The 57,671-nt window shown below is 47.2% G+C and carries 44 protein-coding genes, 1 tRNA gene and 1 pseudogene (1 of these 46 running past the window's edge); 34 read left to right on the plus strand and 12 right to left on the minus strand.

What is annotated here, in order from left to right; genetic code table 11:
- Positions 1–322: 322 nt before the first annotated feature.
- Both Q0Z70_RS03210 and Q0Z70_RS03215 read left to right on the plus strand, forming a co-directional pair.
- A pseudogene (locus Q0Z70_RS03210) lies at positions 323–536 on the plus strand (hypothetical protein); the annotation flags it as partial.
- Between the two features lie 118 nt (positions 537–654).
- Entirely contained in the window at positions 655–2,460 is a 1,806-nt protein-coding gene (locus tag Q0Z70_RS03215; RefSeq protein WP_298072596.1) for a sugar-binding domain-containing protein, read from the plus strand.
- Between the two features lie 141 nt (positions 2,461–2,601).
- Here the strand turns inward: Q0Z70_RS03215 and Q0Z70_RS03220 are convergent, their stop codons facing one another.
- Positions 2,602–3,123 carry a GNAT family N-acetyltransferase gene (locus Q0Z70_RS03220; protein WP_298072598.1) on the minus strand — a complete coding sequence of 174 codons (522 nt, stop codon included), beginning with the start codon at positions 3,121–3,123 and terminating at the stop codon, positions 2,602–2,604.
- A 489-nt stretch (positions 3,124–3,612) separates the two neighbouring features.
- On the opposite strand from Q0Z70_RS03220, the gene Q0Z70_RS03225 reads away from it, so the two are divergent.
- From Q0Z70_RS03225 to Q0Z70_RS03275, 11 genes are all read left to right on the plus strand, one after another.
- On the plus strand, positions 3,613–4,158 hold the full coding sequence (locus Q0Z70_RS03225) for a flavodoxin family protein (protein ID WP_298072601.1): 546 nt from the start codon (positions 3,613–3,615) through the stop codon (positions 4,156–4,158).
- A 90-nt stretch (positions 4,159–4,248) separates the two neighbouring features.
- Positions 4,249–4,836: a flavodoxin gene (locus Q0Z70_RS03230; protein WP_298072603.1), complete on the plus strand. Its 588-nt coding sequence runs from the start codon at positions 4,249–4,251 to the stop codon at positions 4,834–4,836.
- A gap of 4 nt (positions 4,837–4,840) precedes the next feature.
- Positions 4,841–5,674 carry a helix-turn-helix domain-containing protein gene (locus Q0Z70_RS03235; RefSeq protein WP_298072605.1) on the plus strand — a complete coding sequence of 278 codons (834 nt, stop codon included), beginning with the start codon at positions 4,841–4,843 and terminating at the stop codon, positions 5,672–5,674.
- Positions 5,675–5,966: 292 nt separating this feature from the next.
- Positions 5,967–7,250 (plus strand): site-specific integrase, encoded by a 1,284-nt coding sequence (locus tag Q0Z70_RS03240; RefSeq protein WP_004308773.1) that lies wholly within the window; start codon positions 5,967–5,969, stop codon positions 7,248–7,250.
- A gap of 63 nt (positions 7,251–7,313) precedes the next feature.
- Positions 7,314–8,609, plus strand: coding sequence for a PDDEXK nuclease domain-containing protein (locus Q0Z70_RS03245; RefSeq protein WP_032582750.1), 1,296 nt, complete (start codon positions 7,314–7,316; stop codon positions 8,607–8,609).
- Between the two features lie 8 nt (positions 8,610–8,617).
- Positions 8,618–9,661: a hypothetical protein gene (locus Q0Z70_RS03250; RefSeq protein ID WP_298072609.1), complete on the plus strand. Its 1,044-nt coding sequence runs from the start codon at positions 8,618–8,620 to the stop codon at positions 9,659–9,661.
- Between the two features lie 224 nt (positions 9,662–9,885).
- Positions 9,886–10,194: a DUF3853 family protein gene (locus Q0Z70_RS03255; RefSeq protein ID WP_004308776.1), complete on the plus strand. Its 309-nt coding sequence runs from the start codon at positions 9,886–9,888 to the stop codon at positions 10,192–10,194.
- Positions 10,195–10,208: 14 nt separating this feature from the next.
- Positions 10,209–11,285, plus strand: coding sequence for an AAA family ATPase (locus tag Q0Z70_RS03260; RefSeq protein ID WP_008766855.1), 1,077 nt, complete (start codon positions 10,209–10,211; stop codon positions 11,283–11,285).
- Between the two features lie 212 nt (positions 11,286–11,497).
- Positions 11,498–12,454, plus strand: coding sequence for a toprim domain-containing protein (locus Q0Z70_RS03265; RefSeq protein WP_025077123.1), 957 nt, complete (start codon positions 11,498–11,500; stop codon positions 12,452–12,454).
- Positions 12,455–12,665: 211 nt separating this feature from the next.
- On the plus strand, positions 12,666–14,069 hold the full coding sequence (locus Q0Z70_RS03270) for a hypothetical protein (protein WP_004308779.1): 1,404 nt from the start codon (positions 12,666–12,668) through the stop codon (positions 14,067–14,069).
- A gap of 88 nt (positions 14,070–14,157) precedes the next feature.
- Entirely contained in the window at positions 14,158–14,511 is a 354-nt protein-coding gene (locus Q0Z70_RS03275; RefSeq protein ID WP_004308780.1) for an ester cyclase, read from the plus strand.
- 447 nt (positions 14,512–14,958) lie between these two features.
- Here Q0Z70_RS03275 and lnu(AN2) read toward each other — a convergent pair whose 3' ends face one another.
- The 3 genes from lnu(AN2) to Q0Z70_RS03290 all read right to left on the minus strand — a co-directional run bounded on the left by lnu(AN2) (position 14,959) and on the right by Q0Z70_RS03290 (position 17,115).
- The gene (gene lnu(AN2), locus Q0Z70_RS03280) at positions 14,959–15,471 is read right to left on the minus strand and encodes a lincosamide nucleotidyltransferase Lnu(AN2) (protein WP_009038171.1); all 513 of its coding nucleotides are present in this window, start codon (positions 15,469–15,471) and stop codon (positions 14,959–14,961) included.
- A 24-nt stretch (positions 15,472–15,495) separates the two neighbouring features.
- The gene (gene mef(En2), locus Q0Z70_RS03285) at positions 15,496–16,701 is read right to left on the minus strand and encodes a macrolide efflux MFS transporter Mef(En2) (protein ID WP_005786079.1); all 1,206 of its coding nucleotides are present in this window, start codon (positions 16,699–16,701) and stop codon (positions 15,496–15,498) included.
- A 327-nt stretch (positions 16,702–17,028) separates the two neighbouring features.
- A tRNA-Ser gene (locus Q0Z70_RS03290) sits at positions 17,029–17,115 on the minus strand.
- A gap of 96 nt (positions 17,116–17,211) precedes the next feature.
- Between Q0Z70_RS03290 and Q0Z70_RS03295 the strand changes: the two genes are divergently transcribed.
- From Q0Z70_RS03295 to Q0Z70_RS03340, 10 genes are all read left to right on the plus strand, one after another.
- The gene (locus tag Q0Z70_RS03295) at positions 17,212–17,775 is read left to right on the plus strand and encodes a porin family protein (protein WP_298072615.1); all 564 of its coding nucleotides are present in this window, start codon (positions 17,212–17,214) and stop codon (positions 17,773–17,775) included.
- Between the two features lie 84 nt (positions 17,776–17,859).
- On the plus strand, positions 17,860–20,325 hold the full coding sequence (gene priA, locus Q0Z70_RS03300) for a primosomal protein N' (protein WP_298072617.1): 2,466 nt from the start codon (positions 17,860–17,862) through the stop codon (positions 20,323–20,325).
- Positions 20,326–20,345: 20 nt separating this feature from the next.
- Complete coding sequence (locus Q0Z70_RS03305) at positions 20,346–21,059, plus strand: phosphatase (RefSeq protein ID WP_298072619.1); 714 nt, start codon at positions 20,346–20,348, stop codon at positions 21,057–21,059.
- Between the two features lie 741 nt (positions 21,060–21,800).
- Positions 21,801–22,133, plus strand: a complete 333-nt coding sequence (gene hxsD, locus Q0Z70_RS03310) for a His-Xaa-Ser system protein HxsD (protein ID WP_298072621.1) — start codon at positions 21,801–21,803, stop codon at positions 22,131–22,133.
- A 4-nt stretch (positions 22,134–22,137) separates the two neighbouring features.
- Positions 22,138–23,562, plus strand: a complete 1,425-nt coding sequence (hxsB, locus tag Q0Z70_RS03315) for a His-Xaa-Ser system radical SAM maturase HxsB (RefSeq protein ID WP_298072623.1) — start codon at positions 22,138–22,140, stop codon at positions 23,560–23,562.
- Between the two features lie 6 nt (positions 23,563–23,568).
- Entirely contained in the window at positions 23,569–25,209 is a 1,641-nt protein-coding gene (gene hxsC / locus Q0Z70_RS03320) for a His-Xaa-Ser system radical SAM maturase HxsC (protein ID WP_298072625.1), read from the plus strand.
- Positions 25,209–25,520 carry a hypothetical protein gene (locus Q0Z70_RS03325; protein ID WP_298072628.1) on the plus strand — a complete coding sequence of 104 codons (312 nt, stop codon included), beginning with the start codon at positions 25,209–25,211 and terminating at the stop codon, positions 25,518–25,520. Before hxsC ends, Q0Z70_RS03325 begins: the two co-directional genes overlap by 1 nt.
- Positions 25,521–25,674: 154 nt before the next feature.
- A complete protein-coding gene (hxsA2, locus tag Q0Z70_RS03330) occupies positions 25,675–25,923 on the plus strand; it encodes a His-Xaa-Ser repeat protein HxsA2 (protein WP_298072630.1) in 249 nt (82 codons plus the stop codon).
- Positions 25,924–26,340: 417 nt separating this feature from the next.
- A complete protein-coding gene (locus Q0Z70_RS03335; RefSeq protein ID WP_298072631.1) occupies positions 26,341–27,516 on the plus strand; it encodes a PDDEXK nuclease domain-containing protein in 1,176 nt (391 codons plus the stop codon).
- Positions 27,517–28,008: 492 nt separating this feature from the next.
- A complete protein-coding gene (locus Q0Z70_RS03340) occupies positions 28,009–29,139 on the plus strand; it encodes a DUF5009 domain-containing protein (protein WP_298072633.1) in 1,131 nt (376 codons plus the stop codon).
- A 148-nt stretch (positions 29,140–29,287) separates the two neighbouring features.
- Here the strand turns inward: Q0Z70_RS03340 and Q0Z70_RS03345 are convergent, their stop codons facing one another.
- The 7 genes from Q0Z70_RS03345 to Q0Z70_RS03375 all read right to left on the minus strand — a co-directional run bounded on the left by Q0Z70_RS03345 (position 29,288) and on the right by Q0Z70_RS03375 (position 41,484).
- A complete protein-coding gene (locus tag Q0Z70_RS03345; RefSeq protein ID WP_298072635.1) occupies positions 29,288–29,953 on the minus strand; it encodes a Crp/Fnr family transcriptional regulator in 666 nt (221 codons plus the stop codon).
- Positions 29,954–30,153: 200 nt separating this feature from the next.
- Positions 30,154–31,659: a TrkH family potassium uptake protein gene (locus Q0Z70_RS03350; protein WP_298072637.1), complete on the minus strand. Its 1,506-nt coding sequence runs from the start codon at positions 31,657–31,659 to the stop codon at positions 30,154–30,156.
- Between the two features lie 1,183 nt (positions 31,660–32,842).
- Positions 32,843–33,388, minus strand: coding sequence for an NUDIX domain-containing protein (locus Q0Z70_RS03355; protein ID WP_298072639.1), 546 nt, complete (start codon positions 33,386–33,388; stop codon positions 32,843–32,845).
- Between the two features lie 18 nt (positions 33,389–33,406).
- Positions 33,407–34,630 (minus strand): S-adenosylmethionine:tRNA ribosyltransferase-isomerase, encoded by a 1,224-nt coding sequence (locus Q0Z70_RS03360; RefSeq protein ID WP_298072641.1) that lies wholly within the window; start codon positions 34,628–34,630, stop codon positions 33,407–33,409.
- 383 nt (positions 34,631–35,013) lie between these two features.
- The gene (locus Q0Z70_RS03365; RefSeq protein WP_298072642.1) at positions 35,014–36,387 is read right to left on the minus strand and encodes a DUF1735 domain-containing protein; all 1,374 of its coding nucleotides are present in this window, start codon (positions 36,385–36,387) and stop codon (positions 35,014–35,016) included.
- A 22-nt stretch (positions 36,388–36,409) separates the two neighbouring features.
- Positions 36,410–38,389, minus strand: a complete 1,980-nt coding sequence (locus tag Q0Z70_RS03370; RefSeq protein ID WP_298072644.1) for a RagB/SusD family nutrient uptake outer membrane protein — start codon at positions 38,387–38,389, stop codon at positions 36,410–36,412.
- Positions 38,390–38,418: 29 nt separating this feature from the next.
- The gene (locus Q0Z70_RS03375) at positions 38,419–41,484 is read right to left on the minus strand and encodes a TonB-dependent receptor (protein ID WP_298072690.1); all 3,066 of its coding nucleotides are present in this window, start codon (positions 41,482–41,484) and stop codon (positions 38,419–38,421) included.
- Between the two features lie 489 nt (positions 41,485–41,973).
- Here Q0Z70_RS03375 and Q0Z70_RS03380 point away from each other — a divergent pair, with 489 nt between their 5' ends.
- From Q0Z70_RS03380 to Q0Z70_RS03430, 11 genes are all read left to right on the plus strand, one after another.
- On the plus strand, positions 41,974–43,086 hold the full coding sequence (locus tag Q0Z70_RS03380; RefSeq protein WP_298072692.1) for a DUF2027 domain-containing protein: 1,113 nt from the start codon (positions 41,974–41,976) through the stop codon (positions 43,084–43,086).
- A 631-nt stretch (positions 43,087–43,717) separates the two neighbouring features.
- Positions 43,718–45,433, plus strand: a complete 1,716-nt coding sequence (gene recJ / locus Q0Z70_RS03385) for a single-stranded-DNA-specific exonuclease RecJ (RefSeq protein WP_298072646.1) — start codon at positions 43,718–43,720, stop codon at positions 45,431–45,433.
- Positions 45,434–45,509: 76 nt separating this feature from the next.
- Positions 45,510–47,408: an ATP-dependent DNA helicase RecQ gene (locus tag Q0Z70_RS03390; RefSeq protein ID WP_298072648.1), complete on the plus strand. Its 1,899-nt coding sequence runs from the start codon at positions 45,510–45,512 to the stop codon at positions 47,406–47,408.
- A gap of 37 nt (positions 47,409–47,445) precedes the next feature.
- Complete coding sequence (locus tag Q0Z70_RS03395; RefSeq protein ID WP_298072650.1) at positions 47,446–48,384, plus strand: tetratricopeptide repeat protein; 939 nt, start codon at positions 47,446–47,448, stop codon at positions 48,382–48,384.
- 709 nt (positions 48,385–49,093) lie between these two features.
- Positions 49,094–49,942: a prephenate dehydratase gene (locus tag Q0Z70_RS03400; RefSeq protein WP_298072652.1), complete on the plus strand. Its 849-nt coding sequence runs from the start codon at positions 49,094–49,096 to the stop codon at positions 49,940–49,942.
- Positions 49,923–51,119, plus strand: a complete 1,197-nt coding sequence (locus Q0Z70_RS03405) for an aminotransferase class I/II-fold pyridoxal phosphate-dependent enzyme (protein WP_298072654.1) — start codon at positions 49,923–49,925, stop codon at positions 51,117–51,119. The genes Q0Z70_RS03400 and Q0Z70_RS03405 overlap by 20 nt, the downstream gene beginning before the upstream one ends.
- 131 nt (positions 51,120–51,250) lie before the next feature.
- On the plus strand, positions 51,251–52,318 hold the full coding sequence (locus Q0Z70_RS03410) for a bifunctional 3-deoxy-7-phosphoheptulonate synthase/chorismate mutase type II (RefSeq protein WP_298072656.1): 1,068 nt from the start codon (positions 51,251–51,253) through the stop codon (positions 52,316–52,318).
- Positions 52,319–52,321: 3 nt separating this feature from the next.
- Complete coding sequence (locus tag Q0Z70_RS03415; protein ID WP_298072659.1) at positions 52,322–53,095, plus strand: prephenate dehydrogenase/arogenate dehydrogenase family protein; 774 nt, start codon at positions 52,322–52,324, stop codon at positions 53,093–53,095.
- Positions 53,096–53,130: 35 nt separating this feature from the next.
- Positions 53,131–53,271, plus strand: coding sequence for a hypothetical protein (locus Q0Z70_RS03420; RefSeq protein WP_298072661.1), 141 nt, complete (start codon positions 53,131–53,133; stop codon positions 53,269–53,271).
- Between the two features lie 260 nt (positions 53,272–53,531).
- On the plus strand, positions 53,532–55,640 hold the full coding sequence (gene dnaG, locus Q0Z70_RS03425) for a DNA primase (RefSeq protein WP_298072663.1): 2,109 nt from the start codon (positions 53,532–53,534) through the stop codon (positions 55,638–55,640).
- Between the two features lie 92 nt (positions 55,641–55,732).
- Positions 55,733–57,046, plus strand: coding sequence for an MATE family efflux transporter (locus Q0Z70_RS03430; RefSeq protein ID WP_298072665.1), 1,314 nt, complete (start codon positions 55,733–55,735; stop codon positions 57,044–57,046).
- A gap of 2 nt (positions 57,047–57,048) precedes the next feature.
- Here Q0Z70_RS03430 and Q0Z70_RS03435 read toward each other — a convergent pair whose 3' ends face one another.
- Positions 57,049–57,671, minus strand: the final stretch of a protein-coding gene (locus Q0Z70_RS03435) for an AAA family ATPase (protein ID WP_298072667.1). Its footprint extends 796 nt past the window's final position; 623 of the gene's 1,419 nt are visible here — the last part of the coding sequence; its start codon lies off the right edge, out of view; it ends in the stop codon at positions 57,049–57,051.

Below are 57,671 nucleotides of genomic sequence, written 5' to 3' on the forward strand. Positions count from 1 at the left end.
CATGAAACGTCATCAACGCATCGCACCTCTGTTCTCTGACGATTTTTGGGTGACACGTTGACGAAGTCAGGAAAAAGTGATAATAAACAGGCTTTGGGGAAGATTGACCGCTTTTTATCGTGTTTCATGGTGAAATAGTTGTCCCCAAAAGTTTGATAGTAATAACTAACTAATTGAAAGAGAATTGTTAATCTTTTCTTCAACGAGGATGAATATTAATGGCCGTTAATTAGCAAGCATGAAACTAAAATTTGTATCGGTCCTATTATTATCGGGCTGTTTCTTTATGGTTGGTTGTGGCGACAGACAATTCATGTTGGTTTATATGCGCCCCAACCATAATATCGCCTTATAAATCACTAACAGCAGCTGCAGAAATGAGAGCTGACATTACTATCCCAATGCACTACGGAATGTTTGATTTATCGGATAAACCTCTGCACGATCCTTCTACCGTGTTTGCTGCAGAAGCAAGAAAAAAGGGGAATATACGGGTAAAAATTCCGGCTTTGGGAGAAGTGGTAAGAATCGAATGACACAAAGAATAAAAAGAGTTATAAAATAGAATAGACAGCAACAAAATATGTAAAGCAAACAAACTTGTTCACTGAGATGTGAACAGCAATATAGCTTAATCTTTAATAAACAAAAACCATGAAAAAAATCATTGTAGCGGCTTTAGCAGCCTTAATGAATGTATGGAATGCGTCTTCGGAAGATATTCCACGCCCGGAATACCCCAGACCACAGTTCGAACGTTCCGAATGGATAAATCTGAATGGAACATGGACGTATGAGTTCGACTTTGGGAACTCTGGTAAAGACAGAAACCTGCAAAAAGCAGAGAAGTTTGCAAATAACATTGTAGTGCCTTTCTGCCCGGAAAGCAAACTGTCTGGAGTAGCCCACACAGACTTTATCAATCAGATGTGGTATCAGCGTTCTTTATCTATTCCTTCGGAATGGGAAGGCAAAAAGATTTTACTGAACTTCGGGGCAGTGGATTATTGTGCCGAAATCTTTATTGACGGTAACTTTATAGCACGCCATTTCGGAGGCAGATCTTCTTTCTCTATTGATCTGACCCGCTATGCAAAACCGGGGAATATACACAATCTGGTAGTTTTCGTCAAAGACGATCTCCGTTCAGGGAAACAGACAGGTGGAAAACAATGTCCCAACTTCTACTCGGGTGGATGTTCATATACACGTGTGACAGGTATCTGGCGAACTGTATGGATGGAGGCAGTATCTCCCAATGGGCTGAAAAGCATATTTGCACGCCCTGACATTGACCAAAACCAACTGGTAGTGATGCCGGAATTCTATAAAGAATCAAATGAAGGAACACTGGAAGTCACCGTATTGGACGGTAAGAAAACAGTGGCAAAGAAAGAGGTCAGCAGTTGCAACGGATCTGTCATCGTACTGCCAATGAAAAATATGAAATTGTGGACGCCGGAAACTCCGAATCTGTACGATGTAATCTATCGTGTAAAGGACTCAGAAGGGAATGTGATAGATGAAGTGAAATCCTATGTAGGAATGCGTAAAGTACATATCGCCAACGGAATCTTCTACCTTAACAACGAACCATATTACCAGCGTCTGGTACTGGATCAGGGATATTATCCAGACGGAATCTGGACTGCACCAAGCGATGAAGCGTTGAAAAACGATATTGTGTTAGGAAAAGAAGCCGGTTTCAATGGTGCACGTCTGCATCAGAAAGTATTCGATGAGAGATATTACTATTGGGCAGACAAATTGGGATATATCACTTGGGGAGAATCGGCAAGCTGGGGATTGGATGTAAATGATGAACTGGCTGCACGCAACTTCATTGGAGAATGGTCTGAAATAGTGCTACGCGACCGCAATCATCCCTCATTAGTGACGTGGACTCCTTTCAACGAGACATGGAGCGGCGGAGCCTATGCTTATATCCGTCTGGTGGCCGATGTATATCACATGACAAAAGGATTCGATCCTACCCGACCGATAAACGATGCCAGTGGAGATAGTCACGTAATCACCGACATCTGGAGTGTACACAACTACGAACAAGACGGTAAGAAACTGGCCGAGCAACTGAAGTTTGAGGAAGGGAAAGAGCCCTACCGTAACAGCCGTAACAAAACACACCTTGCCGTATATGAAGGACAGCCTTACATATTGGACGAATTTGGAGGGATAGGCTGGATGGCAGAGAAAGACCGCAAAGACTCCTGGGGATACGGTAGAATGCTCGCAAATGAAGAAGATTTCTACAAACGGTTGGAAGGACAGATTGATGCATTGTTGGCCTCTCCTCATGTATGGGGATTCTGCTATACACAGCTGACTGATGTGGAGCAAGAAAAGAATGGTGTATATTACTACAATCGTACTCCTAAACTCGACATGAAACGTATTAAAGCTATCTTTGAAAAGATCCCCAGTCGCTGGGACGGCAAATAGCGATACTGTCCAAAATTTTGTGTAAATGGAAACAGGATTCAGTTGTAAGTTTCTTCTTATATCTGGATTCTGTTTTCAAAAATATGCATGAATCGGTTCATAATTAAGCTCCGGTTATGAATAGGCGGAGTCCATTTCTTCTCAATTTCCATAAGTGAGAGATACACAGTCTTTCATCTTCTGGTATGCCAACCGTTCTTCGCCGTTCATCAGGTAGATGATGCCGCAGTAACGGAAACCGTGTTTTTGCAGGATGTGTTGCAGGATGAGGTTGTCGCGATGAGTGTCTGCCCGCAGGTTCTGTATCCGGGTGTAGCACCACTCTATACAGGCGGCGGCTACACCGTGACTGTCTTCCGTACTGGCCAGTCTGTGGATGGTAGCATAGGGACGTTCGTCGTCCAACCATTGTCCTTCGTAGATGCGGGCATAGGTAGGATCTTTGCCAGGGATGAAGGTAAAGGTGCCGATGATATTTCCCTTTTCGTCCAGACAGACACAACTGTGACCGGCTTCAATATCTTTCTTGATCAAATCTCGGTCGGGATAGTTCCCGGTCCATTGTTTTAGGTTACCGTTTTTCCGCATGATGCGTTTACCCTGTTCAAAGATGTCCATCAGGAGGTCTATATCTTCTATTTGAGTCTTTCGGATCTGTATCATAAATAAACAATCAACGTTTTGTTTGTCCATGATAGCCGTCAGAACGGCGATTTCATGGCGTATGATTTTATGAAGAGAAAAGGATGCAAATCTTGTAATCAGACTTACATTCTTTCAGCGGGAAGGCAGGTTTTTGAACCTATAGTACTAGTCGCCTATGCTACAATATCTTATATTTCAAGAAATCAAATAGGCAACGAAACAATAGCGGTTTCCAGTCTGTTGGCATGTCCACTTTGACCGCTGTTTGTCTGCCTAACTCTTGGGTTCAAAGATATGCCTTTCTTTTGAAATACGCAAATCATTGAAAATAAATCTTCTGTGGTTAGTGCAAGGGGGGGGGCAAGTATATCTATATATAATCTACATTATTGCTTCACAACTCAACATTCATTTGGCAAAATTGGTTACAAACATTGAGCCGTAAAACGACACTATAAATTGTTATCAGTTATAACTTTGCAAGCAGAAAATTGCATAACTGATAATATGAAAGTATTGGTATTGACAGGAAGTCCTCGTAAGCGCGGGAACTCCAATTATTTGGCGGAACAATTTGTGAAAGGTGCGATGGAAGCTGGACATGATGTATTTGTATTCGATTGTGCTCATCACAAGGTAGGTGGCTGCATGGCTTGCAACCATTGCTTCAAACACGGCGATTGTGTGCAAAAAGATGATTTCGAACAGGTCGTTCCACACTTGCTGGAAGCGGATGTAGTGGTATTCATCACCCCGATTTACTACTTTGCAGCCTCTGCCCAACTGAAAGCCGTTATCGACCGTTTCTATGGCCCGTTCAATGGCAAAAATGCCGACCCGGCAAAGATTTACGGCAAGAAAGCGGTGTTGATTACCACGATGGGACAAAGCACGACAGAAGTGGCAGAACCGACTATCGGTATGTACTGTCAAATCCTATCATTTCACCGATGGGAGGATGCAGGAGAACTGCACGCCGCCGGCTTTGTTGTGACTGACACAGCTTCGCCCTATCCGCAGCTGGCATACGAATTGGGTAAAAACTTAAAATAGAAGAAACCGGAAGATGAAGACAAGAAAATTGCGAGAACTGGAGTTATCAGGAATTGGGCACTGCACCGAGAAATGCAGAAAATATAAATTATGAACAAACTTATTATTCTGATTATGGTACTATTCGGTATGATTTCTTGCAGCAATAAGCAAGAAGGCAAGATAGAAATAAAAAAGAAGAATATATTGGTTGCCTACTATTCTTGGGGTGGAAATACAAAAGCTGTAGGCGACTATATAGCACAAAAGCTGGGTGCGGATGTACATCAAATTCAAGCCGTCAAACCTTATCCTACCGACTATGACTCTTGTGTAGCGGTAGTAGGCAAACAGGGAAAGGCATACGAACCTGAACTGAATCCTACATTGTTAGACATTACCGACTATGATATTATCTTCGTGGGAACACCGTGCTGGTGGGGCAATATATCCAATCCGTTGCGCAGCTTCCTGCACCAGCATTCTTTCAAGGGAAAGACGGTTATCCCATTCATGACCAACGGTACGAGTGGCAAGAAATTGCAAGACGTAAAGAAACTCTGCCCTGATGCCAATGTACTTGATGGATTTTCCATTTACAACCGCTATCAGGTGGACACAAAAACCAACACCCCAGACAATATGGGCAATTGGAAGGAAGAAGTAGATAATTGGTTGAATAAAATAGCAACACGCTGAAACTATGGCAAATCCTATCCTCTATCGTTATTCCGATGTCGTATTTGGCTTCCTTGCACCCTACGACACGCTCTATGAACACAAGATACCCGTACACGTCGTGACCTATGTCGTGTCGGGCGAAATCATTGTGGAGGATGGTGAAACAACTACTCGTGTGCAGGCTGGCGAGAGTGTCTTTGTCAAACGAAATCAACGTGTAAAACTTACGAAGCGGACTATAGGCAATGAGCCATACGCTGCCATTTCCGTGCGCCTCGAACGTTCGTTCCTGAAACATTATTTCAGCAATATGGACAAATCCGTTTTGCCCGAACGCCCGAAACGACTGCATTGTGCAGCTATTCGGTTGGAACAGTCGCCGGAGTTCGATGCTATGTTCCAAACGCTGATGCCTTTTATCAAAGATACTTCAATAAAACCCGATGAAGTCTTCCTTATCGGCAAGATGCGTGAGACTATCGAGATTTTACTCCATATGAATGAACGGTTTTATCCTACGCTTTTCGACTTCAACGAGCCGTGGAAAATTGACCTGATGGAGTTCATGGAGGAGAATTATATGCTGCATCTTACGCTCGGTGAGTTCGCAAGTTATTCTGGGAGAAGCCTTGCTACGTTCAAGCGCGACTTTTCCAAGGTAAACGATATAACACCACAACGCTGGCTTACTTCAAAGAGATTAGAAAAGGCATATTATCTTTTGAAAAAAGGAGGTAAAACTGTATCGGACGTTTGTCTTGAAGTTGGATTTATTAACCGTACCCACTTTATTGCTGCTTTTAAGAAACAATATGGTATATCGCCACAAGGAATGCTTACGCGTGGTTTAGTATAAAAGGGAAGAAGTGGGTAATGCCATTGCACAAAGCGGCATGGTCCGTAATGAAATCTTAGCGTATGATTTTATGAAGAGAAAAAGGATGCAAATCTTGTAATCAGACTTACATCCTTTTCTGCGGAAAGAGAGGCTCTCGAACTTATACTTTCACAGAATATCATAAAACTGCAAACGACTGATAATCAAGTGTAAATTACAATATAGAGTAAAAGTAAATGTTTCTAAATGTCTTTTGCTATCTCAATAATTGGGTGTATATTTGGGTGTAGAATTTCAAACGCACCCAATTATGAATATCAAGCGCAACATCATTTTTGCATTGGAGAGCCGGAAAAAGAACGGTGTGCCAATCGTAGAGAACGTACCCATCCGTATGCGTGTCATCTTTGCCAGCCAACGCATCGAGTTTACAACGGGCTACCGGATTGACGTAGCCAAATGGGATGCAGATAAGCAGCGGGTAAAGAACGGATGTACCAACAAGCTAAAGCAAAGTGCAGCCGAAATCAATACGGACTTGCTGAAATACTATGCCGAAATCCAGAATATTTTCAAGGAATTTGAGGTGCAGGAGGTCATGCCAACGACCCAACAGTTGAAGGAAGCTTTCAACATGAGAATGAAAGACACCAGCGAAGAACAGCCGGAAGAAGCCCCTGTCAGCTTTTGGGAGGTGTTCGATGAGTTTGTAAAAGAGTGCGGTAACCAGAATAACTGGACGGCATCCACCTATGAAAAATTTGCAGCAGTGAGGAACCACCTCAAAGAGTTCAAGGAGGATGCAACGTTCAACTATTTCAACGAGTTTGGATTGAACGAATACGTCAACTTCCTGCGTGACACCAAGGATATGAGAAACAGCACCATCGGCAAGCAAATGGGATTCCTCAAATGGTTCCTGCGCTGGAGCTTCAAGAAAGGACATCATCAGAACATTGCATACGATACGTTCAAACCGAAACTGAAAACCACCTCGAAAAAAGTAATCTTCCTGACTTGGGATGAACTGAACAAGCTGAAAGACTACCAGATACCCAAGGATAAGCAATACCTGGAACGTGTGCGTGATGTTTTCCTGTTCTGCTGCTTTACGAGTTTGCGGTATTCGGATGTTCGCAATCTGAAAAGAAGCGATGTGAAGTCCGACCACATCGAAATAACCACAGTCAAGACTGCCGACAGCCTGACGATTGAACTGAACAAATACAGCAAAGCCATACTGGACAAATACAAGGACATCCATTTCGAGAATTACATGGCTCTGCCCGTCATCAGCAACCAGAAGATGAACGATTACCTGAAAGAGCTGGGCGAACTGGCAGAAATCAACGAGCCTGTACGGGAAACCTACTACAAGGGAAATGAACGTATTGATGAAGTCACACCCAAATACGCTTTGCTCAGTACCCATGCAGGAAGAAGGACATTCATCTGCAATGCGCTGGCTCTCGGAATCCCGGCACAGGTGGTCATGAAATGGACGGGACACAGCGACTACAAAGCTATGAAACCCTACATTGACATAGCGGATGATATTAAGGCAAATGCCATGAACAAGTTTAATCAACTATAAAAGTATCAAACAGTTTCATAGATAGTTACCAATGACTATATTTGTAGAAATTATCATCACAATATGAGCAACAAGGAATCCAACATAGAGAAAACGAATTTTGATGCATTCATACAAGCGGTCGGTTCGGAAATAGAACAGGCACAAGTAAGGCTGATTGTTGCAGCCAATGCACAAATGCTGTTCCATTACTGGAAGATAGGCAATTACATCCTTTATCACCAGCAGCTGCACGGATGGGGAAGCAAAATCATCAAGCAGTTGGCAAAGGCTATCCGACTGCATTACCCTGAAAAGAAAGGCTATTCGGAACGTAACCTTACCTATATGTGCCAGTTTGCAAAAGCATATCCTTTAAGAGCGTTGCAAAGTTTCATAGAAACAGATGCAAGCCTGTCTGTCCCAACCATACAGAGTGTGACCAATGAAGTATTAAAACTGAATGACAAGCAATTTACGCAGGAACTTACTGCGCAAATGCAATCGATTGATTGTCAATCATTAGCAATTACGCAGGAAGTTCCTGCGCAATTTGAAGATGTGGGAAAAACCGTGTCTGCCATTTACAGGATGGGAATCAGGGAAATAGAAGAAGTTTTCTTGACCTCTCCTATAGCCAAAATAAACTGGACAAGCCAAATGACTATACTTGACAGTTCGCTACCTTTAGGTCTAAGCTACTGGTACATGAAGCAGTCTGTGGAAATGGGATGGAGCAGCAATGTATTGAAAATGCAAATTGACAGTGATTTGTATAGCCGACAAATCAGCAACAACAAGGTAAACAATTTCACGACCACACTTCCGGCTCCACAAAGCGACCTTGCCAATTACCTACTCAAAGACCCGTACATCTTTGATTTGGCAGGAGCCAAAGAAAAAGCAGACGAAAGGGATATTGAAGAACAGCTGGTGAAACACGTTACCCGCTACCTGTTGGAAATGGGCAACGGTTTTGCCTTCGTTGCCCGGCAGAAGCACTTCCAAGTCGGAAACAGCGATTTCTTTGCCGACCTGATTCTATATTCCATTCCGTTGCACGCATATATCGTGGTAGAATTAAAGGCTACCCCATTCAAACCGGAGTATGCAGGACAACTGAACTTCTACATCAATGTGGTGGATGATAAACTGAGGGGAGAGAATGACAACAAGACTATCGGGTTGTTGCTATGCAAGGGAAAAGACGAAGTTGTGGCACAATACGCATTGACAGGCTATGACCAGCCCATCGGCATCAGCGATTACCAATTGAGCAAAGCGATTCCCGAGAAACTGAAATCAGCGTTGCCCAGCGTGGAAGAAGTGGAAGAAGAACTGGCCTCTTTCCTTGACAAAGACAATAACACTCAAAAATAGTTGCGTCCATGAAAGATGTAATTACAACGCTGATTCCCCGATACGGAGAATTGAACAGAATATATAAAGACTGGTTTGATAATAAAGGTTTCTCTTTTGAAAAGCAGAAATTCATTACCAAGTTCTATCTGGACTACAATGATGTAACGGTTCTTGAAACAGCCATTCTTGAACTGGTGTTTCATCTTCCACAGGAGCAATACACACTGATTCTGAATAGCCTGAAAAAGGAAGTATGCGAAAACATAAGTTATTACAAGAAAGGATGTATGCCGGATGAACAGACCGTTTACAATATCTGCTTCCGAGTTTCAGAAATCTATAAAGAAGCCATAGAAGAACAGCAATACAAGACGACCAAGCTCCATGCTCCGCTAAACGAAGCATACCACCGATACGATTCCATAGGTTATCGGGAACACACTGCAGAGGATGAAAAGCGTGCGGAAATGGAATATGAACGGTGCAAAGATGAATACGAGGAGAAAAAATACAAGCTGACCGAACTCTACGATCTGCAAAAACAGACCAGAGAGAAAGCCCTGCAATATGCAAAAAGCCGTTTCAATGAAATCTATCGGCTGGGCTGCCACCTCAAAGAGACATTGGCGAAATATGTATTTGATGAAACAAACGAGCCGGAAGAGCCAGCCGAACAAGAACCAAATGCCCCCAACATACAGGAAGAAGTGCTGGGAACGAAACAGACTGAGTATTTCAATATGGAACTGCTTTCGCTCATTCATGTAACCTGCGTGGGAGAACAGTTCGAGAATATTTCCGAACATGATTTCTATACCTGCATGAACCTGCTACCAAGCGACACCAAACCCCAAATCAGACCGAGAGAAAAAATACGTACCTGCTATCTGATATTCCTGATGAGCGAAAAACTGCCCAAACAGGACAGGGAGAATTGGAAGAGGAATATCCTGAAAATATTGGATATTGAGGAAAGCTACTACAAGTCAAAGTACAAAGAGCCTGTTTCCGATTTCCCCAGTGACAGCAACCGGAAATTTGCCAAAGAAATGGATGGTATATTCCGATAATCTGTGATATGCCCTGACATTTTACGAAACAACCACTTTTACCACTCAAATTAAATTTTTGAGTGGTATTTTTATTATCTGATATTCAGATAAATAACAAGATATTCCATTTATATCAACCACATCCTTACCACTTACAACCCTACCTAATTTTGCATCGTTCGAGAACAGAGATAACAGCCAGTGCGCAGGGCTGATTGTTAAACGACTAAATAGATTGAACGATGAAAAATCTTCAAGAATTATTATCAAAACCCGTCTGGCAGATGACAGGTGAAGAGTTCATATTCCTAAGTAAGCACGCTTCCCGTCAAACGGAAACGCAGCCACAGCCCATTACAGACACAGAAAGAAAATATGTGTACGGAATACTGGGCATAGCCAAACTGTTCGGGTGCAGCCTACCCACCGCCAACCGTATCAAGAAAAGCGGAAAGATTGACAAGGCAATCACTCAGATAGGACGTAAGATTATCGTGGATGTTGAGCTTGCCCTTGAACTGGCTGGAAAGAAAACAGGAGGACGGAAATAACGGGAGGCATGGCTATGGACTATATGAAAGAGACTAAGGAAATATCGGCTGAAGAAGCCATAATCCTTTGGCAAGCCTCACGTTTGAGCCTGTCGAAAAGTTATGAGAAAGCACCTGAAATCCTTAAAGTACATGATTCTGTCATTGGGACATTGGGTAATTTCAGCGCATCCATCGGCAAAGCCAAAAGTAAAAAAACGTTCAATGTATCGGCTATCGTAGCCGCTGCATTGAAGAACGGCACAGTGCTGCGGTATGTGGCTGAACTGCCTGAAGATAAGCGGAAAGTGCTTTATGTTGATACAGAGCAAAGCCCTTACCATTGTCTGAAAGTCATGACGCGCATTTTGCGAATGGCTGGTTTGCCAGATGATAGGGACAATGAGAATCTTGAATTTCTTGCCTTAAGAAAATACACGCCTGAGCAGCGTATCAGGATTGTGGAACAGGCTATTTACAATACACCCGAAATCGGTCTTGTAATTATAGACGGCATACGGGATATGGTGTATGACATCAACAGCCCCAGTGAATCAACACGCATCATATCCAAGCTGATGCAGTGGACGGACGACAGGCAGATACATATCCATACGATACTGCATCAGAACAAAGGGGATGAGAACGCAAGAGGGCACATTGGTACGGAGTTGAACAACAAGGCGGAAACCGTATTGCAGGTAGAAAAGGACAAGGGCAACGGTGACATCAGCCATGTTTCAGCCATTCACATCCGGGCAATGGACTTTGAGCCTTTCGCATTCCGTATCAACGACAAAGCCCTTCCCGAACTCATTGAGGGATACAAACCTGAAACAAAGAAGCCGGGAAGACCCGAAGAAGAGAAGTTCGACCCTTACAGGCATATCACCGAGCAGCAGCACCGTATCGCATTGGAAGCCGTTTTCGGGCTGAAAGAGGAATACGGCTACAAGGAACTGGAAGATGCCTTAATCAAGACCTATATGTCAGTGGGTGTAAAGCTGAACCATAAAAAGGCGGTATCGCTCATCACCATGCTCCGCAACAAACGGATGATAGTGCAGGAGACAGGCAGAAAATACACATTCATGCCTGACTTCCACTATTAGCCCATTTCCCTGCAATCACTTCACTTTATTCTCGGGGTGTATATATTAGGAATATAGTGAAGTGCTTGGGGAATGGGACTAAATCACTTCACTTTATTACCGTATCCTATATATACGAGAATTTAGTGAAGTGATTATAGACCGTACTTCCTAAAAAGGTACGGGCAAAAAGAAAAATAAACCAATTCACCAACTACTAAAACAATCATTTTATGGATATACAGACAGCCAAGCAAATCAGAATAGCGGATTATCTGCATAGTTTAGGATATTCTCCCGTCAAGCAACAAGGTGTCAATCTGTGGTATAAATCACCGTTAAGGGAAGAAGCCGAAGCCTCGTTCAAGGTAAATACCGAACGTGAACAATGGTATGACTTCGGTTTGGGTAAAGGTGGTGGTATCATAGAACTGGCTGCACACCTGTACGCTACCGACCATGTACCTTACATCTTGAAACGGATAGCAGAGCAGACACCGCACGTGCGCCCGGTATCTTTCTCTTTTGGAAAGCAAAACTCTTCCGAGCCGAGCTTCCAACAGTTGGAGATTGTTCCGCTGTCATCTACTGCCCTGCTTGCCTACTTACAAGGTAGAGGAATTAACATAAAACTGGCGAAAAGAGAATGTAGTGAAGCACGTTTCACTCACAACGGCAAGCGGTACTTTGCCATCGCCTTTCCCAATGGTTCGTGTGGATATGAAATCCGCAACCGCTATTTCAAGGGCTGCATCGCCCCAAAGGAAATCTCCCACATCAGGCAGTCGGGAAAAGCGAGGAATACCTGTTATGTGTTCGAGGGATTTATGGACTACCTCTCCTTTTTGACATTGAGACAAGAGAGCTGCCCAAATTATCCGGAATTGGACGGGCAGGACTACATTGTATTGAACTCCGTATCGAATGTAAACAAGGCTCTCTATCCGTTGGGCAATTACGAACGCATCCACTGCTTTTTCGACAACGACCATGCAGGACTGGAAGCACTCCGGCAAATCCGCATGGAATACGGCAGAGAGCGGTACCTCCGGGACGCTTCGCAGATTTACAGAGGATGCAAGGACTTGAACGAATACTTACAGAAACAGATTGAAAGAAAAAGGCAGCTCCAGTCCGCCAAAGGGGTGCGCAGCCAATCACCGGAAAAGAAGAACGGCTTCCAGTTATAGCCCACTATAACTACACGCTTCGCTTTCGTAGTTGTGGGCTCTCCCGAGGGGATTAGGGCTTTGCCCTAATGACCCACTCAGGGCGTTTCACCCCTGAGAACCCCGAGCAAAGAGTGACCCTCTCTTTGCAATCTCCGCTTATGGGTTACCCCTAAGAACCCCTCTGCGAAAGCGAGCAAAGTAAATCAATTGTAAACAAAGGAAAGAAGCTATGGCAACAAAATCAAGCATACATATCAAGCCTTGCAACATCGCATCGAGCGAGGCACACAACCGAAGGACTGCCGAGTATATGCGTAATATCGGGGAGTCCAGAATCTATGTCGTTCCCGAACTTTCCACCGATAACGAACAGTGGATAAATCCCGACTTCGGCACTCCCGAACTGCGAACTCATTATGACAATATCAAGCAAATGGTCAAGGAAAAGACCGGACGTGCCATGCAGGAAAAGGAAAGGGAACGCAAGGGAAAGAATGGAAAGATTATCAAGGTGGCGGGATGCTCACCCATCCGTGAAGGAGTATTGCTTATCAGACCGGACACCACACTGGCTGATGTACGCAAATTCGGTGAAGAGTGCCAAAGACGCTGGGGCATCACTCCGCTACAGATTTTCCTGCATAAAGACGAAGGGCATTGGCTGAACGGTCAGCCGGAAGCAGAAGACAAGGAGAGCTTCCAAGTCGGTAACAGATGGTTCAAACCAAATTATCATGCTCATGTCGTATTCGACTGGATGAACCATGAAACTGGAAAGAGCCGAAAGCTCAATGACGAGGATATGGCAACCATGCAGACCCTTGCTTCCGATATTCTCCTGATGGAACGTGGACAGGCAAAAGCTGTCACAGGTAAAGAGCATCTGGAACGAAATGATTTCATCATTGAGAAGCAGAAAGCCGAACTGCAACGTATAGAGGAAACCAAGCGACACAAGGAACAACAAGTAAGCCTTGCCGAACAGGAACTCAAACAGGTAAAAGCAGAGATACGCACGGACAAACTAAAGAAAACAGCCACCAATGCTGCTACCGCCATAGCAAGCGGTGTAGGTTCTCTTTTCGGAAGCGGTAAGCTGAAAGAACTGGAACATCACATCGAGCAGCTACATCAGGAAATTACCAAACGGGACAAAGCTACTGATGAATTAAAAATTCAGATACAACAAATACAGGAACAGCATAGCAGACAAATTCGTAATCTTCAAAGAATACATAATCAAGAACTTGAAGCCAAAGACAAGGAAATATCACGATTGAGCACCTTGCTTGAAAAAGCCCACAAATGGTTTCCCATGTTCAAAGAGATGTTGAGAATGGAAAAATTATGCGCTGTTATCGGGTTTACCAAAGACATGATAGAAAACCTCTTGACAAAGAAAGAATCCATACAATGTAGTGGCAAAATTTATTCCGAAGAACACAGGTGGAAATTTGACATCAAGAATGATATTTTTAGGGTTGAGAAACATCCGATGGATAGTGGTAAGCTTATGCTGACCATAAACCGACAACCCATAGTACAATGGTTTAAGGAACAATGGGAAAAGTTACAGCAGAATCTACGTAACTCGGTGCAGAGAGAGCAAAAATCCAGAGGATTTAGAATATAGAATAGCCTATTATTAATAAAATCAAGTATCTATGCATCCAAACAGATTGTTTTTATTACAGAATCAAAATCCTAAGAATTTATAAAAAATGAAGCCTAAAGAAGTTTTGGAAAAATGGATAGATTGCTTTAACAAAGCAGATGCTTATCATATAGCAGAGCTGTATGCTACTAATGCAGTAAATCATCAAGTCGCAAACGAACCAATAATAGGTAAAGAATCAATCTACAAAATGTTTGTGAATGAATTTGCCACTGCTAAAATGGTTTGTATGGTGGAAAATATTTTTGAAGATGGCGAATGGGCTATCATGGAATGGAAAGACTCTCTTGGACTTCGTGGATGCGGATTTTTTCATGTAAAAGATAACAAAATCGTCTTTCAAAGAGGGTATTGGGATAAACTTTCATTCTTGAAGCAACACAATCTTCCAATTGAATAAGTACTATCAGAATACGGACTGGGAAATTGAAATACCCAGTCCGAGTTATATAATGAATTTTACTTGTTAAACTATTTAAAGTCAGTTGGATAACAAACCATACCTTTCACATTCTCAGTAGCTCCAGGTATTAATTCAGCCACCATGCAATATTCATGAGAGACTTCGAAAGGAAATTCAATTCCTAAATCGATAGCCTTGCGATAGCCAAATCGAGGATAATACTCTTTATGCCCCAATACGACTGCTGTGCCGTAACCCAAAAGTGCTGCCCTCTGATGGGCTTACTGAATCAACATCCCCCCCCCAATTCCCTTACGCTGGAATTCCGGCAAGACTGCCAATGGAGCTACACTCAGGGATGTGACAGACTGGGTGTCACTGTCTATCTTTACTTCTGTAAGTAAGATATACCAGACAATTTGTTTTTCTGTCATTTTCTTGTTCTTATCTAATTGTTAGGCTCATTGTTGTTATACATTGTTTAATTATAGATAAATCGTGAATATCCTTCTCTCTTAAATCGTAGCCCGAATGGAATACTTGTTGCCCTTTTGCAGAAATGCAAGGGATGCTTCTGCCTTCAAAGACTGCTGTTCCAAAATAGTCCGGTTGAAATTCATACCAGCCTCCATCCAAGTCGGCTTGTTTGGAAGTGCCGTCCGCATTCAAGACAAAAGGATGGATATCAATATAGCCTAATTCTTTGCTATACAGTTCCATACGGGTGGGCAACCAATTTGTTTCAATTTGATATCCTCTCTCCTGCAAAAGATCAAGGAGTTGGTCTGTATAATTGGCATCAAAATCAATGTCAATATCTCTATGCAAGCGGGTTTGCTGTCCGTACAAGACATCCACTCCCCAGCCTCCATCCAACCAAAACTGCATGTCCAGGCTTTCCAACAAGTCCAAAACTTGAAATAACTCTGTAATCGTAGTGTGTTCTTTCTTTGTCATATAATAATTCTTTAATAAATAATACTATGCGTAATTATCCAACTGCTTGATTGAAGAAATAAAATTTGCACCCACTCCAATCAGAAAGATAACCCATCCGCTGATCATAAAGACGGATGTGATACCCCATGCTTCCACCCAATATCCTGAAGCTACGATACCCAGCATTGATGGAAAGGTACTCAAACTAAAGATGAGAGAAAAAGTCCGTCCAAGCATGTCCGAAGCCAAGTTCTGCTGAATAATAGCGATGAAAAGCGCATGGTAAATGGAATAGGCTATGCCTCCTGTAAATGTTAGGCAAACAAAACCTATAAATGCGCTTGATGGTAAATAACTGGCGCTAATCAGATACAATCCCAATATCACATAAGCCGTATGCATCACTAATGTTTGCTTGCTTTTCAAAGCCTTACAGGCAAGTACTAAACCGCCCAACAATGCCCCTGAGCCCCAACCCATTTCCACAACTCCCATTTGCAAAATGTTTCCGTTGAAATGCAGAAGCGTCATAAAAGGAAATAACGTAAAAACAGGCATAAGGACAAAAGTCACCAGCGTAAAGCATACGAATAAAGGCAAAATGCCCATTGTACGCCGCAAGGTATGCCAACATTCCGTCAGTTCTTTTTTGAAATCTGGAAGAACTTTCGTTTTTTGAAGAGAAGGAATCTGGACACAAAGTAAGGTCAGACAAGCAGCAACAGCTCCGATCACATCTATGAGCAGAATATACTGTATGGGAAGCCAAACAACGAGGCTTGCCCCTACAACGGGAGCTATCACCTCACTGAAGGATTGAATGGAATGGTACAAACCTGATACCCTGACAAGATGGTGCTTGGGAACCAGTAGAGGGATGCTTGCCTGTAAAGCAGGTGCATGAAACGTACTGCCTATTGAACGACAAGCAGTCAATAGATAAAAAAAAGAAAGGTCTTTATAACCCTTGGTTATCACAATAAAAAGACATAGGGTACAGAACGCGATGAACAAGTCCGAATAAAACATCGTTTTCTTTCGATTCCATCTGTCAACATAGACCCCGGCAAACAAGCCTAATACAAATTGTGGTAAAAATCCAGCTAAAATAGCCAGAGATAAAGCTGTCGGGGATTTAAATTCGTTGCTAATCCAAAAAATAATGGAGAAGCCAACAATCGTACTTGTTAAAATAGATATGAGTTGGCCTATTCCTATCACGGCCAAAGTTGATTTCCAATGATTCATTGTGCTAATATTTCATGCGTTTATAGATAAGTACTTTCGTACATTAAGCAAAACGAAATTCTATCCACACAAAAAACTTGTATTATAATCCACTCCTGACGTTGGAATACAATAACAAATACTTTCAGGACGATGTAAAGTCCTGAAAAATCAAACTGAATGGATAGATAAATATTAGTCTTTTCTCATCGGATTCTTTTAATATCGCTACTCTTTTATTATGTAGTGGTTGTATTATCTTAAATAAAACAAAAACACCCGACTTTACATTCTTGGGTGTAAAACTGGGTGTTTGTTTTGCAATTTGCTGATTTTCAGCGTTTGTTGCGGAGAGACAGGGATTCGAACCCTGGGAACAGTTACCCGTTCACCGCATTTCGAGTGCGGCCCGATCGACCACTCCGGCATCTTTCCTTCGTTTAGTCGTGCAAAGGTAGCAGTTTTCTGTTAGATTATGCTCTTTTCATGGAATATTTTTATATATTTGCCCAAAACTTTAAAAGGAAGAATATGAAAAAGTTTTTAAGTATCTTGTGGGTAGCCGTGTGCTGTATGACATTGGCTACGCCTGCCCAGGCTCAGCTTAAATGGGGCGTGAAAGGCGGTGTGAATATGTCGAAGATTGATTGGAACGGTGGGCCTGAAGGCAATAAGGACAACCGTGCCGGTTTCTTTATTGGCCCGATGGCCGAATTTACAATACCGGTTATTGGTTTGGGTATAGATGGGGCTGTGATGTATTCGCAGCGCGATAAAGATGATTTCAAACAACAGGGTATGGAAATTCCTGTCAATCTGAAATATACGCTTGGATTGGGCAGTATGTTCGGTATTTATGTAGCTGCAGGGCCGGATTTCTTCTTCAATTTCAAGGATATGGATTTACAGGGTTTTGAAGCTAAAAAGAAACAGGTCGGACTGAATATCGGTGCCGGTGTGAAGTTGGTTCACCATCTACAGGGCGGTGTGAATTATCAGATCCCTTTGGGGGATAGTTTTACTAAGAAAGATGTACAGAGGGAGGCCAATTCCAAGACCAAGACCTGGCAAATCTCATTGGCATATATGTTTTAGAAAAACAGTTGTTTGACAAGTCAATGGCGCTGCCAACCTTTTTGATTGGCAGCGCTGTTTTTTTATCGTATCTTTGCAGTCACGATGGAAAAGTTTGTCGATGTCATATTGCCCTTGCCCTTGCAGGCTTGTTTTACGTATGCCTTGCCGCCTGAGATGGACGGACAGGTACAGACGGGCTGTCGGGTGGTCGTATCCTTTGGTAGGAAGAAATTCTATACGGGTATTGTGCGTAATGTGCATTGCCTGAAGCCACAAGGATACGAAGTGAAGGAAGTGTCGGCTGTACTCGACGGACAACCCATTCTGTTGCCTTTGCAGTTTAAATTTTGGGAGTGGCTGGCCGACTATTACCTTTGTACGCAAGGAGATGTTTACAAGGCGGCCTTGCCGTCGGGACTGAAGCTGGAGAGCGAGACGGTAGTGGAGTATAATCCCGACTTCGAAACCACAGAACCGCTTCCTGAGCGAGAACAGAAGGTGCTCGACCTGCTGGCCATCGAACCTGAACAGACGGTGACCCGGCTGGAGAAGGACAGCGGACTGAAGAATATCCTCGCCGTAGTGAAGTCGCTGCTCGAAAAGGACGCCCTCTTTGTGAAAGAAGAATTGAAACGTACCTACAAGCCTAAAACGGAGATGCGGGTGCGTCTCACCGAAGCCGCACGTAACGAACGGCGGCTGCACTTCTTCTTCGACGAACTGCAACGCCGGGCGCCAAAGCAGTTGGACCTGCTGCTGAAATATATCGGGCTTTCCGGTTTCTTGAGCGGACAGACTGTCAAGGAAGTTTCCAAAGCCGAGTTGCTGAAGCGTTCGGGTGCCACGCCTGCCGTGTTCAGCGGGTTGGTGGACAAGGGCGTGTTCGAGGTCTATCAACAGGAAGTGGGGCGACTGGAAACCGTTTCGCAGGCCGTGATACCTCTCAATGCGCTGAACGTGCACCAGCAGCAGGCTTTCGACGAAATCCGAGCTTCGTTCCGCGAGAAAAATGTCTGCCTGCTTCACGGAGTCACTTCCAGCGGCAAAACCGAAATCTATATCCACTTGATTGACGAGGCGGTTCGTCAGGGTAGACAAGTGCTCTATCTACTGCCCGAAATCGCCCTGACTACCCAGATAACCGAACGCTTGAAACGTGTGTTCGGCAGCCGGTTAGGTATCTATCATTCCAAGTTTCCCGATGCCGAACGGGTGGAGGTATGGCAGAAGCAGCTTTCCCATGAACCCTACGACATTATCCTGGGTGTGCGTTCGTCTCTCTTCCTGCCTTTCCGGCGGCTGGGACTGGTCATCGTCGACGAGGAGCACGAGAATACCTACAAACAGCAGGATCCTGCTCCCCGCTACCATGCCCGCAATGCGGCTATCGTGCTGGCTTCCATGTGCGGGGCCAAGACCTTGCTGGGCACCGCTACGCCCAGTGTGGAGAGCTGGTACAATGCCACCGAGGGCGGTAAATATGCTTTGGTGGAGTTGAAGGAACGTTACCGGGAAATCCGGTTGCCCGAAATCATTCCTGTCGATATTAAGGAATTGCAGCGCAAGAAGCGCATGAACGGCCCTTTCTCACCCCTGCTGCTGCAATACGTGCGCAAGGCGCTGGAGCAGAAAGAGCAGGTCATTCTCTTCCAGAACCGTCGAGGCTTTGCACCGATGATCGAGTGCCACACATGCGGCTGGGTGCCCAAGTGCAAGAATTGCGACGTCAGCCTTACCTATCATAAGGGGCTCAACCGGCTTACCTGCCACTACTGCGGCTACACACAACCCGTGCCCCGCCAGTGTCCCGCTTGCGAGGGAGTGGACTTGCGCAATCGCGGTTTCGGTACAGAGAAGATAGAAGACGATGTGAAGGCCATCTTCCCTGAGGCCCGTGTGGCCCGTATGGACTTGGACACCACCCGTACCCGTGCGGCCTACGAACGCATTATCCGCGACTTCCAGCAGGGGCGGACGGACATCCTCATCGGTACGCAGATGGTGTCCAAAGGACTGGACTTCGACCACGTCAGTGTGGTGGGCATTCTCAATGCCGACATTATGATGAACTATCCCGACTTCCGTGCCTACGAGCGTGCCTTCCAGCTGATGGCCCAAGTGGCCGGGCGGGCCGGACGCAAGAACAGGCAGGGTCGGGTGGTGCTACAGACCAAGAGCATCGACCACCCCATCATCCCGCAGGTAATGCACAATGACTTCGAGGGAATGGTGGCCGGGCAGTTGGCTGAGCGGCAGTTGTTCCGCTATCCACCTTACTATCGGCTGGTGTACGTCTATCTGAAGCATCGCAACGAGCAGCTGCTCGATGTCATGGCGCAGACTATGGCTGCCAAGCTGCGTGCAGTATTCGGCGCACGAATATTGGGGCCCGACAAACCACCCGTGGCCCGCATACAGACACTGTTCATTCGCAAGGTTGTCCTCAAAATAGAAACCAATGCTCCGATGGCGCGTGCACGTCAGTTGCTGGTGCAGGTGCAGCAGGAGATGGTGGCCGAAGACCGTTTCAAGTCGCTCATTGTCTATTACGATGTCGACCCGATGTAGAATATAACAGGAATAAAGATATGAAGATAGCATTAGACATACATACGCACACGTTGGCCAGCGGGCATGCTTTCAGCACCCTGCAGGAGATGGCGCAGGCGGCTGCCGACAAGGGACTGGAACTGCTGGGCATCACCGAACATACGCCCGGTATTCCCGGTACCTGCGACCTGATTTATTTCCGTAACCTGCATGTCGTGCCCAGACGTATGTATGGAATAGAACTATTGCTTGGGGCGGAAATCAACCTGCTCGATACGGAGGGACACCTCGACTTGGACGAGACACACCTGAAGAAGCTCGACCTGCGCATTGCCGGCATCCATTCGCTATGCTATCAGCCGGGCACACCTGAGGAGAACACGCAGGGACTGCTGCGCGTGATAGCCAATCCCTACATTCACATCATCAGTCATCCCGGCGACGGTACGGCCCGCTTGCTGTTCGAACCCATTGTTCTTGCGGCGAAGGAACACCACACGCTGCTCGAAATCAACAACAGTTCCTTGAAGCCCTGCCGCCACAAGGAAGAGGCCCGTCCCAACAACCTGGAAATCCTCCGACTGTGCAAGCAGTACGAAGTACCCGTCATCCTGGGCAGTGACGCCCACATTTCGTTCGATATAGCCAATTATGAATATGTATCGGAACTCATTTGCGAGGCAGACTTTCCCGAAGCGCTTGTCTTGAATGGCGATGTAGCACGGTTTAAACAGTATTTGGGTATCATGTGATTTACGAGAGAAGGCATGGTGGCTCTCACGCTATATGTGGGTTGCTATTGTGACGCTGGAAGAATATTGTACTTCTGCATTCAGATTACTAATAGTCATGGGAATAATACTATTTTTTTCACAGGCAGGTTCTTCCTGTCTGACGCCGTGCTTGCTGACCCTCTGACAAAGTGCTTCGTCCACTCCTCATACAGCACTGCATGACACCCTCACGCAGCACTGCGTCGAGACTTCAGAAAGTGCTGCGTGACAGCAGAAGGGAATAGACATTTCATTGCCAATCCATTGTCAGCTATCGCAGCCTGTTGTTGCTTTGAAAAGACCCCCACCATTGAAGTGAACTTTATCAATGACGGACAACTTGCTGTCTTTGGATTTTATGTCGAACTCACGTTAATATAGAAATTAGACCTTAAATGAAAAGAAAAACATTAAAATAAAGGAGATTATCACAGAAAATCTCTACTTTTGTAACTGGATTGAGGCGACTCTCTCCAAGACATATTAGAAAAGAAAGAAGCGTTATGCTTATCTTGTGATTTGGAAACGTAGGAAATTTTCAAATTTAGCACAAGGATGGCATAGTGGTTCTCACGCTATAGCGTGGACTGCTATTAACCATATCCGTGCTAAAGGTATTCCTACGACCTCCAAATCAGAATGTGGTAGCACTGCAGTTCCACGCTTCGGTGTTTAATAATAAGAGGTCTTCGAGGGGCTGGAAGACTTGGAGGACATATTATGGCGAATATAAAGTTTCCAGTCGTAGAACTTGATAACAACAAGTTTCAAGTCATTGTAGATTTTAATCTATACACAAAGGAGGTTGTAACGGCATCCATCTACAAATTCTCACATCTATTTTATATCTATCAACAGACGGATGCAGACAATCCGAATCTCGTGAATGTTATTTTTGAATCGAAAGATGACAATACTATAACAGAAGATATAACCAAACAATTCTGTAATGAACTTATAGACCAGCAACTGCGACATAACGTCAATGCACAGTTCGGACATATTCGTGATATGATAGTTGAAGAAGCGTTCAAACCTGTAAATTCAAAATAAGAATATGGGCTATCAGTTATTGCCATTCCGTTTTGAACGGTTTAATGATACGGAATACCTCCTTACGAATGAAGTCGGGGAATATATCTTCATGCAAAACGAAGACTTTCATCGTTTTGTAGATGGGAAAATAGATACACACAGTGATTTGTTTTATGACATTGAATCGAAACAAATTGCCACGACAGACAAGATAGAAGATGTAGTTTCAATGCTTGCAACAAAATTTCGCACAAAGAAAAGCATTCTTCGTGACTTTACTTCTTTACACATGGTTGTTCCCACCTTGCGTTGTAACTCCAGTTGCATATATTGCCAAGTAGCACGCAAAAACCGGGACGACCACTCTGCCGATATGACAAAACAAACGGCTAAGAATATTGTTAAAACAATTTTCCAATCGCCTTCACCGTGCATCAAGATAGAGTTTCAGGGCGGCGACCCATCAACAGATTTTGAGATGGTGAAATATATCATTGAGGAAGCAGAGTGGCAAAACCTATTCAAAAAGAAAGATTTGGATTTTGTTATTTGTACCAATTTGACCCTCCTGAATGAAAAAATGGTGAAATACCTCAAGAAGCACAACTGCATGATTTCAACATCATTGGATGGTCCTAAAGATTTGCACGATACAAATCGTCCGCTGCAAGACAAGGAGTTAGACCATCATGCAATCTTTGAGAAGCACCTCTCCATGATACGGAGAATATGGGGGAACAATGATTGTACATCCGCTCTTATGACAACATCAAAATATAGTCTGGGACGTTTTAAAGAAATAATCGACGAGTATGTACGATTAGGGTTCAACAGTATATTCTTACGATCTCTTAATCCATACGGTTTTGCAAAACAGTACAAGGAAAAGATTGCTTATCCAATAGAAGATTTCATTGAGAATTACAAAGAGGGACTTGACTATATCATAGAACTAAATAAGAAAGGGACATTTTTTGTAGAGGGATTTGCTGCGCTCCTTTTAAGGAGAATGCTTACCCCGTTTGCTACTGGCTTTGTTGATTTGCAATCTCCCGCAGGCGTTGGTATAGCAGGAGTGATCTATGATTATGATGGAAGCGTATATGTATCGGATGAAGCCCGAATGATGGCGCGCTTCAAAAATTATTATTTCAGATTGGGCAATGTGAATGAGAACAGTTATCAGGAAATGTTCAATGGTGATCTTTTACACCACATAATTTCTTCTGCATGTACAGAGTGTCTGCCTGTATGTTCCGAATGTGTGTTCCAACCTTATTGCGGTGCAGACCCCGTGCGTAATATGTCCGAACAAGGGGATATGATAGGCTTTAGACCTACAAATGAAATGTGCAAAAAGACAAAATCAATCATACATTACTTGTTTGAGTTATTGCACAAACATGACCCTGAGATAAACAGAATTTTTTGGTCTTGGTTAAATTGAGTAATTATGAAGCAGATTCAAGGTAAATCAGTTAATATAGAAGAGGACATTGTTGGACGAATAACTTTCGAAAAGAATATATTTCAGCGTTCCAACGAAATATGGGTTAGTAAGGACACATCAAGTCCAGCGTTTGGATATGTTGCGACAATTACGACAAAAGAAAACATTGCAAGTAATAGTAAGCCTTATTGTATAGTCAACAGCGTTAGAGACTTCAATGAAGGCGATGTGGTTATAATCAATAAGCAAGGAGAAATAATCTTCTTATATGAAATTCAATCCCATCATAATGCGATAATGGCTACAGAACGATGCAACCATCGTTGCATTATGTGTCCCCAGCCGCCAGTTGTACAAGAAAAGGATAAAACGTCATTCAATCTGAAGCTGATTTCTCTATTTGACAAAAACACTCAGGAAATCGGTATAACAGGTGGAGAGCCTACACTTATTGGTGACAATTTATTCGTCCTGATAAACCATATAAAGAAAAAGCTTCCCAAAACAGCCATTAGTATTCTTTCAAATGGAGTCAAGTTTGCAGACAAGGGATATGCTATGAAACTGGCAAAATGCCGACATCATGATTTGCAGATTGATATTCCGCTTTTTTCAGATATTGCAGAAGAACACAATCGTATTGTCGGAGCGAAAACTTTTTATAAAACCGTGCAAGGATTATATAATCTTGCATTGTTTCATCAACGAATAGGAATTAGAATAGTCGTCCATAAGCAAACCTATAAACGGCTGCCTCAGTTTGCAGATTACATTTACCACAACTTTCCATTTGTTGCGCAAGTTGCTTTTATGCAAATGGAAACGACCGGATTAGCAAAAGATCATTTCGATCAACTTTGGATAGACCCCTATGATTATAATGAAGAATTACGGGAAGCGGTCTTGTTACTCGCGGACAGAGGAATGAAGCCATATATCTACAATGCGCAGTTATGCGTGTTACCCGAAGACATCAGATGTTATGCCCAGCAGTCTATTTCTGATTGGAAAGACATATACATTTCAGAGTGTGATGGATGCGTATTGCAGGGTCAATGTGCTGGATTCTTCGAATCAAACCGCCTTCACCATAGCCAACATATAAAACCAAAGCTGAATTATACTCCTCAGCCGAAACCAATTGATGAAAACCAATCATTATCAGCTTTTGTAACGTCAGCCCTGACAAATATTGATATTGTTGGGAACAAAGTACTTGACATTCCTTGTGGATATGGAAGATATACAATGTGGCTTGCTAAACAAGGGTTCAATGTGCTAGCGGTAGATATTGATGATGAAGCGATAGAGTATGTTTCAAATATCATTGCTCAAAATGGACTCACGGATGTACGTATAAAAAAGAAAGACATTCTTAATATCACGGATTCCAACGTTTGTGATGTTTTGATAAATATTCATCTTTATAACAAGAGTTTTATACCAATTTTTGCGAGGTTACTAAAGAAGAGTGGTGTTCTAATTATTGAGACTCCTGAGAATCGTGCAGGGAACTATATGGAATTGCCGAAAGAAGGAGAGTTGAGAGAGTTGTTATCGGAATCATTCGACATTCAAAAATACAAAGAGTCAAAACCAACCAACGGAAGTGTATCCGTTAAGGTTATAGCTATAAAAAAATAATGATAAAGAAGAAAAAGCATTTGTTTAACTTTAAAAGGAGGTCTTATGAAAAAATAATTTTTTCGGTATCTGTTGTTTTTGTTAGTGTTAGCTTTGTGGCTAATGCGACAGATAGGGTTGTGGCTCTGTTTGCTAATCATGAAATTGAGCAACAAATTGAAGAACAAAGCCAGCAGCAATTGGTACTGCAACCTGCTCTTAATTTTTCTAATCAAGACAGTTTCATGTCCCATAGCTCGCATGGCTCTCATGTTTTTCACAGCTTTCATAGTTCGCACAGATCACATAGCTTCCACTATTCTAGCAGATAGATACTAGAAATACAATTGGGTGAGGGTGTTCCCCCAAAAAGCCATTTAATAAGGTTCAAGGGATGCCCTCTTTAAAAAGGTTGAGCAAAATATATCATCCGATATATCGTGTGTTAATTAACTGATTGTCTAACATTAAAAGAAGGAGGTATCAATGAAGAAACTCTTATTCTTTGCAGTCTCTGCAATTCTTGCAGGAGCGAGCTACTGTACTTCTGTTGGAGAAAAGATTGTCGCTAAAGTAACAAACAGCGACACTCAAATCGAACAGCAGCAAGAACAGACGTTGGTGCTGGAACAGTCCTCTGCCGAGTTTAATCTACTCGCAAGCCACAGTTCCCATAGCTCTCACAGCTCTCACAGCTCTCACAGCTCGCATCGTTCTCATTATTCGAGCAGATAAATTGTAGAGCTAAATGATTTTCCGGTGCGCCTGATTTTTATTGGGCGCACTTTTAATGTTCTCTAAGAAGTTTCTCGATTTCAAAGGCTCACAATCATCTACATTATCGGGTGTATACATGAAAATAAGGATTTTACTTTGTCATTGATTATCAGATATAATACGTGATTGGATTTATTGCAATACCGACCTGCCCGGCCTTCAATCATATATTTCCCTGTTGTAAGGCAAATTTCTTGCAAAAATCATCGGCTAAACAATAAATCTCTATAACTTTGGACTTTGGAAGCATCGCGATAATCATTTAAATGGTATAATTCAATACTATAAGTTGAATGCTTTTACCGCTATGTTCCTATTAATCAAGAAAACAATTTTAATTTTATATTGAGTTCATGTGAAATAGATTTGAGCAACATGATGCAACAGACTAACAACATATCCGTAATCTATACAGAGGCGGCGGAAACGATTAAAACCGCTATACTGCAAGGTCAGTATGAGGTTTTGAAAGGAGAGAACCGCATTCAGCTGGCCGTGTATTACAGCGTAGGTAAGTATGTGTCACAAAATTCACGAAAGGGGAAATGGGGAACTGGTGCGCTCGCAAGCATAAGCAATCACCTCAGAAAAATACTTCCGGGATTGCGTGGTTTTTCGGCCGAAAGCCTTAAAAAAATGAGGTTGTTCTATGAGGCGTGGGATATGCTGGATAGCAGTCTGCACAAATCTTCTAATTCGGTAATTGCAATTACCGAATTAGAAGAAATGTCACGACCAGTAATTACGATTACCGAAACTGAGCAAATAGACATATACCATGCAATGGCTATTCCCAATACCGCAGACTTCCCGGTGATGGAGTTCCTGGCCGTGCCGTTTACACATCATACAAGAATTATAAGCAAGGTAAAGGAACTGCAAGAACGATACTATTACATTCGGAGGTGTGCGCAAGAGCACCTATCTGTGGAAACTCTTGTAAAACTCATTGACAATAATGCCTTTGCCAGCCAACAACACCTTTCCAACAACTTTTCGAAAACGATGCTTGATGCAAAGGAGGCTCGCAGAGCTGTAATGATGTTCAAGGATGAGTACGCACTCGACTTTATCAATGTGGAAGAAATCGGGGAACGTGAAAGTGAAGACATAGACGAGCGATTGGTGGAACAACAGATTGTCCAAAATATCAAGCGGTTCATTATGACCTTTGGACGTGATTTCGCTTTTATAGGTAATCAATATCACTTGGAGGTTTATGGCGTAGAGCATTTCCCTGATTTGCTTTTCTTCAATCGCGAATTGAATGCAATGGTATGTGTGGAACTAAAGACAGGTTCTTTCAAGCCTGGGTATCTTGGGCAACTCATGGCCTATCTGCGTATTTTGGACGATCATGTGAAAAAACCGCATGAAAACCCAACCATAGGGATTGTGCTATGCAAAGAGGCTGATAAAGAATATGTGGAATATGTCATCCAAGACTACAACAAGCCTATGGGTGTCGCCACTTATACAACTTCGGCGGATATGCCCGAAAAATTGCGTAACGCTTTACCTGATATTGAGGAATTGAAGAAATTATTGTAAATCGCGAGATTATTACTATGGAACTGAAAAAAATAGATATGGCGAAATTGCGGATATTATGGGCGGAGTAGTATATCAGCCTTCTGATATTTGTGATAGGGTGTAAGAATTCTTCGTGGTGGGAATATTCAATCTCAAAGTATCATAATGAAGGCTGATAATATTTCCCTCCGGGTCATGTCCCATTTGAGATCGGACTGTGGGCTTCTGTCACCGCCTACAATCTTTCCGTAAGGAGAACAACAAGCATAAAAAACATTGTGAGGTTTTGCAAAGGCGGCCTGCTCGGTCTTCAATCATATATTTCCCTGTTGCAAGGCAATTTTCTTGCAAAAATCATCGGCCAAACAATAAATCTCTATAACTTTGGACTTTGGAAGCATCGCGATAATCATTTAAATGGTATAATTCAATACTATAAATTGAATGCTTTTACCGTTATGTTTCTACTAATCAAATGAATAAATTAATCTCTATTTCGAGCTTACTTTTATGAATAATACTTATCCCCGATTGGAATCACTGGATGCTCTTCGTGGTTTCGATTTATTTTTCTTAGTAGCCTTAGGCCCCGTAATGTCGTCATTGCTTCATGCTACAGACACAGAATGGGCCAATCATTGTACGTGGATGTTTACTCATGTCAAATGGACCGGTTTTTCTCCTTGGGATTTAATCATGCCGTTATTCCTTTTCATGTCGGGCACCTCCATGCCTTTCGCATTAGCCCGCTATCGGGATATGCCTGATAAAAGGCCCTTGTTACGTCGACTATTCAAGAGAGTATTGCTCCTTTGGCTTTTCGGCATGATTTGCCAAGGGAATTTACTGGCATTAAATCCAAAGCAGATTTATCTGTTTTCCAATACATTACAGGCTATCGCCGTTGGCTATATCGTAACTGCTTTACTTTTTCTGTACACTAACCGTAAAACCCAAATCATTACAGCCGTCCTGCTGCTTCTCGTTTATTGGGCAGGAATGCAATTCATATCCATAGACGGTTATGGATCCGGTAACTATACACCGCAAAGGAATTGGGCCGAATGGCTGGACATCACTGTATTAGGACGCTTTCGTGACACAGCGCAAATTGTGAACGGACAAGTGACCATGGCTCCTTGGTATCATTACACTTGGCTTTGGAGTAGCCTAAACTTTATCGTTACTGTGCTGACCGGATTGTTTGCCGGATACATCGCTAAGGATCGGATGGAAGAGAAACGTAAATTAAAACTCTATTTCGGCCTCGGCTTCACAATGGTCGCGGCTGGCTGGATCTGGAATTTCCAGATGCCCGTCATCAAAACGATTTGGACCAGTTCGATGGTATTGGTCAGCAGTGGCTACTGTTTCCTGTTGATGGGGCTCTTCTATTATTGGATTGACTACAAAGGTCACCGCTCAGGCATCACTTGTCTCAAGGTGTACGGCATGAACTCCATCGTGGCCTATATGTTGGCTAATGTCATTAATTTCAGATGTATGGGAGAATCGTTGTTCTATGGATTGGAACAGTTCTTAGGCGATTTCTATCCGGCTCTGATAGAAAGCGTGAATGCCGCTGTCATCTATTACATTTTATGGGTCATGTACAAGAACAGGATTTTCCTAAAAGTATAACAATGAAATGCGGCAAACATGATCAATCGCAATCCATTCGCCACATCAACTTTAACATAAAGAACAGATAGATGCAACGAACGATGCGCGTAATGTTGGGGTCTTTGGCCAAGATGTCGTGACAGAGGTAGAGATACAGGGCAACGGTTCAGGCAAATAGCTTTTCGGCTGCCGGGATGACGATTTCCCCGCGATGCAGTTCCAGCAGTCCCTTGTCCTGCATGTTGTTCAGGGCTTTTGATACGCCGTTGCGCGTATCGTTCACAATGGTAGCCAGATCTTCCATCTTTATTTTCAGCGATTTGCTTCCTTGCAGTCTTTTTAGGTGTGTACGTATGAAGTTGCTGATGCGTGCTTCTATGTTGTCAGGCGTATATCCCCACGTACTTTTGTTCAATAATTGCAGTTGGCTGCTGACGATGTTCAGATAGTTGAGTCGGAAAATTTCGTATTTCAGCAGGTCGTTGATTACCGCTTCCTTGTTGATGCTGATGCTATTGATAGGAGTGGTAGCCGTATATCTGGCCGAATAAGTGGTATAAAGTCCGAATAATGATTGCGGTTCGATCAGATAGGGAGCTTCAAAATATTCAGTCAGGCTGTAGTGCTCTTGCACCGATTTAGTGGTGGCCGCTATGTTCCCGTTTAGAATGAATATAAGCCTATCGCACGGAGTACCTTCTTGAACAAGCGTCTCTCCCGTTTTCTGTTTGGCGAAATGTAGCTTTACTTTTTCCAGAATACGAGTGAAATCCTCTACGGCAAATCCTTGGAATAGGGGAAGTTGCAATAAAATATCAAATATCGTGTTCATAAAAGTCCCTTTCTGTTTTGAAACAAAAATACTCATTATTGGCGGCTGCAACCTTCTGGTCCCCTTTCCTTTTTGTTTTTTTATTATTTCTTATAAATGCTATTCAATCTGTTCCTTTCCACTTGTAACGTGAAAATTGGATCGTTTTTATTCGCCGGAAAAGGGAGAAACCAACTAAAGCAGATGCCTGTTTTTTTACACTATCTGTTTTTCCAGAAACTGGGATAGAACAACAACAGGACGCAGAACATTTCCAAGCGGCCAATTAGCATCAGGAATGACAGAAACCACTTGGCGGCATCGGGTAGCGTGTCCCATGAGAAAGCAGGGCCGTAATTACCCAATCCCGGACCTACGTTACTGATACTTGAAACACTAATACTGAAAGCTTCGTCGAAGTTGACACCCAGAAATATCAGAATTGCCCAGCAGACGAGTATGATAAGCATGTAGAGGCTGATAAAAAAAGCTACAGCCATAACTGTACTCGGTGGGGTGGCTTGTTTGTTGATTCGTATTGGAAGAACGGCATTGGGATGCAGTAGCTTTTTGAAGTGATTTCGGATACCTTTAGCCATGATCATCAGGCGCAGGTTCTTGATACCTCCGGCCGTTGAACCTGTACATCCGCCTGCCATCATGGCAAAAATAAGCAGTACCCAGGTGAATGGCGGCCATAGATCGTAATTGTCAGTATTGAACCCGCAGGAGGTATGAATACTGGCTACCTGGAAAAGTGATTTACGAAAAGCTTCTTCGATACCATAATTGTTGCAGACCACCAGTGAGGCTGCGATGATGAAAATCAATAAGAAAATGGAGCAGATGAACCACCGAAGTTCTTCATCATGCAGAAACTTTGTGGCTTTCCCTTTAAGAAGCATATAGAAAAGGGCAAAGTTGAAACTACAGATAATCATGAAGAACGAGATTACATATTCGATGAAGGGGGAGTTCCAATAAGCTATACTGGCTTGCTTGGTGGAGTAGCCGCCGGTAGAGGTAGTGGTAAAGGCGTGGCAGATGGCATCAAACCAATTCATTCCGCCAATGTGGAGAAGGAAGGTTACGACAGCTGTGAGCAGAAGGTACACTCCCCAAATCCATTTGACCATGATACTGATCTTCGGGTGGAGTTTGTGTTGAGTGACACCTGTCGCTTCGGCTGAAAAAAGCTGTACGTTGCCTTCACTGAAAATTGGCAGGATAGCAATGGCGAAACAGACAATACCCAATCCGCCTATCCATTGGGTAAAGCTACGCCAAAAGAGGATGCCATGCGATTGGGCATCAATATTATCCATGATTGTAGCTCCTGTTGTTGTAAATCCTGAGATGGTTTCAAAGAAAGCATTGCTGATGCTGTCTACACTGCCGCTCAGGTAGAAAGGCAACATGCCGAAAACTGAAAAAAGCAGCCAGGACAGACTGGCAATACAATAACCGTCGCGTTTGCTGACCTTGCGTTCCGCACCACGGCTCAGTAGGATCAAAAGGATGCCGACAAGGGTATTGATGGCAGCAGTTTGCAAGAAAGTGAATGTTTCCGGTTCTTGATATATCCAAGCTACCAGTGCACAAATCAGAAACATGGTAGTTTCTACAAATAGTAGGATACCCAGCACCCGTGCGATCATTTTTTTGTTGATGAGGCTGTTCTTCCTTTTTGATCGGTCGTATAATGTATCAGCTATAAACCCTTCCATATTTCCTGGTATAGTTTGATAATCTCTTATTTCGTGAGGGAGGGATACGGTAAAATCTGTGATCCTTTGCAAAACTGTGCCTGAAATCAGTCAATCAGTTTTAGTTCATTTCACAGGTGCAACCTCGTCTCTGTCTTTGTGCGTCGAAACTACAAGAATCAAGTAATCAATCGTTTGCGCATGTCAAGTAACTCTTTGGACAAAAGTATATCAAAATAATCGAACCGCAAAGGAATCGTTGCACAAATTCATTGCCAATCGGAAAATCATTTATCTCGGTCGGGACATACAGAATAGCGTAAAGAGGATCATGACGGACAATCATAAAAAATTGTAGAAGTCGCAAGGCATTTTAGCCTTTCAACTTCCGCAATAACACGAATATGGGTGCCCTATATGGGTGATATACCTTACATCGTCATCGGTTGCATAAGGGTCGGAGGACAACAAACATCCTCCCTTTTTTATCAGCTATCTTGTCTATGAAAGCTTCCAAATCACTTTGGAAATAATCCGGGAGGGGGCTTAAAATAGTCCTGTCACATCAAATGCCAGATTTTCAATAAATTAGTGCGACACCTTAGGGCATTTGGTAAACATTTCCGCGAAAAATAAAAAATACCTTGCCTTTAAAGGTAGCCTATTTTTTATTTTATTTCAAAAAAGTTTGCACAGCCCTGTCACGTGTCGCAGCAACCGGCTGTATATCAGTAAATTGGTGTGACAGGACTGTTTTACCCGTGCCAAAAACCCGTTTTTCTTCCTTCTTTTTTCACGGGCAATTTCTTCCGTCCTGACGCCGTGCTTGCTGACCCTCTGACGAAGTGCTTCGTCCCCTCCTCAGAAAGCACTGCATGACACCCTCACGCAGCACTGTGTCGGGACTTCAGGAAGTGCTGCGTGGCAGCGGAAAAGAATAGACATTTCATTGCCAGCTATTGCTGTCTGTTGTTGCTTTGAAAAGAACCCCGCCATTGAAGTGAACTTTATCAATGACGGGCAACTGGCTATCTTTTGATTTTATGTCGAACTCACGTCATTTAGAATATTTTTCTTCAATTCAAGAGCAAAATTCTTATCAAACTCATCAATAATACAGAAAATATCCGTAACTTTATCCTTGGTAATCATTGTCGTTGATTTTGTAACTTATTGTTTGTCAGACTTAGATGTACAAAATAATTCAGTGATTACCAACTTTTAAGGGAAATTTCTTATCCCAACTCACGTAAGAAAGGACTTTCTCCACCTCTCCTTCAAAGTTGGGGGTAAAGACACCCTTGCCCATGTTGGCACGGATTTCCTCGATGCGCCAGAAGCGTCCGCCGTCCAATTCGTCGCTGGGGGTGACAGGGCCGTCATACAGAGTCTTGTATGTGAAGACCAGTTCGCGTTCGCGGGCCGACTCGAAGACGTAGTGCATCACCTGCTGCGGCATAAAATCGACGATGCCCAGTTCCTCGCGCACCTCGCGGCGCAGGGCCTGTTCCACACTCTCACCCAGATCCACATGGCCGCCCACAGCCGTATCCCATTTGCCGGGCTGTATGTCTTTCCATTCGGGTCGTTTTTGCAGATAGAGTTCACCACGTGAGTTGAACACATGCAGATGGACAACGGGGTGCAGCAGCTTGCTACCGTTGTGACACTCGCCGCGCGTAGCGGCACCGATGATATTACCCTCTTCATCGACGAGGGGGAACATCTCTTGCTTGTTGTCTTGGTTCATAATCTCCTAATCTAAAGTTTACGGTATCAATAGCGACGAGTCGCCGTAGCTCAGGAAGCGGAAGCCGTGTGCCAGCGCATAGTCGTAGATGGTGTGCCAGTCACCATGGACGAAGGCCGACACAAGCAGCAGCAGTGTACTCTGCGGCTGGTGGAAGTTGGTCACCATCGCCTTTACGATGCGGTAGTCATAGCCCGGAGCAATGATAATTTGCGTATGGGTGTGCAGGGTCTCCATGCCGTGATGGTCCAGATAGTCGCGAACTGCTGTCAGAGCTGCAACCGATGTGGGAGCCTCTTCCGGCATCTCATAAGGCTGCCACTGACGGACGTGCAGTTCCTCTCCCGTAGCATCGGGGTTCTTCAGCAGCATGACCCCAATGTGATAGAGGCTTTCGAGGGTACGTACCGACGTGGTACCCACCGCTATGGCCTGCCCGTCGTGAGCTATCAGTTGGTCTATCGTGCCACGAGACACGGAGATGTATTCCGTGTGCATCTCGTGCCCCTCGATTTCCTCGCTCTTCACCGGCTTGAAGGTACCGGCTCCCACGTGCAGTGTCAGTTCCTCCAAATCGACTCCCTTCGTGCGCAGGGCGTCGAGCACGCGGGGAGTGAAGTGCAATCCGGCAGTAGGCGCAGCTACGGATCCTTTTACTTTGGAATAGACAGTCTGATAAGTTGTCTTGTCGCTTTCCTGCGTCTCGCGGTTCAGGTAAGGTGGAATAGGCAGTTCGCCGAACACTTCGAGAATGTCGGCAAAGGTTACTTCGGCATTGTCCCAGCGGAAGTCTACCCAGTGACTGGTACCGCGACATTCGCCCCGCTCGGCAGTCAGTGTCAGCGGACGTCCCTTCACCGTCATCTCGCGACGCAGGGAGCCTCCTTTCCATTTTTTCAGGTTGCCTATCATGCAAAGCCAGGCAGCATGTTCCGTCTGCTGGAAGTTCAGAGCGTAATCATTCGGTTCCATCGGTTCGAGGCAGAATACCTCGATAAGCGCCCCCGTCTCCTTGCGGAAATGCAGGCGAGCCTGGATGACCTTGGTATTGTTGAAAACCATCAGGCTGCCGGCCGGCACATAGTCGGGCAGAGAAGTGAAGCGGTCTTCCGTCACCCCGCCATGTCGGTAAACCAGCAGTTTGGATTGGTCGCGCACAGGCAACGGAAACTTGGCGATACACTCGTCGGGCAGCGGATAGTTGAACTCGCTGATATGGATATGTCTGGGATCTGGTTTCATAATTATAGGCTTATTTCGGACGCAAAGGTACGGATTATTTGACAAAGGTTCCCCTATTCCTCTGGCAAATCCTTCCAATACGACATAACTCATGGCTTGAAATAGACTTCCATAAACTTTGCAGGAGACGATACAAGGCTCCGTTCACTTTGTCCGGTCCGCATGTCCCTTTTTATGCAGCCTGCGGTCGTAATGGAGAAGACACAGCATCCCTTTCTATCAAAGACTGCCCGCCATTGAGTAAAGTCTATCAATGGCGGGCAGCTTGCTATTCCGGTTTTATTCGCGCTAAATAAAAGGGCGACCCTTAAATACTTGATTTTCGGGTCACCCTCTTCACGTTTTATTCAAATGAGATTTAGTTGGTTAGAAAAATTGTATGATCAAAGGCCCCACAGACCAAATTCGCCCAAGTTGAAGAAGCCGCCCGTTCGGCAGTTCCCATTACCCTGTAACACACAGAAGCGGAAATAACTGAACTCGTGGCCTGCATCGAAGACGGGCGACAGATAGCGAGCGTTACCGGTATTGGGCAAACCTTCGCTTATCTCACCACTGAGGCTTTCCCAGCTGCTGCCGTCGTAACTTATAAACACCTCGATAACCTTGGGCGCCGAACTGGCATTCTCGAAGCGGGTGTAGTACTCGAATTGTACAGTGCTCATGGGGCGCTTCAAATTCACCTGAATATAGTTGCCGTAAGTAGGATCACCCACGGGCGCACTCCAACTGGAGTGGAAATGCAAACCGGCTCCGCGACCATCTATCAGACCGGCCAAACCGGTACCGTCTTGATAGTTCGTTTCTATAGAATTGGCACTCAGCATGTCCACCGTCAAATCTACTAAACCGTTGTAAATACCGATGTAGATGATGGACTCGTCCAAGTCGAAGTCTTCAAACGAACACCTGGTCAGCCTGACGGGCAGAATGTATTTCTTCATGTCATTCGGGCGGGTTACATCAATGGATAGTCGGGCCGAAGTCTGATCTGAAGTGAACATGATGGTGCCATTGTCCGCCAGCGTGTAGTTCTCTTCAGGGAGCAGGGTGTAAATACCGCCATGCGAAGCATTATAGCTGTCGAAGGCTTCAGGAGCAGCCACAGCCGTCGCGGTAAAGTCCCACTGGTTGTCAATAGGAAGCACTACCGGCACCTCCAGGGTCTGGCGGTCTTCACTACCGGCGGCGAAACTGGCCAATAAGTTACCGTCAAGATATTCTGTCCGGCTGAATCTGACATTAGGCGTCATAATGTTCGGCACAAGCAGCAACAGGCTGTCGTTCACCGTAGCTTCCGTACTGGTCAGCAGCAAAGGCAGGGCGTAACGGGTGTTCGGGCTGGCTTCAAACAAAGTCTTCAGCTCGCTGGTCTTGAAGATGGTTTTCACCTTGGCGTAACGCTGATCGGCCCCGGCAAAAGACAGGTCGTTATTTTCCAGCGAATAGTATTGAGGGGGAATCATCGTGTAGCTCAGGTTCCACGTCTCACAATATTGTGCGAACTCGGCGGCATTCATGGACTCCACCCTGCCGGTAGCGGACAATTCCGGTTCGCTACCACCTTTCATCACGGTGAACTCATATTCGCCGTCGAAGCCGGTGGTATATAACGCATTGGCTACCGTACCCGAAGTCTGCAACGTCAGGGTAGCATGGTATTCCTCGGGAAACAGATCGTCGTATGTTTCGCAACTGCCCAAGACAAGCAGTACGCTTGCCAGCAGTAAGTTTGTCAAATATACAGTTCTTTTCATACTCTTTCAGATTGTTAAATAATTAATAGCCGGGAGCCTGCACAAACTGCGGATTCTTGTACACCTCGTTGGCAAAAAGCGGCAACAGATATAAACGGTTATGCCATGCGAAATTCTGGTCGATGGTAGTCTCCGTGTTGAAAGTCGTAAAGTCGGGATCTACGACCGTAGCATTCAGGCCCTTGCGGACACCGGCACCCATGGTTTGCGGGGCAAGCATCCAACGCCGCACGTCGTAATAGCGCTGGCCTTCGTTGAAGAGCTCGACGGAGCGTTCGTTCTGCACCCATTTCACCATCTGAGCCTGATTTCCCAATTCCTCCTGCGTCAGGGCCGGGATGCCGGCGCGTTCGCGGATAGGATTCAGAAACTCCAGCGTCTTGGCAGCATTGCCCTGGTTTGCATAACACTCGGCCAAGTTGAGATACAGTTCGGCCATGCGGATCAACGGGCGGGGTTTGTTCTCCATTGTACTACCGCTGTTGCTATAATAAGAAGCCGGTGCAAGGTATTTCTGACTCAAGTAGCCCGTCTGACAGTTGTCTCGATTGAACAGTTCGGCATTATAGCCGTGCATTTGGCCGTTTCTCAAGTTTAAGGTCAGAGGATTACCGTTGTACAGCTTCGTGCCAAAGTCGCCGCCGTCAAACGCAATCCAGGCGTAAAAACGCGGTTCGCGACGGGCATTCAACTTGATGATGTCACTGCGACTGGCCGTGCTGCTGGCATGGCCATAAATTCTGCCCGATGCACCCGCACTCTGGAACCATTGATCTTCAGGATAGAAAGCAGGGTCTTGATCGACCGGTTTGCCGTTTTCGGTATAGAACCACTTGATGCTGTTCAGCGTGGGGCTTACCCCGGAGTAACCGCTGTGCCAGCCGTTGGAATTGTTCGGATGAATGCAGTGGGGCAATGAAGCAATCAGGACATCACCCTGGTTTGCGATACCCCAAATGATTTCCATGTTGCCTTCATTTAAACGGGTGGCGGTGACGTAGCGCATCAGCAGCACACGTTCTTTGAACTCCTTGTCCTCCACACCGGTTTCGGGATTGTTCTCGTCACGCAAAGGCACGTAAGGCAGGTTTTCGGACAGACCGTCCTGGCTGATCTTGGCCCGGGCATCTTCGAGGGAGAAGAGTTTGTGGCCGGCAGCTATAGCGGCATTATAGGCCTCTTCACAAGCCTGACGGGCAACTTCCCACTTTTGGGCATCGTAGGTATGGCTTACTAATTCCTTGCCATAACCCGGAGTCTCATAATTTTTATTGACCCATTCGGGATAGGGGAAACTGCCGTTCCACAGCGGAGAAGCGGCATACACGCGCAGGCGGGCTTTCAGTGCCTTGGCCATAACCGTAGTGGCACGGCCCCATTCGTCGCCCGAACGCGTGGCGGGCAGAGAGCCACTTTCAATCGCCTCGTCGAACTTGCTGCAGATCCAATCCACCACATAGTCAAAATGACTGCGCCCGGGGTAAGCGGACTCTGGTGCCGTTTGGTCAATATATTCACTCGTAATAGCGCAGGGACCATAGGCGATAAGCGTCTGCATGTGGTAGTAAGCTATGAGGAAGTTTGTCTCAGCCAGATACATGGCTTTCTCTTGCTCGGTACTTTCTACGGCGTTATGCAGTTCGCGCTGGAACAGATAGCACTGGCCGATGAAACGGTAGTTATTGTTACCCCACGACCAGCCGTCATAGATACCGCCGGGAGTGTTGTTGTTCCACTGGATGTACTGGCCGCCATGTCCCCAGAGAGGAGGCAGCACGTACTCATCACAACCTTGCTCAAAGGCCGTGTAACTCATGGGATTGCGAATGCCGGCATAACAAGAGAACAAAAAACCGAGAGTGGTTTCGTTGTTTTGGTTTGCGTCGCTCAAGTCGGCCTGCTCGACGGGCACAATGTCCAGATAGTTGCACGAGGAGATACCGCATAGTAACAACAGCGTGAGCACGGCATTACGGATATTTCTAAATAAGGATGTTTTCATCTTTTCTCGTAATTATCAAGTTAATACATTTAAAAAGTAAGTTGTGCGCCAATGTTGAACGTGTGCTGGAACGGATAGGAGTTCCAGGAAGCCAGTTCAGGATCCCATTCCTTGAATGGACTGAACACCAGCAGATTGTCGCCCGTGAAATAGATACGTGCATGCTGATTGATGCGGTAGCCGATTTCTAAGGTCTTGAAGCGCATGAAACTTCCGTTGCGCATCCAGTAAGTACTGCCCACCGTGTTATTGGCTGTCATGGAACCGGTCAGACCCAAGCGAGGATACTTGGCGTTGGGGTTGGGGTTGGCTTCGCTCCAGTAATTGTCGGCAATGAATTTCATCACGTTGTTGTCGTTTTGTCCGAAGGGTGAAATACCGCTCATCATGATGATGCGTTTGGCAGACCCGTTGAAGAACATACCGAAATTCCAGCCTTTGTAGTCTATGTTAAGTCCCAGACCATACTGAATGCGTGGAGTTCCGCCGTATTCGGAAATCATAACCCGGTCTTCACTGTTGATGATACCGTTGCCGTCCACATCCCGATATTTGACATCACCCGGCATGACAGTACTGCCTAAGTTCTGTATAGGACTGTTGTCGATCTCTTCCTGGCTCTGGAACAGTCCTTCGGCAATGTAACCGTAAGTGGCGCTTAACGGCTTGCCCGTCGAGGTCTGCCATACATAAGGATAGAGGGGTTCGTCAAGGTCTACATATTTGTTCTGCGTGTAAGTGAAATTGCCGCGCAACTCTACAGCCAGATCCTTGTTAACCTGCTTCCGGTAAGTGGTACTCAGCTCATATCCCCAGTTGTCCACCTTACCTTTGTTGCTCCAAGGCTTGGCAGTGTAGTAAGCCAGAGATTCCGGCCATGCTTCACGATGCAGCAGGATGTTGTAACGTTTGTCGTAAAAGAAGTCGAACGTCAGCGACCAGTCTTTGAATAAGGTAGCGTCGAAACCTACGTCCAGTTTTTTCACGCGTTCCCAACCTGCATTCAACACGGCATACTGTGTCATCAAGGGGCCGTATTTAGTAATGTTGAGAGACTCACCGAACGTAAAGCCGGGACGCCCGCTACCGATAACGTTCACCTGGTCGATATAGAGGAAGTGGGGTGCCCCTGCAGCACTACCGGTCTCATCGCTACCTACCAAACCGTAGGAACCTCTCAGCTTAAAGGAGTTAACCCACTTGGTAAGGGGTTCAAAGAAAGGTTCGTTGCTTATCATCCATCCTAAAGAAATGGCAGGGAAGAACTCGAAACGGTCGTGCTTGGCCAGACGTTCGGTTCCGTTGTAACCGAAATTCAGTTCGGCCAAGTAACGCTGGGCGTAGTCATAAGTGAAACGCCCGGAGAAGCCTTGGTTACGGTTGGGCAGTACATCGGCCTTGTATTCGCGCTGCATATAGAGTAACATACCTCCGATGTTGTGATTGCCGAACTGGCGGTTGTAGTTCACTGTGGCCTGCAAGAAGAAGGTATTGTCACCGCCTCTGGAAATGCCACTTTCGGCTATGTAGTCTGTACCGCTGGTACCCACACGTTCCAGTTCATAGGTACCGGTAGCGGGATCGAAGCTGCCGTCTACGATGCGGTAGTAATAGGGTTCGATGCTGCGGTTAAAGCTGTTGCTCGACCAGTTCTTGAAGTCAATGAGCGCTGTCGCACTCAGGCCTTTCGTGATAAAGTCGAAATTCTGGGTGACTTTCAACGAGGTGTTCACGGTGTTCTCCTGGTAATTTCTATAGCTGGTCAACATGTAGGCATAAGGATTGTCGCGCACGTTGGTACCACTCAGAATAGCACTACCGAAACGCACGTGCGTATCACCTTCCTGAGCGGGGAACGTAACCGGGAAGCTGACGGGATTCGTAGTCTGAATCATACCAAAGAGGGTGCCCGTACTGTAATTAGGCCCATGATTGTTACGAATTTGGGCATTCATACGCAGATCCACCTTGGTACTGGAGGTCAGCTTGTAGGTGATGTTGTTCTGGAAGTTGTATCCCCAGTTGTTGATGTTGTTGTTGTAGGAATACACTTTCTTGGTATTTAGCAAACCCGTGTCGTGGTTGGCTTGGATACTCATGTAATAGGTAGCTTTGCTTCCACCGCCCTGCACGTTCACGTTGGCACGCTGGCTCAGAGCCATGTGCTTGAAAATGGCGTCTTCCCAGTTTACATCAGGATACATGTAGGGGTTCACGTGGTTGCGCGTGTTGTCAATCTGTTCCTGACTGTAGCGGGGAGTCCAGCTTTCGGAAGTGGAACGGGTACGCGAAGCCTCGTTGTACAGTTCCATCCAGGTGGCTCCGTCCACGAACTCAGGGAAATCGGTCATCACATTGAAGGAATTTTCCACGCTCACGTTGATTTGTGTACGCTCGTTTTCCTTACCGCTCTTCGTGGTAATCAACATCACACCGTTGGCACCTCGCGAACCGTAGATGGCGGTGGCAGAGGCATCTTTCAGGATTGAGAAACTTTCGATGGTTTCGGCCGGGATGTTGTTAAGGTCGGATGCGGAAATCTCCACGTCATCGAGCATAATAAGCGGAGTGGCGCGACCGCCGAAAGTGCTGATACCACGAATGTAAAAGCTGGCAGCCTCACCCGGAGCACCACTGCTCACGGTAGAAATCACACCGGCCAGACGACCGGCGAAAGAGGTGGTCAGCGAGGAAGTGGGCACCTTCAAAGTCGCACCCTTCACATTGGTAATTGCGCCCGTCACACTCACCTTCTTCTGCGTGCCGGCACCGACAACCACGACTTCTTCCAGCATCTCGTTGTCCGAACTCAACGTAACATTGACTACGCCGAGGTCGCCGACTTCCACTTCTTGGGACTTGTATCCGATGTAGCTGAACACCAGGACATCACGTCCCGTTGCTTGCAGCGTGAAGCGTCCGTCGACATCCGTAATGGTACCGACACCGGCATTTTTTACTTGTACGTTTACTCCAATCAGGGGAGACTGGTCCGCCGCATCGAGTACCTGACCCGTAATCGTACGTTTTTTTTGTTGTTGCTGTACTTCCATGACTGCATTCTTGCCACTCGACAACTTGTCAGGAGAGGCCATCAAGGCAAAAGGTGGCAAAAGCATGGAGAAAACAAGGCATGTTATGTAATGCCCTTTAAATGAAAATTTTTCCATTCTCACTTAGTTTTAAGATTAAACAAATAAGAAATATTCACACGTTTCTTTCCAATCATAAAAAATCGAAGAGCTTTTCATCGGTTCTTTAATACTTGTTCTGAAACTGGAGGCAAAATTAAATAAAATATTAATTGTAAATACTCAATCCAGAAAAAAAACGAATTAAAAAACATTATTTAACACTCTGAGTCTGCAAAACATGGTACAGATACCGGATAATCGTCCTCCCGCCCGGACAAGGTTATGTACTCCGCCCGAAGCAGAAACGATGACGAAACTTCGTTTTCCGCTTTGTCTTTTCCCGCGTTTGCCGTACCTTTGCCCCGAAGACAGACGGATGTGGTAAACGGGAGCAATGCAACAGCCGTACCGGCCCGTCTTGCCTGATGACTTAAAAACAGAGCGGTTATGATAAAGATAGGAGACAAAGTTCGCTTTCTGAGCGAAGTGGGTGGCGGAAAGGTCGCCGGATTTCAGGGAAAAGACATCGTGCTGGTGGAAGATGCCGACGGGTTTGACATTCCGATGCACATCCGTGAAGTGGTCGCGATCGAGACGGACGACTATAACGTACCCACGCCTGCCTCGAAAGCCGCCAAGGCCTCAAAGAAGAAGACCGAAGAACAGCCGGCTCGCCCCGCTACGCCGCAACCGGCCGAACAGCCGATGCACCGCGTGGAAAAGCCCGAAATGTCAGTCAGCCTCCAGCCGGAAATGAAGGGCGGCGACGTGCTCAACGTCTACTTGGCTTTTGTACCTGTTGACATCAAGGCGGTCAGCACCACGTCCTTTGAAAGCTATCTGGTGAACGACAGCAACTACTACCTCTATTATACTTACCTCGGTGCCGAAGGCAAGGCATGGTCGGTACGCTCGCACGGGCTGATAGAGCCGAACACAAAGCTGCTACTCGAAGAGTTTGAAAAGGCCTTGCTCAACGACTTGGAACGCGTAGCCGTACAACTGACAGCTTTCAAAGACCGCCGCTCCTTTCAGTTGAAACCTGCTGTCAGCGTAGAATTGCGTATCGACACGGTGAAATTCTACAAACTCCATACCTTCCAACAGACCGATTTCTTTGAAACACCGGCGCTGCTATACGGGATCGTAGAAAATGACCGGCCGGCCAAGCAAGTCTATGTGTCGGCCGAGGACATCCAGGAAGCGTTGTTGCAGAAACGGGCGGTCGACAATGCGCCCCGCAAGCCGCAGTCCGTCGTCAAGCGGGGAGGCAAGAACGACATCATCGAGGTGGATCTGCACATCGGCGAACTGCTGGACGACACTCGCGGCATGACCAATGGCGAGATGCTGAACTACCAGCTCGACAAGTTCCGCGAAGTGATGGAACAGTACAGGAACAAGCGCGAACAGCGTATCGTCTTTATTCACGGCAAGGGCGACGGCGTATTGCGCCGGGCGCTGCTGGATGAGCTGAAGCGCAAGTACCCCGCCTGCAAGGCACAGGACGCTTCCTTCCAGGAATACGGGTTCGGCGCTACGATGGTTACCATCAGGCTGTAGGCAGCAGACGGTATCGGCGGCTGTCTTCGGGTGAACTTACTATTTTCTTACTCCGCCACGCAGCACTTCCTGAAGTCCCGACGCAGTGCTGCGTGAGGGTGTCATGCAGTGCTTTCTGGGGAGGAGACGAAGCACTTCGTCAGAGGGTCAGCAAGCACGGTGTCAGGACGGAAAAATCTGCCCGTGAAAAAAAGAGGAAAAAAAACGGGGTTTTATCACGAATAAAATAGTCCTGTCACACCAATTTGCTGATATACAGTCGGTTGCTGCGACACGTGACAGGGCTGTGCAAACTTTTTTGAAATAAAATAAAAAATAGGCTGCCTTTAAAGGAAAGGTATTTTTTATTTTTTCACGGAAATGTTTACCAAAGGTACTAAGGTGTCGCACTAATTTATTGATAATCTGTTATTTGATGTGACAGGACTATTTTGAGCCTTCCCGGACTTATCCAAAATGATTAAAATTCGCCGGCAATGAGTTCCGCCCGTTTTTTTCCATTAAGAAAGATTTTATGTTCTTTTTTGCTCTTGTTCCAAGACTTTTTGCTACCTTTACGACTTGTTGGGAAAATGGGCCGTTTTCGCTCGCCCGACACCTGAGACCTGAAAAAGAAAAAACAATATATATAATGACTTACAAATGGAATTATCAACCCATAACCCCCGAACAGGCAGAAGCGAGCCGGCAGCTGGCGCAGGAGTTGGGCATTAGCCCCATACTTGGCCAACTGCTCATCGAACGCGGCATCACGACCGCCGCTGCTGCGCGGAAATTCTTCCGTCCGCAACTGCCCGACCTGCACGACCCGTTCCTGATGAAGGACATGGACGCAGCTGTGGCACGCCTGAACAAGGCTATGGGAAAGAAAGAACGGATTCTGATTTACGGAGACTATGACGTGGACGGTACCACCGCTGTGGCACTGGTCTACAAGTTTATTCAACAGTTTTATTCGAACATCGACTATTACATCCCCGACCGCTACAACGAAGGCTACGGGGTGTCCTACAAGGGAGTGGACTATGCTGTGGAGACGGGCGTGAAGCTCGTCATCGTGCTGGATTGCGGCATCAAGGCCGTAGAGGAGATTACGTATGCGCGGGAGAAAGGCATTGATTTCATTATCTGCGACCACCACGTGCCCGACGAGGAGCTGCCGCCTGCTGTGGCCATCCTGAACGCCAAACGTGCGGACAACACGTACCCCTACGAACACCTGTCGGGCTGCGGCGTGGGCTTCAAGTTCATGCAGGCCTTTACGATGAGCAACGGCATCGAGTTCCATCACCTGATTCCCCTGCTCGACCTTGTCGCCGTAAGCATCGCTTCGGACATCGTACCCATTATGGGCGAGAACCGCATCCTGGCCTATCACGGTCTGAAGCAGCTTAACAGCAACCCCAGCATCGGCCTGAAGGCTATCATCGACGTCTGCGGACTGACGGACAAGGAACTGACCATCGGCGACATCGTCTTTAAGATCGGGCCGCGCATCAATGCGTCGGGACGCATCCAGAACGGCAAGGAGGCCGTAGACCTGCTGACGGAAAAAGACTTCTCCACCGCCCGCGAGAAGGCCGGACAAATCAACCAGTACAACGAGACGCGCAAAGACTTGGACAAGAGTATGACCGAAGAGGCCAACCACATCGTGGAGGGGCTGGACGGACTGTCCGACCGCCGCTCCATCGTGATTTACAACGAAGCGTGGCACAAGGGCGTCATCGGCATCGTGGCCTCACGCCTGACGGAAGTCTACTATCGCCCCGCCGTCGTGCTGACGCGCACCAACGACATGGCTACCGGTTCGGCACGCTCCGTCTCAGGCTTCGACGTGTACAAGGCCATCGAATACTGCCGCGACCTGCTTGAGAACTTCGGCGGACACACCTACGCCGCCGGCCTGTCGATGAAGGTGGAGAACGTGCCCGCCTTTACCGAGCGGTTCGAAGAGTTCGTGTCCCAACACATCCTGCCGGAACAGACCAGCGCCGTAATCGACATCGACGCCGAAATAGACTTCAAGGACATCACGCCCAAGTTCTTCAATGACCTGAAGAAGTTCAACCCTTTCGGGCCGGAGAACACGAAGCCGACGTTCTGCACCCACAACGTCTACGACTACGGCACGAGCAAGGTGGTGGGCCGAGACCAGGAGCACATCAAGCTGGAACTGGTGGACAACAAGTCGAACAACGTGATGAACGGCATCGCTTTCGGCCAAAGCTCGCACGTGCGCTACATCAAGACGAAACGCTCGTTCGACATCTGCTTCACCATCGAGGAGAATACCCACAAGAGGGGCGAAGTGCAGCTCCAGATAGAGGATATCAAGCCGAATTGACGCTCTCAGGCCGTGCCTGAATTTCTGCCAATCGGTGCACCAATCGTTCACACTCATCAAACCGAACCGGGCGGTCATGGACTACAAGGAAATACTGAAGCAATATTGGGGCTACGACTCCTTTCGCGGCATACAGGAGGACATCATCCGCAGCATCGGCGAGGGGCGCGATACGTTGGGACTGATGCCGACCGGGGGCGGAAAGTCCGTTACCTTTCAGGTGCCCGCCCTGGCGCGGGAAGGCATGTGCTTGGTCATCACCCCGCTCATCGCCCTGATGAAAGACCAGGTGCAGAACCTGAAGCGGCGGGGCATCAAGGCTTTGGCCGTCTATTCGGGCATGAACCGTCAGGACATCATCACGACGTTGGAAAACGCCATCTTCGGCAACTACAAGTTTCTCTACATCTCGCCCGAACGGTTGGACACGGAAATCTTCCGTATCAAGCTGGCCAAGATGAAAATCAGTCTGATCACGGTGGACGAAAGCCATTGCATCTCGCAATGGGGGTACGATTTCCGCCCCGCCTACCTGAAAATAGCCGAGGTACGCCGCCTGCTGCCGGGCGTTCCCGTACTGGCCCTGACCGCCACCGCCACGCCGGAAGTGGTGAAAGACATCCAGCAGCGATTGGAATTCCGCGAGGAGAATGTATTCCGCATGAGCTTCGAGCGAACCAATCTGGCCTACGTGGTGCGGCAGACGGAGAACAAGGCCGTAGAGCTGCTGCACATCCTGCAACGCATGGAGGGCAGTGCCATCCTCTACGTGCGCAACCGCCGGCGTACCAAAGAGGTGGCCGAATGGCTGCAACAGCAGGGCATCACCGCCGACTTTTACCACGCCGGACTGGACGATGCCGTGAAGGACATCCGCCAACAGCGGTGGCAGAAGGGCGAGAGCCGTGTGATGGTAGCCACCAACGCTTTCGGCATGGGCATCGACAAGCCGGACGTGCGGCTGGTCATCCACCTGGACTTGCCCGACTCCATTGAAGCCTACTTTCAGGAGGCGGGCCGTGCAGGTCGCGACGGGCGGAAGTCCTACGCCATCATCCTCTACGCCAAATCGGACGGCACCACCCTGCGCAAGCGCATCTCCGACAACTATCCGGGAAAAGATTACATCCGCGACGTCTACGAGCATCTGCAATACTACTACGAAATGGCGATGGGCGACGGACGGGGCTGTGTGCGCGAGTTCGACATCGAGGACTTCTGCCGCAAGTTCAAGTACTTCCCCGTTCCGGTAGACAGTGCCCTGAAAATCCTGACGCAGGCCGGCTATTTGGAATATACCGACGAACAGGACAACGCCTCGCGCCTGCTCTTCAGCATAGGGCGTGAAGAACTGTACAGGCTGCACGAACCGGGGGAGGAGATGGAGCGCCTTATCCAGACAGCTTTGCGCTCCTACACCGGCCTGTTTACGGACTACGCTTTCATCAGCGAGGAGACATTGGCCGTGCGCACCGGCCTTACCCACCGGCAAGTCTACGAAATGTTGAAGGAACTCTCCCGGCGGCGCATTGTCAGCTACATCCCCCGCAAAAAGACACCTTATATTATTTATACGCGCGAGCGGGTGGAGAGCGACCGGCTGAACATTCCGCCCGCCGTCTACGAAGAGCGGAAGGCACGCTGCGAGCAGCGTATCAAGGCGATGCTCGAATACGTCACCAACGATACCTCTTGCCGCAGCCGCATGCTGCTGCACTACTTCGGCGAACAGAACGAACACGACTGCGGCCAGTGCGACACCTGTCTCAGACTCAGGCATAAGACCACGACAGACAGGACGGCCGACGATCTGTCCGAGAGGATTTTACACTGTCTGGACGGCCATCCCCTTACGCCGGCAGCCCTGGCCGACCGGCTTCTTGTAGAGAAAGACCTGCTGACAGAGACTTTGCGCCGGATGATGGACGACAAACAAATATTTGCCCGTCACGGAATGCTGCAAATCAGAAAATAATTCATTACTTTTGTCCCGCAATCAATCAGAAACAGCTATGGGATTTTTCAAATCATTGTTCTCCGGGAAGCCCTCCGATTCCGAAGAGGAGCAACAGAAGAATAAACAAAAGAACTTCGAGATATTCAAATACGACGGTATGCGTGCCCAACGCATGGGACGCAGCGACTATGCCGTCAAATGCTTTCAGGAAGCGCTGGCCCTGCAGGAAGATTTCGAGACGATGGGGTACCTGGTACAGGTCTATATACAGACCAACCGGCTGGCCGAGGCACGCCGCCTGCTGGAGCGCATGGCGCAAATCGAACCGACACACACCAACACGTTCCTGAACCTGGCCAATGTATGTTTCGTGCAGGAAGACTATCCGGCTATGGCTGAGGCTGCCCGGAAAGCCATTGCCATCGAAGAAGGCAACGCAATGGCCCACTATCTGCTGGGCAAGGCGACGGACGGACAGGGCGACGGCATCATGTGCATTGCCCACCTGACAAAGGCCATCCTGCTGAAGGACGACTTCACGGAAGCGCGTCTGCTGCGTGCCGAGGCACTGATAAAGATGCAGCAATACAAAGAGGCTACGGAAGATATTGAAGCCATCCTGAGCCGGGACTCCGGCGAAGAGAACGCTTTGCTGCTCCGCGGCCGTATCAAAGAAGCCAACGGACAACCGGAAGAAGCCGAAGCCGACTACCGCAAGGTGACAGACGATAATCCGTTCAACGAACAGGCCTATCTGTACCTGGGCCGACTGTATATCGGACAGAAGAAAATGACGGAGGCAATCGCCGTCTTTGACGAAGCAATCGAACTGAATCCCAACTTTGCCAAGGCATACCATGAACGCGGCCGTGCCAAGCTGCTGAACGGCGACAAAGACGGAGCCACGGAAGACATGAAGAAGGGGCTGGAGCTGAACCCGAAGGAAAGCGAGGCCTTCAACGGCGAATACAACAACCGGCCGGAGGCACATTGATGCGGGAATTAGATGAAAAATACTGACAGTTGAAGCCTCCTTTCCGGCCGTTTTCCCGCCCATTTGCCTTCGCCGGAAAGGGGGGGGGGTTCAGACCCCCGTCAGAAGGTGTTCTGGAGGGGGGGGGTTCAATCGATCCTCCGTATCGATCATCATCGATCTTCCGTATCGATCATCATCGATCCTCCGTATCGATCATCGTCGATCTTCCGTATCGACAGAAGCCGATGTTCCGAGTCGACAGGGAAGGGTGTTCGGCATTGGTAATAAATATATACATTATCCTTTCGGTGCAATACCACGTTCTACGGGGGATGTCGTCGCGCAGAAATACATATAATACTCAAAAACGGGGTTCCGCAGAAATAATCACGGTCGCCTATTCGTTACCCGAATTTCTGCCATTTCCCACAATCATCCTTGTTCAGTGGAATAAAATTGATACGTTTTTCAAAAAAAACATGGAATATTGTTTGCATTTCAAAGAAAAGCATTACATTTGCCGACGAAATAACAACAAAAGCGAAATATGAATCTGTTTGCTTACGCATATTACTTCTTCTTTTACTTTTACTTTAGCCACAGAGTAGAGCGGGAGTTTGTATGTGTCAAGTGACAGTGACGCTTAAGAACTGAATAAAGGACTGAAATGAAAGATACGGATCCCGCTCCCATGATTTGGAAGCGGGTTTTTTGTTAATACAACGATATGAGACGAATAGCCATTCAAGGAACGCTGGGTTCCTTCCACGACATTGCAGCACACCGATACTTCGAAGGCGAAGACCTCGAACTGATTTGTTGCGCTACGTTTGAAGACGTGTTCAAGTCGATCCGTCAGGACAGCCAGGTCATCGGCATGCTGGCCATCGAGAACACCATTGCGGGTAGTCTGCTCTACAACAACGAACTGCTGAGACAGAGCGGTACGCAAATCATCGGCGAGCACAAGCTGCGCATCTCACACAGCTTCGTCTGCCTGCCTGAGGAGGACTGGGACGACATCACCGAGGTCAACTCACACCCCATCGCCCTGATGCAATGCCGCGAGTTCCTGAGCCTGCACCCGAATATCAAGGTTGTGGAAAGCGAGGACACGGCCCTCAGCGCCGAAATCATCAAGAAGGAACATCTGAAAGGGCATGCCGCCATCTGTGCGAAAGCCGCAGCCGAACTTTATGGCATGAAGGTGCTGCAGGAGGGCATCGAGACGAACAAGCATAACTTCACCCGCTTCCTCGTGGTGGCCGACCCGTGGCAGGTGGACGAGCTGAACCGCCATCGTAACCGCGAACCCGACAAGGCCAGCTTAGTGTTCACCCTGCCTCACACCGAGGGGAGCCTCTCGCAGGTACTGTCCATCCTCTCGTTCTACCGCATCAACCTGACCAAGATCCAGTCACTGCCCATCATCGGACGGGAATGGGAATACCAGTTCTACGTGGATGTCATGTTCGACCAGCTCTTGCGATACAAACAGGCGCTTGCCGCCATCAGCCCGCTGACCAAAGAATTAAAGATATTAGGAGAATACGAAGATGGAAAATCAACACTCTGATAAAGGAACAGGCTACCGGCCGGCCGACCGGCTGACTTCGGTCAGCGAATACTACTTCTCACGTAAATTGAAAGAAGTGGCACAGATGAATGCGCAGGGCATGGACGTCATCAGCTTGGGCATCGGAAGCCCCGACATGCCGCCCTCCGAACAGACCATCCGCACGTTGTGCGAAGCGGCACAGAATCCCGACGGACACGGGTACATGCCTTATATAGGCATCCCCGAACTGCGCAAGAGCTTTGCTGCCTGGTATCGCCGCTGGTACGGAGTAGACCTCGACCCGCAGACAGAAATACAGCCGCTCATCGGCTCGAAGGAAGGCATCCTGCACGTCACACTGGCTTTTGTAAACCCCGGCGAGCAGGTATTGGTTCCAAATCCGGGCTACCCCACCTACACCTCGCTAAGCAAGATACTGGGCGCTGAAGTGGTGAACTACGACCTGAAGGAAGAAGACGGCTGGATGCCCGACTGGGAACAGTTGGAAGCTCTGGACACGAGCCGTGTCAAGCTGATGTGGACTAACTACCCCAACATGCCTACCGGTGCACCTGCCACTCCCGAACTTTACAGACGGCTGGTAGATTTTGCCCGCAGGAAAGGCATCATCATCGTGAATGACAATCCCTACAGCTTCATCCTGAACGACCATCCGCTGAGCATCCTCAGCGTGCCGGGCGCAAAGGAGTGCTGTATAGAGTTCAACTCCATGAGTAAGAGCCACAACATGCCGGGCTGGCGCATCGGTATGCTCGCCTCGAATCCGCAGTTCGTGCAATGGGTGCTGAAGGTGAAGAGCAACATCGACAGCGGTATGTTCCGCGCCATGCAGCTGGCCGCCGCCACAGCTCTCGAAGCTGACACCGACTGGTACGAAGGCAATAACCGCAACTATCGGAACCGTCGCCGCCTGGCCGGAGAAATTATGCACACACTGGGCTGCACCTATGACGAGCGGCAGGTGGGCATGTTCCTTTGGGGACGCATCCCCGACACATGCAAGGACGTGGAGGAACTGACTGAACATGTGCTCCACGAAGCCCGCGTCTTCATCACTCCCGGCTTCATCTTCGGCTCGAACGGGGCGCGATACATCCGCATCTCGCTCTGCTGTAAGGACGCGAAACTGGAGGAAGCGCTGGAGAGAATCAAGAAAATGAAAAACAAGGAATGAAGAATTTCAAACCGCTTCATTCGCAAGACATAGAAACAATTAATAATAAATAGAAGAACTACAATGATGAAGCCGCAAGAACGCAAGAGGAAATGCTTCATTCTTCATTCATCATTCTTAATTCAATCGTTATGGAACTCGAATTAGAGAAAATTACGCTTCCGGGTGTGGACGAAAAGCGTCCTCTGGTGATTGCAGGCCCTTGCAGCGCCGAAACTGAAGAACAAGTGATGGAAACCGCACGCCAACTGGCCGGCCGAGGCATCAAGATATTCCGTGCCGGCATCTGGAAACCCCGCACCAAGCCCGGAGGTTTCGAAGGCGTGGGTGTGGACGGGCTGCCCTGGCTCAAGGAAGTGAAGCAGGAAACGGGTATGTACATAGCTACCGAAGTAGCTACGGCCAAGCATGTATTCGAGGCCCTGAAGGCCGGTGTCGACATCCTGTGGATCGGTGCCCGCACGGCTGCCAACCCCTTTGCCATGCAGGAAATAGCCGACTCGCTGCGCGGCGTGGACATTCCCGTGCTGGTAAAGAACCCCGTAAACCCCGACCTCGAACTGTGGATAGGAGCCCTCGAACGCATCAACCAAGCCGGACTGAAGCGACTGGCAGCCATCCACCGCGGTTTCTCGGCCTACGACAAGCGCATCTACCGCAACCTGCCGCAGTGGCACATCCCCATCGAGCTGCGCCGCCGCATCCCCGACCTGCCTATCCTGTGCGATCCGAGTCACATCGGCGGTAAGCGTGAGTTGATAGCTCCGCTGTGTCAGCAAGCTATGGATTTGGGCTTCGACGGTCTCATTGTGGAAAGCCATTGTAACCCCGACTGCGCCTGGAGCGACGCTGCCCAGCAGGTGACACCGGACATTCTGGACTACATCCTGAACCTGCTCGTCATCCGCGAAACGAACCAAAGCACCGAGAACCTGAACGAACTGCGCAAGCAAATCGACGAATGCGACAACGACCTGATCCAGGTACTGGCCAAGCGAATGCGTGTGGCACGCGAAATCGGTACCTATAAGAAAGAGCACGGCATGACCATCCTCCAGACAGGCCGTTACAACGAAATTCTGGAGAAACGCGGTTCACAGGGCGCCTCGTGCGGTATGGATGCCGACTTTATTAAGAAAGTGTTCGATGCCATACACGAAGAGAGTATAAGGCAGCAGATGGAAATAATCAATAAGTAATCTATGAGAATTCTGATCCTCGGAGCTGGAAAGATGGGCTCCTTCTTCAACGACGTACTGAGTTTCCAGCACGAAACGGCTGTGTTCGACGTCAATCCGCACCAGCTGCGCTTCGTCTACAACACCTACCGTTTCACCACGCCGGACGAAATAAAGGAATTTGAACCCGAACTGGTGATTAACGCCGCTACGGTGAAATACACCCTTGACGCCTTCCGCCAGGTGCTGCCTGTGCTGCCCAAGGACTGCATCCTGAGCGACATTGCCTCCGTGAAGACCGGCCTGAAGGCTTTCTACAAGGAAAGCGGCTTCCGCTACGTGTCCACGCATCCCATGTTTGGTCCCACGTTTGCCAGCCTCAGCAACCTGAGCACGGAGAATGCCATTATTATCACTGAAGGCGACCACCTGGGCCGTATCTTCTTCAAAGATCTCTATCAGACGCTGAAGCTGAACATCTTTGAATACACCTTCGACGAGCACGACGAGACAGTGGCCTACTCCTTGTCCATTCCTTTCGTGTCGACTTTTGTCTTCGCTGCCGTGATGAAACATCAGGACGCGCCGGGCACTACCTTCAAGAAGCACATGGCCATTGCCCGCGGCCTGCTGAACGAAGACGATTACCTGTTGCAGGAAATCCTCTTCAACCCCCGCACACCCGCCCAAGTGGCCAACATCCGCACGGAGCTGAAGAGCCTGCTCGACATCATCGAACGGAAGGATGCCGACGGCATGAGGCAATACCTGACAAAGATTCGGGAGAAAATCAAATGACATAAATCCCGTTCTTGCAATCCGTCGAATAGGATGTGAAAGTCTTTTCCGGTTGCTGCCTGAAGAAACATGAGATGATGGGCACCTCTTCAGGCTGCGTACTCAAGGCAGAAGGACAGCCCACACTCTACATTATGGGCAATTGTGTCTGGAACGGAGCACTCAAACGAATGTAAAGTGACGCTTTATGCACCCGAAGTGATACATTTCCGCCGTCAAAACGGATGCTTTCGTCCTGAAGTTCCGATTGGATGCTCCTTTCCCGCTTCGCGTCCGTTGCATCAACCCGACTTTGAGTCCGAAAGAAACAAATCTCAGCTATGAGGAAAATCAAAATGTCGACGGTCGACAAAAAGATATTTCCACTTTTTCTCCGTCAATACTGCCTGCCGGACGATACATTATCCGAAAATAACCCGTACCTTTGTCCACCGAAATGATAGACCAAGCCACCATAGATCGGATACTGGACGCGGCGCAGATTTACGACGTTGTGTCGGACTTCGTGACCCTGCGCAAGCGCGGTGTCAACTACGTGGGCCTCTGTCCTTTTCACGACGACAAGACGCCCTCGTTCTACGTCTCGCCCGCCAAGGGCCTTTGTAAGTGTTTCGCCTGCGGCAAAGGGGGGAATGCCGTCCATTTCATCATGGAGCACGAACAGCTTAGTTACCCGGACGCCCTGCGTTTCCTGGCCAAGAAATACGGAATCGAAATCAAAGAACGCGAGCTGACGGGCGAAGAGAAGGCTGCACAGAGCGAGCGCGAGAGTCTGTTCGTGGTCAACCAATGGGCCAACGACTACTTCCGCCGCACCTTGCGGCAGACCGAAGAGGGGCGTAACATCGGCATGGCTTATTTCCGCAACCGGGGCTTCCGCGACGACATCATCGAGAAGTTTCAGCTGGGCTACTGCACCGAAAGCCACGACGCCATGTCCAAGGAAGCCATTAGCAAAGGATACAAGGAGGAATATCTGGTGAAAACCGGCCTTTGCTACGAGACAGACGACCATCGCCTGCGCGACCGTTTCTGGGGACGCGTCATCTTCCCCGTCCATACGCTGAGCGGCAAGGTGGTCGCTTTCGGTGGACGCGTGCTGGCTGCTGCCACCAAAGGCGTGAAAGTGAAGTACGTCAACTCACCCGAATCGGAAATCTATCACAAGAGTAACGAACTCTACGGCATGTATCAGGCCAAACAGACCATCATCAAGCAGGATCGCTGCTACCTGGTGGAAGGTTACACAGATGTCATTTCCATGCACCAAAGCGGGGTGGAGAATGTAGTGGCCTCATCGGGTACGGCGCTCACCACGCAGCAAATCAGGTTGATACGCCGTTTTACCAACAACCTGACAGTGCTCTACGACGGCGATGCCGCCGGCATCAAGGCCTCTTTGCGCGGCATCGACATGCTGCTCGAAGAGGGGATGAACATCAAAGTATGTCTCCTGCCCGACGGCGACGACCCCGATTCCTATGCCCGCAAGCACAACTCCACAGAGTTTCAAGCCTTCATCAAGGAGCACGAAACGGACTTTATCCGCTTCAAGACCAATCTGTTGATGGAAGACGCGGGACAGGATCCCATCCGCCGGGCCGAACTGATAGGCAACATTGTGCAGAGCATCTCCGTGATCCCCGAAGCCATCGTGCGCGACGTATATATAAAAGAATGTGCCCAGCTACTGCATGTCGAAGACCGCCTGCTTGTTTCCGAAGTGGCCAAACGCCGCGAAAAGGAAGCCGAACGCAAGGCCGAACAGCGTGAACGCGAACGCCACCGCAACACGTCAGGCACACAACCGACTGACAGCCCACAAGTGCAGGAGGATAATCTCGCTGCTCCCACAGCAGATAACCTACCCTCCGAAGCCCATCCAGCCACCCTCCACTCTGAAGATCCTTCCACACCGACGCCGGTTACTGCGGAAACAAGGGACAACTACACATCCTTTATCCCTCAAGAGGACAAAGAAGGGCAGGAATTCTACCGTTACGAGCGGCTCATCCTGCAGATGGTCGTCCGCTATGGCGAGCGCGTTATGTACAACGTGGCTGACGAAGAGGGCAAGGAAATCCCCATAACAGTCATCGAGTTCGTGGTGGCCGACCTTCAGCGGGACGACCTGGCTTTCCACAATCCGCTCCATCGCCAGATGATGGCGGAGGCCGCCGCCCACCTGCATGACGAAGGTTTCCGGGCTGAACACTACTTCCTGACACATCCCGACTCCGTCATCAGCCGCCTGAGTACGGAACTCATCAGCGACCGTTATCAGCTGAGCAAGTACCACTACAAGAATCAGAAGATTGTAACCGACGAAGAACGGCTCTACGAGCTGGTACCGTTGCTTACCACTAACTTCAAGTATGCCATCGTGGGCGAGGAACTAAAACACATGATGCGTGCCCTGCAGGATCCCAAAGTAGTGCAGGACGAGACACAATGCAACGCCATCATGCAACGCTACAGCGAGCTACGCGAAATACAAGGCATCATGGCTAAGCGCTTGGGCGACCGTGTAGTGCTTAGTCTATAGTACTGTCAAACCATGATAAGTCAAGGAAATATTGGACAAATACCATTGATAAATTCTCTCCATTAGCATTTCTGCGTATCTTTGCAAGCGCAATGAAAGAAACCGACAAGCAAATACTGAATATCGCCCTTCCGGCTATCGTATCGAATATTACAGTTCCCCTGCTGGGTTTGGTGGACGTTACCATTGTCGGCCATTTAGGCAATGCCGCTTATATCGGTGCTATCGCAGTGGGTGGAATGTTGTTCAACATCATCTATTGGATTTTTGCGTTTTTACGTATGGGTACAAGCGGCATGACCGCCCAACTTTTTGGGAAACATTTAACGGGCGAAATGGCTCAAATGGTAGTCCGTTCCGTTGGCATCGGAATGATGGCCGCGTTCGCTCTTATCATTCTGCAGATCCCGATTAAAGAAGCAGCTTTTCTCTTCATCCATCCTACCGAAGAAATCAAGGGGCTGGCTACAACCTATTTTCACATCTGTATCTGGGGAGCTCCTGCTACCTTAGGTCTCTATGGACTCACCGGATGGTATATCGGGATGCAAAACTCACATATTCCGATGACTATCGCCATCACACAAAATGTGGTGAACATCATTGCCAGTCTTTGCTTGGTATATATAGGCGGGCTAAAGGTGGAAGGAATAGCACTTGGAACCTTAATAGCCCAATATGCAGGTTTTCTGATGGGGATAGGGCTATGGATACGGCATTATGGGGGTCTATGGAAGTTTTTCAGTAGGAAAGGACTATGGGAACAACAAGCCATGTGGCATTTCTTTCAAATAAATCGCGACATCTTCTTACGTACACTCTGCCTGGTGGCAGTCACCTTATTCTTTACTTCATCGGGAGCAGAACAAGGAGAAATTATACTGGCTGTCAACACCTTGCTAATGCAACTGTTCACACTTTATTCCTATATAATGGACGGATTTGCATACGCAGGCGAAGCCCTTATCGGCAAACACATCGGAGCTCAAAACTATCCGGCATACACTTGTACACGGAAACACTTGTTCGCCTGGGGAGGCATCATGGCTTTACTATTCACTATCGCCTACGCCACAGGCGGCAATGCTTTCCTAACATTGCTAACTGATGAAACAGAAGTGATAGAAGCTTCCGGGAACTATTTAGGATGGGCTTTGATTATCCCGATAGCCGGCATGGCCGCCTTTATTTGGGACGGGATCTACATCGGCGCTACCAACACAAGAGGAATGCTACAATCCATGGCAGTAGCAACCGGTTGCTTTTTCCTTCTGTATTATACCCTGCATCGCACATGGGGAAACCATGCCCTTTGGTTGGCCTTCCTGGCTTACTTGAGTGTACGGGGATTCATGCAAACTTTCCTTAGCCGACAAATGACACACCAGGCATTCCCTTCTCACTAAGCCTACTCCACACGATCCGCCGGATAATTGACCAAATAAATCGTTCCCGTAGCTCGGGTAAAAGCTGTATAAAGCCAACGGAAATAGTCGGGTGTCAGGTAGTCATCCGCAATATATCCCTGATCCAAAAACACATTTTTCCATTGCCCACCCTGCGCTTTGTGACAAGTCACTGCATAAGCATATTTTACCTGTAAAGCATTATAATAAGGGTCAGCCTTCATTTTTTTCATCCGCTCCTTCTTCAGAGGTACGTCAGCATAATCCTCAAGTACACTTTGAAAAAAACGTTCATTGTCCTCGCGTGACAAGGCCGGAGCATCGCTATGCAACGTATCAAGTAACAATCGGGTTTCCAATTCGGCATCCTGCCAATCGGGAAAAGACAACAAAACATCCGCAAAGCGAAAACCATACATGTCAGTCGTGCGTCTCACGCGACGCACGACCGCTGTCTCTCCATTGGCTATGAAATCCAAATCTTTTTCTTTCTCAGTCCAATAATAGTTATTCTTGGCTACCATCAAAAGATCGCCTCCTTCCAATTCATCCTCTCGCCACAGAATTTGCGACCGTATGCCCTGATTATAAATATTTGCCCGTTTGTTAGAACGGCAGATGACAA

Origin of the sequence: uncultured Bacteroides sp. (genome assembly GCF_947632445.1) — a bacterium.
Classification (GTDB): domain Bacteria; phylum Bacteroidota; class Bacteroidia; order Bacteroidales; family Bacteroidaceae; genus Bacteroides.

Excerpts from the sequence above, each read along its gene's own strand:
- Q0Z70_RS03395 (WP_298072650.1), top strand. The coding sequence starts at position 47,446 with ATGGGATTTTTCAAATCATTGTTCTCCGGGAAGCCCTCCGATTCCGAA.
- Q0Z70_RS03305 (WP_298072619.1), top strand. The coding sequence starts at position 20,346 with ATGAAGATAGCATTAGACATACATACGCACACGTTGGCCAGCGGGCAT.
- hxsB (WP_298072623.1), top strand. The coding sequence starts at position 22,138 with ATGGGCTATCAGTTATTGCCATTCCGTTTTGAACGGTTTAATGATACG.
- Q0Z70_RS03415 (WP_298072659.1), top strand. The coding sequence starts at position 52,322 with ATGAGAATTCTGATCCTCGGAGCTGGAAAGATGGGCTCCTTCTTCAAC.
- hxsA2 (WP_298072630.1), top strand. The coding sequence starts at position 25,675 with ATGAAGAAACTCTTATTCTTTGCAGTCTCTGCAATTCTTGCAGGAGCG.
- Q0Z70_RS03235 (WP_298072605.1), top strand. The coding sequence starts at position 4,841 with ATGGCAAATCCTATCCTCTATCGTTATTCCGATGTCGTATTTGGCTTC.
- Q0Z70_RS03255 (WP_004308776.1), top strand. The coding sequence starts at position 9,886 with ATGAAAAATCTTCAAGAATTATTATCAAAACCCGTCTGGCAGATGACA.
- Q0Z70_RS03265 (WP_025077123.1), top strand. The coding sequence starts at position 11,498 with ATGGATATACAGACAGCCAAGCAAATCAGAATAGCGGATTATCTGCAT.
- Q0Z70_RS03295 (WP_298072615.1), top strand. The coding sequence starts at position 17,212 with ATGAAAAAGTTTTTAAGTATCTTGTGGGTAGCCGTGTGCTGTATGACA.
- Q0Z70_RS03360 (WP_298072641.1), bottom strand. The coding sequence starts at position 34,630 with ATGAAACCAGATCCCAGACATATCCATATCAGCGAGTTCAACTATCCG.
- Q0Z70_RS03260 (WP_008766855.1), top strand. The coding sequence starts at position 10,209 with ATGGACTATATGAAAGAGACTAAGGAAATATCGGCTGAAGAAGCCATA.
- Q0Z70_RS03250 (WP_298072609.1), top strand. The coding sequence starts at position 8,618 with ATGAAAGATGTAATTACAACGCTGATTCCCCGATACGGAGAATTGAAC.
- Q0Z70_RS03340 (WP_298072633.1), top strand. The coding sequence starts at position 28,009 with ATGAATAATACTTATCCCCGATTGGAATCACTGGATGCTCTTCGTGGT.
- Q0Z70_RS03270 (WP_004308779.1), top strand. The coding sequence starts at position 12,666 with ATGGCAACAAAATCAAGCATACATATCAAGCCTTGCAACATCGCATCG.
- Q0Z70_RS03245 (WP_032582750.1), top strand. The coding sequence starts at position 7,314 with ATGAGCAACAAGGAATCCAACATAGAGAAAACGAATTTTGATGCATTC.
- Q0Z70_RS03215 (WP_298072596.1), top strand. The coding sequence starts at position 655 with ATGAAAAAAATCATTGTAGCGGCTTTAGCAGCCTTAATGAATGTATGG.
- Q0Z70_RS03230 (WP_298072603.1), top strand. The coding sequence starts at position 4,249 with ATGAACAAACTTATTATTCTGATTATGGTACTATTCGGTATGATTTCT.
- Q0Z70_RS03335 (WP_298072631.1), top strand. The coding sequence starts at position 26,341 with ATGATGCAACAGACTAACAACATATCCGTAATCTATACAGAGGCGGCG.
- hxsD (WP_298072621.1), top strand. The coding sequence starts at position 21,801 with ATGGCGAATATAAAGTTTCCAGTCGTAGAACTTGATAACAACAAGTTT.
- Q0Z70_RS03375 (WP_298072690.1), bottom strand. The coding sequence starts at position 41,484 with ATGGCCTCTCCTGACAAGTTGTCGAGTGGCAAGAATGCAGTCATGGAA.
- Q0Z70_RS03345 (WP_298072635.1), bottom strand. The coding sequence starts at position 29,953 with ATGAACACGATATTTGATATTTTATTGCAACTTCCCCTATTCCAAGGA.
- dnaG (WP_298072663.1), top strand. The coding sequence starts at position 53,532 with ATGATAGACCAAGCCACCATAGATCGGATACTGGACGCGGCGCAGATT.
- Q0Z70_RS03350 (WP_298072637.1), bottom strand. The coding sequence starts at position 31,659 with ATGGAAGGGTTTATAGCTGATACATTATACGACCGATCAAAAAGGAAG.
- Q0Z70_RS03275 (WP_004308780.1), top strand. The coding sequence starts at position 14,158 with ATGAAGCCTAAAGAAGTTTTGGAAAAATGGATAGATTGCTTTAACAAA.
- Q0Z70_RS03430 (WP_298072665.1), top strand. The coding sequence starts at position 55,733 with ATGAAAGAAACCGACAAGCAAATACTGAATATCGCCCTTCCGGCTATC.
- Q0Z70_RS03225 (WP_298072601.1), top strand. The coding sequence starts at position 3,613 with ATGAAAGTATTGGTATTGACAGGAAGTCCTCGTAAGCGCGGGAACTCC.
- Q0Z70_RS03355 (WP_298072639.1), bottom strand. The coding sequence starts at position 33,388 with ATGAACCAAGACAACAAGCAAGAGATGTTCCCCCTCGTCGATGAAGAG.
- hxsC (WP_298072625.1), top strand. The coding sequence starts at position 23,569 with ATGAAGCAGATTCAAGGTAAATCAGTTAATATAGAAGAGGACATTGTT.
- Q0Z70_RS03240 (WP_004308773.1), top strand. The coding sequence starts at position 5,967 with ATGAATATCAAGCGCAACATCATTTTTGCATTGGAGAGCCGGAAAAAG.
- Q0Z70_RS03220 (WP_298072598.1), bottom strand. The coding sequence starts at position 3,123 with ATGATACAGATCCGAAAGACTCAAATAGAAGATATAGACCTCCTGATG.
- Q0Z70_RS03390 (WP_298072648.1), top strand. The coding sequence starts at position 45,510 with ATGGACTACAAGGAAATACTGAAGCAATATTGGGGCTACGACTCCTTT.
- Q0Z70_RS03405 (WP_298072654.1), top strand. The coding sequence starts at position 49,923 with ATGGAAAATCAACACTCTGATAAAGGAACAGGCTACCGGCCGGCCGAC.
- Q0Z70_RS03400 (WP_298072652.1), top strand. The coding sequence starts at position 49,094 with ATGAGACGAATAGCCATTCAAGGAACGCTGGGTTCCTTCCACGACATT.
- priA (WP_298072617.1), top strand. The coding sequence starts at position 17,860 with ATGGAAAAGTTTGTCGATGTCATATTGCCCTTGCCCTTGCAGGCTTGT.
- Q0Z70_RS03365 (WP_298072642.1), bottom strand. The coding sequence starts at position 36,387 with ATGAAAAGAACTGTATATTTGACAAACTTACTGCTGGCAAGCGTACTG.
- Q0Z70_RS03370 (WP_298072644.1), bottom strand. The coding sequence starts at position 38,389 with ATGAAAACATCCTTATTTAGAAATATCCGTAATGCCGTGCTCACGCTG.
- Q0Z70_RS03325 (WP_298072628.1), top strand. The coding sequence starts at position 25,209 with ATGATAAAGAAGAAAAAGCATTTGTTTAACTTTAAAAGGAGGTCTTAT.
- recJ (WP_298072646.1), top strand. The coding sequence starts at position 43,718 with ATGACTTACAAATGGAATTATCAACCCATAACCCCCGAACAGGCAGAA.
- Q0Z70_RS03410 (WP_298072656.1), top strand. The coding sequence starts at position 51,251 with ATGGAACTCGAATTAGAGAAAATTACGCTTCCGGGTGTGGACGAAAAG.